Origin of the sequence: Rhodococcus sp. MS13 (genome assembly GCF_013277835.1) — a bacterium.
GTDB classification, from domain to species: domain Bacteria; phylum Actinomycetota; class Actinomycetes; order Mycobacteriales; family Mycobacteriaceae; genus Rhodococcus_F; species Rhodococcus_F erythropolis.
This window is the reverse complement of sequence record NZ_VBTL01000013.1, coordinates 55,423-112,280: the sequence shown is the minus strand read 5'-3', so window position 1 is coordinate 112,280 and position 56,858 is coordinate 55,423. Positions and strand designations below refer to the sequence as shown.

Sequence of the window (56,858 nt, the reverse complement as noted above, 5' to 3'; positions counted from 1 at the left end):
AGGTAATCATGACGCGACTGAGCCCCACCGGGTCGCCTGCATACGTGAGTACTTCCCGCAGAGCAGCCGACGCTAAACCTTTCCGGCGTTCCGACGGCCTGACCCCATAGCCGATGTGACCACCGACATCGGCCAAGAACTCATTCAAGCTGTGCCGCAACTGGATAGCGCCGAGATACCTGCCGTCTCGAACGATCCACCAGTTGGTTGCCGGGACAATGTCGGGCCCCGGCACTGCCTCTGGCTGCGCCAACAACTCCTGCACCCACTGCCCGAATCCATCCCGGGAGGCAAGATCGAGATCTAGACGTTGCGCAACTCCCAATGCCGAACCGGGCTGGTCCACCTGCGGTCCGCCCCACTCGTCACGCGACTCCAACCAAGACGCCCACAAGGCCTCGTCAGGTGCAACCAGATCGACAGTCATAGCTGCGATGCTACTTCGCACCTGCAACGGTGCCGCTATTCCCCCGAACCGCCGCTGCCTAAGTCCCGAATCCGCTTGTCACGCCAGCAGACTGTGGATCTGATGGAGTCCGTATCCTCTGCACCACCTGCCGGCCCATGTGATCGCATTCATCGAGACTGATCGTATGAAACCGACGATGAAATCACAGGTCTCGAATCGACGTGACCACAACTGGCCTGACCGGCTTGGGTGCCGCGCCGCAACTCGGTGGACGCGGCGCGAGTTCGGAGACTGCCGTCTCCACGGCCCATCGCCGGCCGTCCACATGTGCGACGACGGATGTCCCGTCACTCGCCTGCTCGATGACAGCCAAGTCGTCGATTCCGCAGCTTATTTGTTGTCGTACGGCAATTTCCGAAGCCTGCCCCGCAGGAGACCAGCAACTCCGTCCACGCAGGCCTGGCAAATGGACCTGAGCTCGGGAAGCCACCTCCACGGCCGTGACACTCTCACCAGAGGACAGACGGCCGTACGTATTGCCGCTCGGCAGCAGGATCATCGACGGCGCAAATCGGTGCCCGCCAGTATGCGAACACTCCCACACCTGGGGTCCGAAGGACGACATCAGCGCTGCGGCAATCGGCCTACCGAACACAGCGCAGCATTGGTCACGCTTACCGTGCGCACAAACCAAGACGACTGGCTCGTCCACCGATTCGCCCAATCCTGGTGGAGGGCCGTCGAGTAGCGCGAAATCCATGTCGAGCAGGTCAGCCGGTGAATCGATGCGCAACCGTTCGCACCACGAGTCGCTCGGATCGGAGCGCGCGAGCAAGACCGTGTGTCCATCAGTCAACAGATCGGTGCGGCCTGGTCGCCGAATGAACATGATTCGTACGTCGGCAGCATCAGCTCGCCGACTCAGCTCGGCGGCAAGCTCCTCCCCCAAGGCCGTACCGTCCAGCACGTCACGACCCCAAGCGGCATTGAATTCGAGGCATACCCAACCCCGCACGACGGCAGCGCTGCCTGCCAACGGTTCGTCAACAGCAGACAGCGCGGAACAGGTCTCGGCTTCGATCACGAGCCCTATTGTGTCAGCCACGTTGAAAGTCGATCAGCCGTCCCAGTCAGCTCAGTAGAACTTCTTGCCCTCCGCGAGTTGGTTCACGAACTTCTCGATCCGCCTGGCGCGTGTCTCCGGACGCTTTGCCTCCTGCAGTCGGTACGCGATGGTGAATCGATTGGTGGAATTGAGCGTCGCGTAGAACTCGCGAGCCTTCGGGTTTTCCGCAAGCGCATCGAGAAAGTCCTTCGGGACCTCGGCCTTGGCTGCTCCCTCGTACGCGCGATCCCAGCGGCCGTCGGCCTTGGCCTTCTCTATCTCAGCGATGCCGGACGGCTCGAGGAGTCCCGCAGCGTCGAGGCGGGCGACTATCTCGACGTTGCGTTTGGACCACGGACTCCGCGCAGTGCGACGCGAAAACTTCTGCACGAAAAAATCGTCGTCGATTCGCCGGGAGAGGCTGTCGATCCAGCCGAAGCACAAGGCAACGTCCAACGCTTGGTCGTAGTCGATCGAACTGTGTGACGAGTTCTTCTTGGCCATTTTCAGCCAAAGCCCGGGGACCGCCTCGTGGTTCTCGCACAGCCATCGACGGAACTCTTCTCCGTCAGCGAAGTATTCGGTACCGAGTTCGACTGCCATCAGTGCTCCTCATTTTCGCGATACCCATACTCTGACAAAACCCTGCGACAAATATCCGAAAGTTCCGAGTGCGAGTACCCATTTGGCAATACTGACCGTCGAGGCGGCGCGAACCCTCGAGTCGGTGATGCTGTCGCGATGATCGAGGAAATGGAGGCCGACCACGTTCTCGACATAATCGCCCGCCGCCGACAGCACCGGCGCTACGGCAAGCGCACGCCGAGTTGCGGCCGAAAGGGGAACCCGCTCTCCGAGCCGCTTGCCTGCGGACCGCAAAGCCATCGCGTAGATCGCGGGATGTACGAAGTCCGGGTAGTAGTGACTACGAAATCGCGCCGTGGCCTCCGCATCCATGGAGTCCAAGATCTCGAGGTACCGACGAGCGGAAAACGCCGTCTGCACTTCCAATACTTTAGGAGCCACCGGCCCGAGTAAACGCGCAATGTTTGCTTGTGAGACAACAAAAGCGGTGGTCCACAGTGCCATCGTCTTCGCAGAGCCGGTTAGTGCCATGCCGTCGATCATTTCACTATTGGATCAACGCCGACGACAAGTGCAACCAGTTTGTCGAGTTCGATACGAGGCTCGGTGTTCTGGGAAATCGCTGCCAGCCGGATCGGCGAAGCTAGTGCCGCGAGAACAGTATCTGGATCAGTACCGTCCGGGACCTCGCCGCGTTCGATTCCACGGTGAATCATGACCGCTGCCGCATCGAATCGGGCGCGCCAGAACTGTGCGCGCGCAGCCAAGATTTCCGCGTCGTCGGTAGGCATCACACCCGTACGGGCCAGTGCCAATCCGGTGTCTGTCGCGAGCCAATCTTGGAGACTCCGAGCAAAAGTCCGAAGATCACCGAAGAGTGTCCCGGTGTCAGGTATCGCCAAACCTGCATCCGTGAACTCGCGGAGAGCATCCACGACCAGCAAGTCGACCGTCGCCCATCGGCGGTAGATCGACGTTGGATGAACGTCCGCTTCGACCGCTATCGCGGCGATCGTCACCGACTGCGGTCCTAGTTCAGCAACCTTTCGCACAGTCGCTTCGATCACGGCCGTTCGGACCGCTCGGCCCCTTTGCTTCATGGCCTCATTGTGCCAACCGCGACACCCCGTCATATCGCAACAACTACTTGCGATATGTTCGATACTAGGGCGATTCCTTCAACCAGTGAGGCAGCGATTTACATGGTCATGTTCTTCGAAGTGCTATTTGTTCTCGCATCGGTCGCGATGGGATGGTTTGCCATATACGTCATTTACCGCCTGATCACGGACGAGTGACAATGACCTCTGTCGAGGATCTGGTCACTGGTGAATGAGTCCGTAAAAAGCGGGCATCCCGTATCGATCATCGGTCCGATAGCGGGGAGCGCGCATGTCGCCCAAGTCCAACCCGACTGTTCTGTTCATCCACGGACTCTGGATGCACCCGACCACGTGGGATCCCTGGGCGCAGGTTTTCAACGCGCAGGGGTACTCCACGATGGCACCCGGATGGCCAGGGGATGCGTCCACGGTGGGTGAGACGCGCGAACACCCGGAGGACATCGCGGGACACGGCATCGACGACGTGACGGATCACTACGCCAAGGTGATCGCTGATCTCGACGAACCACCGATCGTGGTCGGGCATTCGTTCGGAGGTTTGATCGCGCAGAAACTGCTGGGCCAGAAGTTGGCGACCGCGGCAATTGCCATCGACCCCGCTCAGCCCAAAGGTGTGTTGAAACTTCCTCTCGTTCAGCTTGGAAGCGTGTTCCCTGTCCTGTCCAACCCCGGCAACTACCGGAAGGCCTACTCACACAACAGAAAATCGTTCCACAAGTCCTTCGCCAGCGCCGTGTCCCAGGACGAGTCCGACGCCCTGTTCGAGCAGTATGCAATTCCCGCCCCCGGACGGCCGTTGTTCGAGGCAGCACTCGCAAACTTCGCGCCCCACAGCCCCGCTGCAGTGGATTTCAACGCCCGCCGCGGCCCCCTCCTGATGATCGGCGGCGGTAAGGATCGCACAGTACCGAAGGCCAGTTCGGACAGCTCGTTCAAGAAGTACGCCAAGGCCCCGACGATCAACGAATACAAGGTATTCGGCGACCGAGGTCACTCGCTGACCATCGACCACGGTTGGCGTGAGATCGCCGATTACAGCCTTGCCTGGCTCGACAAGCAGGGCATGAGCCCGCCACAAGGCAAGCACGAAAGTCAGTCCTAGCCGAACGCTTGAAACCGACGCCGGTACACCTGGGGCGAGATTCCGAGATGAGTCGAAAATGCTCGTCGTAGGGATTCCGAACTGCCGAATCCCGCCAACTGCGCGGCTTCGGTCACCGAGTGGCCGGCATCGAGGAGCGCCTTCGCAGAGTCGAAACGGATCAACTCGACGTATTTGGCCGGCGTCGTCCCTAATTCTTCGCGAAAGAGCCTCGTCAGATGACGCGGGCTCAGGTGCGCCAGGGCAGCCAGTTGCTCGACCGAATACTCCCCCGCCGGATCGGCCGCAACTGCGTCGACCACTTCTCGCAGCGCAGGGACCCGAGGCCGCGGCCCACTGAGCGAGGGCGAAAACTGTGACTGTCCGCCTGGACGCTGGAGAAATACCACCAGAAGTTGTGCGACGCGTCGAGCCATTTCTGCACCATGATCACGCTCGAGCAATGCGAGCGCGAGGTCGATGCCGGCGGTCACACCCGCAGACGAGAACACCGCGCCATCCTGAATGAAGATGGCGTCAGGAACCACCGTGATCTGTGGATAGGCGCGCGCCAGCGTTGCCGTGTGTTGCCAATGTGTCGTAGCGCGGCGTCCGTCGAGCAATCCACTCGCCGCAAGAATGAATGTCCCGGTACAGATCGAGGCAACCCGGCCCGAACGCCCCGCCAGATCGCTCGCTGCCTCGCGCAGTTCCGGACTCACCGGCGTCGACGGGAACACGTCTCCACCCATGACCAGCAACGTGTCGAAAGAACCGGAATCTACAACGTCACGGTCGACCGGAATGCGCATCCCGGTCGACGAGTCGACATCGTGTCCACCTACCGAGCAGATCACCAACTCGTAGTTCGCCCCGCCGCGATTGGCTTCCGCGAACACCTCACTCGGACCTGCGACGTCGAGCAGTTTGACGCCGTCGAACACCAGGACGGCAACTCGATGCACTGCGGTCACGATGCGCTCTCCTTTCGTCCTGATCTGTGGACAGTATGGCCGAGATCAGGGTGCGCCCGCGGGCGTGCTCGACCGACACTGGGATAGACCGAGAAATTCGCAGCAACGACGAGCAGAGCAGGTACCGATGACCACGATCATTGCCGGTGTGAAAATCCCCGATTCGAAGATGGCTGCCGACGCCACCGAGCTGGTACGAGATACGGCGTCCGAGTTACTGTTTCACCACTCGCGACGTGTCTTCCTCTTCGGATCGCTTCAAGGAGCGCGTCTGGGTCTGCAGGCCGACCCCGAATTGCTCTACGTCGGCGCCATGTTCCACGACCTGGGGCTCACCGCGAAATTCCGGGACAGTACGTCACGTTTCGAATTGGACAGCGCCGACGAAGCGCGGCGATTCCTCACCGGCTACGGAGTCGACGAAACCGACATCCGCACAGTGTGGGAAGGCATCGCTCTGCACACGACGCCCGAGATCCCCTCCCGATTGGAACCCGAAATCGCCTTGGTGACAGCGGGTGTGGAGACCGATGTACTCGGAATCGGATACAGCGAACTCGACCAGGCCGACATTGACGCCGTCACCGCGGCTCACCCGCGCCCGGATTTCAAGAATCAGATCTTGAAGGCTTTCACCGAAGGCTTCAAGCACCGTCCCGAAAGTACATTCGGGACGGTCAACGCTGACGTACTCGAACATTTTGTGCCGGGATTTCGGCACATCGATTTTGTCGAGGTCATCCAGAACTCGGCTTGGCCCCAGTAGAATTCGCTGTCATTTGGCCGCCTCACTCATCGCAGCGGCATCTTCCGCCCCGAACTTTTCCTCGAGGGTCTCCGGCGAATAGTCGAGGTCGATCTCGGCGACGTCGCGCCCGCGCGCGGACTCGATCGCCGAAAGTCGGCGCTGCGCACGGTCTGCGGCGTACTCGAGGAACTCCTGATTGTCCAAACCGAACGGCTGCACCTCGAATTGATCGTTGACCCAGTTGATCATTCCGAGTGCCATGGGCATGAGTTCACCCATCCGCTGCTGGACGACGTCCCAGTTGTGATCGTCGGCAGCTACGTGCCTTCGGCAGGTGAACGTCCCCCAAGCCATGTGCCGTCGCTCGTCGTCACCGATCTTTCGCACCAATTGCTGCATGCCAGGCAGGATTCCGCGCGTCGCACAGACTTTCTGCCAGGCGTAGTAGCCCGTCAACGCCAAACTGCCCTCGATGACGTGGTTGTACGTGACGCTGGCACGCACCTGGTTGACCGGACTCGGATCCGTCTCGAGAATGCGTAGCGACGAAGGCAACTCCTCGTAGAACAGTTGCCGGTAGTACGGATTGTCAGCGACGTAGGAATGCAGATCGCTGGTCAATCCCACTTCGTCCATCCACAGCCGAAAGACCTGGGTGTGCTTGGCTTCCTCGAAACAGAACTGCGTCAAGTACATCTCGTCGCCGAATCGCCCCTCGGTCGACATCGCTTTCATGAACGGTTGAATGTCTTCGGTGACGGCTTCTTCACCGGCAATGAACTGCGCGCACAGGAAGGTGGCGCTGCGCTGCTGCTCGCTGGTCAGCTCCTGCCAGTCACGAGCGTCCTGGGAAAAATCGAGGTCGGTTGGGTTCCAGAATTTGGCATTTCCCTTGGTGAACAATCGGAGTGGGAACGAATCCCAGTTCAACCCTCCCGACCGAAGAGTACTGAAACCTTCTCGCCCCGGCGAGGTGACAGTCATGACATTCCTTCTTCCCGAACCGAAGACAGATGCCCCATCAGCATGCCCGCAGAACTGAAACGTGAATCAGTTTTGGCGAAATTCGATCTATTCCTTCAGAGAAACGCCCTTGGTCTCCATCACTGCGAAGAGCTTGGCGTTCATCTGAGCCGCCAGATCCGGCCGATACGAGCCGATATTGAGCGGATTGGCTAGATTGTTCAGTTCCAAGGGGTCGGCTTGTAAGTCGTAGAGTTCGTATTGCGGCGCAGCAACTCCCGCAGGATCGAAGTACATCGTGTACTTCCACCGGCTCTCCCGGATGCAGCGGATGTGATTGGGCTGCGTGACGATGTTCTGACCGTCGGGCGTCGCACAATTCTGATCGTCGTAGGTGAACAGAATCGTGTCCTGAACCTGCGCGCTGGGACCGTGGGGGTAGGCGGCAGCGTCGATGATGACCGGTGTCAGATCGGTACCCGAGAAGTTCCACGATTCACGCGCTGGCGCTTGGGCGAGAGTGGCGAGAGTGGGCATCACGTCGATCAACGACGCCAAGGCGTCTGTGCGAACGGGTTCGGGAAACAGCAGGGGGTTGCTGATGACCAGTGGAACGCGCAGCGTTTCCTCGTAGGCGTTGAACACCTTCTGCCGCAAACCTCCGTGGCACATCCCCATCTCTCCGTGATCGGACATCCGTACGATCACCGTGTCGTCGAGCATCTGCGGGGTGGCTTCGATCGCGTCGAGCACGCTGCCGATGTGTTCGTCGACCACCTTGTGCATGTAGGCGTAGAAGTTGATGTAGTTGCGTGCCTGATCAGGCCCGAGCAGCGGCCCGAGCCCGGCTGCGAGTAGCAATTCCGACTGAACCTGCGCTGTCGGTTTGTGATTGAGTGCCAGGATCTCGTCGAAAGTGGGCGGCAAGTCGATCCCCTGCTCGAAGGCGCCTGGCGCGTCCGATCCATAGTTGTCGCACGTTCCGTTCATCGCATTCCAGGTCTGGGGGTACGCGAGGACGTCGTGTGGGTTCACGAACGAGACGATGAGCGCCCAAGGCTGCCCGGATGTGACCGCAGATCCGGAGAGGAAATCGACTGCCTCCTCGGCAACACGGCGATCATGGTCGGCGCACCCGCCACCGAAGTGGTCCGGATTGGTGTCCTGACCCGCGTCGGGGGGAATCCACCCTTCGAAGCCGAATCCCGCTACATCGTCACTTGTCGGATCTCCACCCTCGACGCCTTTGCTCAGATGCCACTTCCCCCGGTACTGAACGTTGTAGCCGGCCGACGCCAGCAGCTTTGCCATGTTCTGCTCGGAGACTTGTAACTGTGGCTCGGTGGGTGAGACAGTGCCGCCTTCGGTGAGGGTTCTGGTGACCCCGTGCTGCGCGGGAAAGAGGCCGGTGAAGAACGTACTACGACTGGGCGAGCACATCGCGGTATTGCACACTGCCTGGTCGAACGTCAGCCCGTGATCGGCAATCCTCTTGCGGTTGGGCAGATTCTGATCAGCCCAGCCCTGCGGCCAATACATCGGCCGGCGCTCCTGATCGGTGATGATGACAACGATGTTGGGTTTCTGCGGAAACCGATCGGCGGGCGATGCTTTCGCCGGCGCCGCGCTCGCCGCGCCGGTTGCCACGTCTGCCACTCCGGCGAGGACAAGAGCACCGACGCCACCGAGGAACGTCCGGCGCGGCAATGAATGACAGTGCGAGGCAGGAACGTTCTCTGGGTTCACGGGCGTCGTCCTCTCGGAGGCGTTGTGGCCCCAGAGTTGACCGAATCAGTGTTCGCTACACATGCGCGAGCAAACTGCCTCGGCGCTGATCAGTTCGATGACTCGATCCGCGCAGCGCAGCGGATCCGGTGTCCGGCCGATACCGAGAGGGTCGACAATCGAAATCGTCCTTCGCACGTCAGCCTCCTCGACACCCCACGACCAACCGAAGTCGTGATTCCAGAGCAGAACCGCATTCTTCCCCGGATGGTTTCGGGCATGAACTGGCAGAACGATCACCGCATCCATACTCGGTCCCTGCGGCCATCGGACGGTCTCACCGTGAACGGATCGTGCTACCGCGTCGACGTATTCGTGTGGGGACCAGTCGTTGCCGTTGGTATGCATGGAAGTACATTCGGTGCCGCACGCGTAGCGGATGGGTTCTTGCCGGAACTGATCGAGTATTGCGCTTTCAGGAAATGAACGGCAACACAACGGATTCGAATTGGCGATGGCCGTCGCGATGGACACTGTGGCCGGTACGGAACGAGACCAATTCGCAGCGCGCGACGGTGGCTGCAACAGCGTCGAGGCGATCGGGATCCACCATCCCGCCCAGACCTCCACGCAGGAACAACATGTCAGCTTCGATGAGCGGCAACCGATCCCACCACTGCGGATCCGGTCGGCGGAACTGCTCGAGCGCGGACCGCGTCATCGAGCGATCGAACGTGAGCGCAGCTCGCGGGTGCCGAACCAGACTTGTTGTTGCATGCCACAGTTCTGGCACACTCGGCAATTTCCTCGCGAATACCTGTTCTGCGTCACCTGTGCGTAGCGGCAACGGCGCTTCCTCGATGACCAACTTCCGCACCACGGTGGGTCGTTTCTGCGCGATCAACGACGCCGCGTGCCCGCCGAGCGAATGGCCGACGAGATCCACCTGATCGAGTTCGAGATGATCACACACGTCCATGACGTCGTCGGCGAACTCGTCGAACAGATACGACGACGCCCGAGCGCTCCGGCCGTGGCCGCGAAGATCGACCGAGACAACTCGCCGGTTGCGTGATCGCAAGGTCCGCGCGAACTTGTCCCAGGTACCGCTGTCGCCACCCATTCCGTGCACGAGGACTACCGGAGGCAGATCGGCAACACTGGGATGCGAGCCGGAATCGCGGTAGCTGATCTGGACCCCGCCGGCACTTCGTACGTTAGCGACACTCACGAGTTCCCAGGATAGACCTGTCCTCGTGGATTGCTGAAGCTGTCAGCCGAGGCGGCAACTGCCCTGGCCGCGTGACCTCGTCGTAGCGACCGAGCCCGATCCTCGCGATGTTGCGCAGCGACTCGCTTGCATCGGCGAAGTATCCACAATGCCCTCGAATGGCACCGGTGTCGAAAACAACAGCTCCGTGCTGCGCCCGAACTGGAGACGGGCCGTGCCCGAGGCGACCGATCTTCACGCGTGGGAAATACCGAATCCAGTCCGACGGCCCCAGCGCGGCCCAGAGATTTCCGGCAAAGCACAGGTCTTCGCGAGAACTGGTCCCCATCCCCGGGCTACCAAGCACCACACAATCGTCTACTCGCGCCGACGGGAGGGCGAGTCCGCACACCACGGCCCCGTAGCTGTGTCCGATGAGCGTGACATGCGCCGAACGCGGCAGGATGTGTGTCAATCGCGCCAGATCGATCGCACCGCGTTCTGCGAGTGTCCGCGAGAACGACTCGAGAAATCCCCACGGCGTCCGATAGCCGACCCACACGATCACCGCGACTTGATCGTCCGGTCCGAGCGTTCGGAGCATTCTTCCCAGTGTCCATCCGCTCGCTCGTGGTCCGGTCGGACGGTTCTCGTCGAAGTAGTTTCCCAATCCGTTGTCGTTGCCAGGCACGAAGATGACGATGTGCTCGGCTGTGGCGACATCGCCGAACACCTCCACGATCCGGCCTTCGCCAGACTCGTCGTACGCCAGAAGTTGTGCGTCGTGCAGCTCCGTCTGCTCGTAGTGAAGTCGATCGGTTCCGGAAACTTCAGGTCGACCCGCCGTTGCCATGACACTCCTCGTAAAGAGTTGCAACGGTGAGAATCATTGCAACGGTTACTTTTTGAATGTCATCAACGCTAGGAGCCGAGCGACGGCATGACGATGGTGCCAACGCCCCTACTGTTCGTACAGTCGACTCGACCAGGCGGGTACAGCTGGCTATACCTGCGAGCTCATTCGTACACACCCTCCACCGACCATCCACCGCCTTCACAGATCATCAGCAGCGCACGCGATTCCTCCAACAGAACCTGAGCCCGCGCCGCCGTGCGTGCCGAGGCAGCGTCCCACCATCGCTCGTCAACCGGCCAGGGCCCGGCCCACCCCTGCACTGCCCATTCCTTGCTCCCCCACTTCAGCCTTCCCGGCTGCGAACTGAAGACACCGCGCTCAGTGACGTACACGGCGTTACCGGCCACATCCCCCAGCCACACCTTGGGATTGTCGACGAAGATCGACCCCGGAGACGGTTGTGGCAGACGGCCCGGCCACGGGGCTGTCGGATCATGGGTAGCTACCCGCTCGTCACCCAAGGGCAACAAGGTAATTCGCTCCAAGGGCCCTCGACCTCCGCTCAGGACACCGACCTGAACCGATTCGCCACCCAGAAGACCCTGCACGCGCACCAATGCTCGCCTGGCTCGCTCCTCCTCGTCGCCGACACCGCCCCACAGCCCCAACTGCAAAGCGCCGGCACTGACCACCTCCACCGGTTCCAGACGCAACACGGCTATGCCTGCGGTTGGCCGGGTCTCACTGCGCCCGGTGAGCCAGCCATCCAGTTGCCATCGCACTCGATCGGCCGTTCCCTCCGGCGTCAGAGGTTCGGCGCAACGCCAAGTCCGAGAAAGATTTTCACCGTTACCCGTACTGGCCGAAATCGACAGACGGGTGCACGCCACCGCGGCAGCAGACAACTTGTCGTGCAGGAGACTCGCCAAGGCGCGCCCGGCAAACGCTGCGGCATCCACCCGCTCGATCGACGGATCGTAATGCTGCTCCACCTCCAGGTCCGGCGGAAGTGTCCGCGCCGACGGTGGCCGTTCGGGTTCACCGCGCGCCGCACGATGCGCGAGCACCGCATCGGCACCGAAACGCGAAGCGACGTCCACTGCCGGTAGATCCGCAAAAGCACCGATGGTTCTGATCCCGAGCCTGCGCAGCAGATCCACCAGCTCCCCGCGATGCGGTGCAGACAGGCTGGGTTCGGCCGCCAACTCCGGCATGGGTAGCGGCGCCAGAAACCGTGCCCCCTCCCCCGGCGGCACCAACGCTGCCCGGCGCGCGGCAATGACCGCCGTGGACAGCTGATCTGCCACCCCCACCTGACTCTCGACACCCGCAGCAGATGCCTGATCCACCAATCGTTCCGCCGCAGCTTCCTCAGAACCGAAGTACCGACTGACACCACGCGCGCTGAGCACCAACAAACCAGGACGGAGTACCTCGACGCCCGGCGCCACCGCGTCGATGGCCGCGGCCACCGGCTCGAACAATCTTGCATCGCGTTCCGGATCTGCCATCGCCACATACAGTTCCGGGCAGCGAGCCTGCGACTCGCGTCGGCGCAGGCCTCGTCGCACTCCCTCCGCACGAGCCGTCGCCGAACACGCGATCACCCGATTACCCGAAGTGACCGCGACGGGATGTGTGGCCGGAAGATCGGCAAGCGCTGCCGCTGCCACCGCCGGCCAGTCCGGGCACCACAACGCCAGAACTCTGCTCACAGTGACACCACCTGCGACGACACCACCTGCTCCGGCATCACCTGCTCCGACACCACCTGCGACGACACATCCTCAACCGGCCGAGAAGGTACCCACTCGACCCGCCCGGCTGCACTGCAGATGTCCAGACGCGTGGTCCGGGGCTGGAACGAGCGCCCCCGAGCACGAACCGCGAGGCTCAGGGAACTGAGCCGTCCACGCCCCAACTCCCGACCCTGACCGAACCCACCATAGCCATGAACCCGAGCGTCCAACCGAACCTCGGCTCCGTCCCAGTGACCTTCGGTGACAACAAGAGTCGAGCCCTTGCTCCGAGCACGTGCGACCACCGCCCGAGCACGCGACGGGGATACCGACGCACCCGCCAATCCCAGAATCACCAGATCCATACCGTCGAGCAGCACGGCGGCGATCTCGACCGGATCCGGCCCAGGCGCCGGAATGAGTGCCAGACGTTCCAGTTGCGCACCCATCTCGTACGCCGCCAGCAATCCCAGTCGAGGCTGCCCGATGACTGCAACATGCCCTCCGGACGCCGTCACCGACGCGACCAATCCCAAAAGCAAGGACGCTGCACCCTCGACGGACACCACGGTTCCCCGCACCAAACCGCCCTGCGGTAACAATGCGGCGATACCCTCCGGCACCGGGAGGACACCGGCTTTGTGCGCACGGTCCACGACCGGCCTGTCCCGGTCGGCAACACTCTCGGAGGCCGCTGCACTTGTCCCGGAAACACCAGCCACAGGAACACCGGCCACAGAAACACCGGGCCCGGAAACACTCGGTCCCGAAAACGACGTATCGCCTCGCGAGGGAATGGACGCGATCTGTCGGCGGAGCTGTGCCAGCCGATCCTGACGGGACAACCCCGCCGCATCTGCCGACAGCTCTACCAACTCGGTCACCTCGGTCATCCCCATCCTCCGGAACACCGGAAAAACTCACTCGGCAGCAATCCATAACCAGCCGGCAAACCGCGGGGAAGTCGGGTCTGACATGCATCCAACGAACAGCAATTTCGAACATATTTTCGAACTGTTTTCAGTAAACCGTGTCACCCCCGACACGTCAAGCAGAGCCAAAAACCCAGTTCACAGGAGCCTCGAGCGTCACAGTGGCATCAATCCATTAACCTTGAGATGTGACAGCTCAAGAGCAGACCGGGAGGGGCATCGGGCCCGAATACCTGCTGGCGGGGCGGTACCGACTCCGCTCCAAGATCGGCGACGGAGGGATGGGCGCCGTCTGGCTGGCCCGCGACACCCTCCTCAGCCGTGACGTCGCGGTGAAACAGGTCACAAGCACGGAAGGCCTCGACACCGAAACGGCCGAAGAGGTCCGTGAACGTACATTGCGCGAGGGCAGGAACGCCGCAAAGCTCACCCATCCCCACTCCATCGCCATGTACGACGTCGCGATCGAGTCCGGCGAACCCTGGCTGGTCATGGAGTACTTCCCGGCTCGCAGCCTCGCCCAGGCCATGAACCTGGCGGACACGTTGCCACCACTCGAAGTCGCGCAGATCGGCGCGCAGATCGCTGCGGCACTCACCGAAGCGCACGCCGCCGGCATCGTCCACCGCGACATCAAACCCGGCAACATCCTGATCGCCGACCGAGGCAAGTCCCTCGGCACCGTCAAGATCAGCGACTTCGGCATCGCCCGCGCAAAGAGCGACGTGTCCGACACCCAGGACGAGGTCATCACCGGCACTCCCGCGTACTTCGCACCCGAAGTTGCCCGCGGCGACGACCCCACCGAGGCCAGCGACGTCTTCTCACTCGGGTCGACGCTCTACACGGTGATCGAGGGCCAACCGCCCTTCGGCATCGACTCGGACGCCATCGCCCTACTGCATCGTGTCGCCAAGGCCGAGATCTACCGACCCACCAAGTCTGGACCGCTCACCGATGTTCTCCTTCAGCTCCTCGAGCCGGACCCGACCCGTCGGCCGACGATGGCTCAGGCACGCGACGCGCTCGCCGCAGCCGCGACCGGCGGCGGCACGATCGATCAGTTGATCGACGCTCCCGTCTACTCGTCCGAGGGCGCCGTGCCGGCCTGGGCTCACCGCACCACACAACTCGCCGACCCACACCGCCGCAATCGCCTGACCGGCTCCACGGTCACCGGACTTCCTGCAGTGCAACAGAACACGCCACTGCGAAATGTTCCCAGTCCGATGGACATGTTCTCCTGGCCGCCGCGGATGCCGACCGGACCCGCCGATGCCAGCACCCGCGACAAGGTAGTCGCGTGGGCTCCCCTCGCCATGACCGGCATGGTCGCCGTCATCGTCTTGGCCGCACTGATCGTCGTCATCCTGGTGTTCACCGCCTGACTGGTGTTCACGGTCTGAGCACAAGCTTCACGCAGGCAGAATGTTTGCATTGAGGTGAAACACGTTGTCCGGGTCGTACTTCGCCTTGACTGCGGACAACCGCGCGTACTTCCCCGCGCCGTAGGAAGCTCGCACTCGGTCCTCGTCGACGTCGGTCATGAAGTTGACGTACCCGCCTTGGTTGGATGAGAACGGACGCAAGGCTTCCCAGGTCTCACGCACCCACGATCGATCCAATTCCAGCGTCCCGGCATCGGTGGCCGTCGCCGTCATATTGCACACGTAATGCGGTGTGCGAGAACCACCGAACGCTGTGTCGTCCTCGCCGACGGAAGTGAAAGCTCCCTGCAGCGGAAAGATCGGCATGAAGGACATCGGCGACGATTTCTTGCCCGCTTGTTCGGTCAGAACATCGATCACGTCGTCGGAGAAATCCACCAGGTCCAAAGCCTTCTCATAGGCGTACGCACCCCACGGTTCCGATTCGTCGAGCATCGACTGCAAGCCGACGTACGGGATCGGAGTGACGAACTCGAAAAGCGTCGGCAAGCCCTCTCGAATCGGCGCAATCGCGTTCGAGTGTTCTACTTCCGATCCGAAACCGGCTACCAGCAACGCGTATCCGGGCAGTAGGTGAAATTGATCCGGGACAAACGGCGCCGGCGGCGCGGACAAACTGACGGCAACCATCGCACCCGCATTTCTCGGCAGGGCAGGCACTACCTCGCGGCTCAGACGAAGCGCTGCGGGTCCGTCCTCCATCCCCCAGAAGAACAGTCCCAGATGCACTTCCGGACCGATCTCGCTCAGACGGTACTCGAACTCGGTGACCACTCCGAAATTTCCGCCGCCACCGCGCAGTGCCCAGAACAAGTCGCTGTGATCGTTCTCGGAGGCTCGAACGATCGAACCGTCGGCGAGCACCACCTCTGCCGACACCAGATTGTCGATCGCCAGGCCGAGCGTGCGGGTCAACCACCCCATGCCACCACCGAGTGTCAGGCCACCGACGCCGGTATCACTGATCACTCCGCCGGTCACCGCCAACCCGTGTTCCTGCGTCGCCTTGTCGAGGTCGGCGATCGTCGCACCACCACCGACCCTGGCTCGCTTCGCTGACGGGGCGACGCTGACTACGTTGATCGCACTGAGATCGATCATCACTCCGCCTTCACACACCGATGTGCCTCGGTAGGAATGCCCGCCACCTCTGACCGAAACCTCCAACGAATGGGCTCTGGCAAATGCAAGTGCCACAGCCACATCCGACGCCGACCGGCACCTGGCGATCACCGCCGGACGATGATCGATCTGCCCGTTCCAGATCGATCTGGCGTCGTCGTACTCCGGATCTCGGGGGCCGAACACAGAACCTGTGATCGCCGATTTCAGTGGCGCGAACTCGACCGTCGTCATCACGCACCTCCCCCATCGGGCGTCGCGGTGACCAGCAGGTACTCCCACTCCATCGCGAACGGTTCGCTTCCGCTGCCGTACCTTTCCGCCAACTCGAGCAGATCGCGGTCCAGCGCCTGCGTTCGGTCGGGATCGCCGGCGATGTTCCGGTACACCGCGATGGTCGGCCCGTAATTCTTCTTGAAGAAATCACGGAACTCTTCCGGCCCGCTGAATGTGTCCACACGAAGTACGTCTTTCCTCGAGGCCACATCGCCGAGCAGATCACGAACATGGTTCTCATCGCCCCACAAAGGCGCCGGCTGCGAACCAGGAGGCGGCGGCGGTGCGTACGGCTTCATCGTTTTGAACATCTCGCCGATGAATCCCGTCGGAGTCCAACTCAGCACTCCGATCTTTCCGCCGGGTCGGCATACTCGCACAAGTTCGTCCGCGGCGCGCTGATGATGCGGTGCGAACATCACACCGACGCACGAAAGCACCACGTCGAACTCGTTGTCGCCGAAAGGAAGAGCCTCGGCATCGGCCTCCTGCCAGTCCAATTCGACTCCGGCGAGGGAAGCGGCCTCCTTACCCGCTACGAACAATTCGGGAGCCAGGTCAGTGGCGATCACCTGCGCACCCAGCGCGGCCGCCGGAATGGCGGCATTGCCGGACCCCGCCGCGACGTCCAGCACGCGGTCACCCTTCTGCACACCGCACTCGCCGACCAGTACCGGCCCGAGTTCCGCAATGACCTGCGTGGCCACCGCCGGATAGTTACCGAGACCCCACATGGCCCGATGCTTGGCCTTCAGCTCACGATCCAGCCCGAGCGTTTCCGTCGATTCACTCATTACCGTTCTCCTTCAATATTTTTGGTACTCGGAGCCCAACAACCTCGGAGCCCGACAACATTCATGCCGTTACTTCGACGCTACGACGACGGTTCACTCCTCTCCAGTACGAAATCTGTACCGGAGCACTCCAGAGGCCTACGATCGAGTGATGGGGTCCTCGTACCACCAGTTCTGCCCCGTCGCCAAGGCGATGGAGCTACTCGACGAGCGGTGGACGCTGCTTCTCCTGCGCGAACTGATGATGGGAAGCGACCATTTCAACGATCTCCGACGCGGACTTCCGCGAATGTCACCGACTCTGCTCTCCACGCGGCTGCACCAACTCGCGATCGCCGGCATCGTGGAGCGAGAAGAAACCGACTGCGTCGTCAGTTACCGATTGACCGACGCGGGCCGAGAACTGCGCCCTGTGGTCGAAGCTCTCGGAATCTGGGGTACCAGGTGGATCGGCGAGCTGGGCGATGAAGACCTGGATCCGAAACTGCTGCTGTGGGACATGCATCGACGCGTGGATCACTCCGTGGTTCCCGACGGAAAGACCGTGGTGCACTTCGTTTTCTCCGGCGTGCGTGAACATTCGCGAAACTGGTGGCTCGTCATCAATTCCGGGGAGGTGGACATGTGCGATATCGATCCGGGTTTCGACGTTGCGGTGTCGGTCTCTGCGGGCTTGCGACCGATGACCGAGATCTGGCGCGGTAACCTGACCTGGTCGGACGCCATACGGTCAGGTGACGTCACCATTTCGGGGCCTACGGCGTTGCGTCGTAGCTTGCCTTCGTGGTTCGAACTGTCGACTTTCGCATCGATCCCGCGCCCCGCGTAAAGCGCGCTCACCAGCCCCGTTCCGTCCTGTTACAGAGCTGTTTCAGACCGTGACACCGTCGACGAACGGCGACCACCTGACGGTGACACTGACCGAGCAGTCTCTGTTGTATGCCCAGCCACCGCGGAATAATCCGCCTCGCCGCACTCGGTGCAGTCGCACTGGGTGCGCTCACGCTCAGCGCATGCTCGTACACAGAAGAAGCAAAGCCCAAGAGTGGTAATTACCTTGCCACTCAGCCTGATTCAGGACCAGCAGGCGGCGAGATCGAGGACGGCATCAGCGTGCAGGATACCCATGTACCTGCACTGGCCCGTCTCGATTCCGCCCTTCTCGCGGCGCTGCAGTCGGCAGCGGCCGACGCACAGGCCTCCGGAGTGAACATGCACGTCACCTCGGGTTGGCGGTCCGCCGCATACCAACAGCGACTGTTCGACGAAGCCGTCGTCAAGTACGGCAGCATGAACGAAGCGTCCAAATGGGTGCACTCCCCGAGTCTGTCGAAGCATGTCAGCGGACAAGCCGTCGACATCGGACCGACCGATGCCGACGACTGGCTCATCCAGCACGGCAATGATTACGGCCTCTGTCAGACCTATGCCAACGAGATGTGGCATTTCGAATTGGCAACCACTCCCGGCGGGGAATGCCCGCCCCAACTGAGCAACCCTTCGGACGAGAGAGCGGAAGGCTGATCATGACACGAGTCAAACCCGCGAGACTGATTGCCGCACTGGCACTCCTGATCCTCGGAGTCGTCGAATTCGAACTGGCAGTCAACACGACTGGTGGTCAGATCGTCGACCAACAACTCATGGTGGGCGCGGCCACCTCCGAAGGACTCAGTGTGTTCTCCACCGAGTTCATCGGCCTCGTCACTCCGATACTGATAGTGGGAGGAGTGCTCGTGGCACTCATGATCACATTGCGCAACAACCCGATTGCGCTGGCCCTACGCGTCGTCGTCGTGACCCTCGGTCCCATCACGACGGCCTGGGTTCTCAAACAATCGTTGGATCGACCGGACCTGAACGGTCTGGTGATGCACAATTCCTTCCCCAGCGGCACGCTGACGGCCATCGCTGCTCTGGTCTGCGCAATCGTGCTCGTCACACCCTCGAGGTGGCGGGCAGTCGTTGCAGTCAACGGCGCGCTGATCACCATCGGGACCGCGATCTCGGTAGTCGTGTTGCAATGGCACCGGCCGAGTGACGTGATCGGTGCGCTACTGCTCGTCGGCTGCTACACCCTCGCCGTGTCGGCATTTCCGTTGAACACCAGCGTCGCACGGCACGCGGTACTGGCGGACTCAGGCAACGAACGGCTCTCGAAAGTGTGACCCCTGTACCCTTGGCTGACCGAGATTCCTCCGACCGCAGAAGGCCCCTGATCATGGCGAGTCCAAGGTGAGCGCATGGTGAGCATTCTTTTCATAGAAGACGATCCAGCGGTAGCCGAGGCAATCACGTTGGGACTGAACCGACTCGGGCACAACGTCAGCCATCGGCCCGACGGTAACGGCGATTTCGACGACGTCCTCGGCTCCACCGACCTCGTCCTACTCGACCTCGGACTGCCAGGAGCCGACGGTTACGAGATCTGTCGACGCATCCGTACGCGCAGTTCGATCCCGATCATCATCTTGACCGCCAGATCCGACGACATCGACACTGTTGCCGGCCTCGAGGCCGGTGCCGACGACTACGTCGTCAAACCGGCCAGTCCGCGTGTCCTCGATGCTCGGATCAAAGCCGTCGTGCGGCGCTCGGCCCCCGCAACATCGCGTTCAGATGTGGCGCCGGGCGCAGAGAAGTTCGGCGACCTGGAATTGGATCGGTCGTCATTGCAGGTACGCAAGGCCGGGACGCTGCTGACCCTGACTCCGACCGAACTCCGACTGATACTGGCGCTGACCGAAAACCCCGGACAGGTTCTCAGCCGCAGGCAATTGTTGTCCGCAGCCTGGGACCAGGAATACCTGGGCGACTCACGAATCGTCGATGCAGCAGTGCAGCGGCTGCGCGGAAAGATCGAGGACGACCCAGCCACACCGACCGTGATCGAAACGGTGCGCGGGTTCGGGTATCGCTTCAACACCAGCCCGGCCCGATGAGACCGACCTGGCTTCGGGTCGACGGTCTTCGGACCAGGCTCGTGCTCGTGTTCATCGCAATCGTCGTGATCATCGCCGGGGCAACCGCAGGCGTCGTCTCGTTCATGGCGCGGTCATGGATCTATTCCAACGCTCAGGACGTGGCAACGGCACAATTTCGCGACGAACTGCAGTACAGCAACGGACCGCCGGTAGACGGGTTGACACCTGACACCCTCGACCAGATCTTCCAGTCCGACATGACTCTGATCGTCGACGGCGAAGTCATTCGTCAAGGATCAGTGGATGCGGCAACGATCCCACCCAGCTTCGAAGAGGGTTTGGACAGTCCCAAACTGATCCGCTTCGAGAGACTCGACTCCCAGCGCATCATGTTGGGAATGTCGGTCAATGTCGTGGACATGACTGCAGACGACGGCTACGACAACGAGACACTGGTCAAAGCCGTCACCATCCGGCCGCTGGTAGGGGTGCAGGACAAGTTCGACGACCTGCTTCGAGCTGTCGGTCTCACCCTCGCGGCGGGTGTGCTGGTGAGCGGTCTGCTCGGACTCTGGATCGCGTCGACGCTGGTCCGTCCACTCAAACGACTGGACGAGGCCGCCGCCCGCGCCGCCGACGGCGACCTGAGCGTCCGGCTCCCCGAAGACGGAGTAGCCGAACTTGCCCAGGTCACAACAACTTTCAACAACATGGTCGCTCGCAACGAAGCGGTCATCCGAGGTCTGGAAGAATCGGAAGAGCAGTCGAGAAGATTTGTCGCCGACGTCTCCCACGAGCTTCGAACGCCGCTGGCGGCATTGGTTCCGGTCAGCGAAATCCTCCGCGAAGAGATCCCTAATCTTCCGCCAGACGCCGCCGCTGCAGCGCGCATCGTGAGCAGTGAGATCGGCAAGCTCACTCGACTTGTCGAAGATCTGATCGAAATGTCGCGCCACGACTCACAACAGGCGCGTCTCGTCCTCGACGACGTCGACCTCGTCGAATTGACCGAGCGCACACTCGAGAGCCGAGGTTGGACAGAAACCGTCGAACTCCGTGCACCCGAAAACGTCAGCACCAGAGTGGATTCGCGTCGAATCGACATAGTCGTCGCCAACCTCGTCGGCAACGCACTGCGCCACGGAGCGCCTCCGGTTCGCGTCGAGTTGAGCGCAGAACCCGGTTTCTCCGTCATCACCGTCGTCGACCACGGCCCCGGCATCTCACCCGAAGACCGGCAGGCGATTTTTCGGCGGTTCTACAAGGTCGACACCGCGCGCGGACGCAGCGAGGGCAGCGGACTCGGGCTCTCCCTCGCCGTCGAAAACGTGCACTTGCACGGCGGCACCATCGGCGTCGACCAGGTGGACGGGCGCACGATCTTCACGGTTCGCCTGCCCCATCGCTGACCCCTTCCCGAGCGAACGTACCTTTCGGCGCACCCAAGGCGATCGTCGTACCGTTCGCTCGAAAAGGGGTGGGCACTTCGCACCCTGGGCCGCCCAAGTTTGACCAAATAGTGGGATTCTGGTTTCAACATGTGAAACTACGCGAGTAGCGTCGGCATCGTCGAACAGCGTAGAAATCGGAGGGCACCATGACGCAGGCGTCGCGGTTGGAAAAGACGGCCGTCTCCCCGAAGGCGTGGACGATGCTCGGAATCGGCGTCGCAGCCCAGGCCGCAGGCACCGTCTTCGTCAGCACCCCCGCCTTTTTGATCCCGCTGCTGCATTCCGAGCACGGCCTCTCGTTGACGCAAGCCGGAACCCTGGCCGCTGCACCCACTTTCGGCATGGTTCTCACCTTGGTGGCGTGGGGAGCGATGGCCGACAGATTCGGTGAGAAATGGGTCATCTCCATCGGGCTCGCGCTGACGGCGATCGCCGCGCTCGCCGCGACCACCACCGACAACTACGCCCTCCTCGGGATCGCATTTCTACTGGGTGGAATGGCTGCGGCGAGCACCAACGCCGCCAGTGGGCGTGTTGTGGTCGGCTGGTTTCCCAAGGATCGGCGCGGCCTTGCGATGGGCATCAGGCAGATGTCACAGCCACTGGGCGTGACCATTGCGTCGTTGACCATCCCGACTCTCGCCGCGAACGTAGGAATCGGTTCGGCCGTCGGACTGTCGGTGGCGCTCAACGGCGTCCTCGCCCTGATCTGTGCCGTCGCATTGGTCAATCCCCCGCGACCGGCGGCGCGGTCCACCGATATCCCGGTCGAGACGATCAACCCTTATCGCTCGAACTGGTTCCTCTGGCGCATTCACCTCGTCTCGGCACTGCTGGTGTTTCCGCAGTTCACCCTCTCGACGTTCGGTCTGGTCTGGCTGATCAGCGAGCAAGGCTGGGACGCGGCGCCCGCTGGACTCCTGATCGGGATCTCCCAGTTCGTGGGTGCGCTCGGCCGCATCGTCGTCGGCATCTGGAGTGATCGCGCCGGAAGCAGAGTAGGCCCGCTGAGGTTGGTTGCCGTCTCCGCATCCGCGGTCATGTTGGCAATGGCAGCAGCCGGCGCAGCGCCTTGGGGCGTTCCGGCCCTGATCCTGCTGCTGGCAACCACCGTCAGCGTCGCCGACAACGGTTTGGCGTTCACATCCGTCGCCGAAGCGGCCGGGCCGAAATGGCAAGGAAAAGCGTTGGGCGCACAGAACACCGGCCAGTTCATTGCCGCGTCAGCAGTGGGCCCGGTGGTCGGTGCGCTGATCGGCGCGGTCGGCTACCCGCTCGCTTTCGCGATAGTCGCGGCATTTCCAGCCGCGGCAATCCCCTTGGTGCCCAGCCGAGATCGCGACATCAGCGTCTAGTCCCTCATCGGATTCGGTTGCACTGCAGGTCCCGTCAGATCACAATGCGGCTTGCACGCAACCGAATCCGCTTCCTGAACAGGCTCGACTGCCGGAGTACGAATCAGCGTCGCGGCGATCGCCGCACCGATCAACAGCAGCGCCACACAGATGTACATCGCATACCGGAAACCGTCGGAGAAACTCGACGGATCGACCAGACTCTCGGCATCGATACCCACCAGGGCAGGCAAGGCCGCAACCGCAAGAAGCTGGCTCGTGCGAGCAACGGCATTGTTCACACCTGACGCGATCCCGGACTGCTCCACCGGCACCGAGCCGAGCACCGCGGCGGTCAACGGCGCCACCATCACCGCCAGGCCGAGCCCGAAGATCAGAACTCCCGGCAGCACGACGGTCAGGTACGACGCATCCGGGCCGATCCGCGTCATCAACACCAACCCCACCGCGGCCACCGCGGGTCCGACCGTCATCGGCAATCGCGGTCCGTGCGTCTGCGCGTAACTGCCCGCGCGCGAAGACAACAGCAACAATGCCAAGGTGATCGGTACCGTTGCGACGCCGGCAGCCACCGGCGAGTACCCCGCGACCAACTGCAATTGCAGCACGAGCAGGAAGAACACACCGCCAAGCGCCGCATAGACCGCGAGAGTCACCAGATTGGCCGCGACGAACATCCGCGAACGAAACAGGGACGGCGGCACCAACGCACTCGGCGATCGACGTTCCACCACAACGAACAGGCACAGCGCGAGCACCCCGACCAGCCCGACTATCGGGTTGACTTCGATCAGCCCGTACGTCAGCGCCCCGAGACCGACTACTGCGCAGGCAGATCCGACCACGTCCAGGTGCTCGGGCGGATGCGGATCGCGGCTCTCGGGCACGTGGCGCACCGCTGCCCACACCACGACGATCGCCAACGGAATGTTGAGCAGGAACACCGATCGCCATCCCGCCACTTCCACCAGCCAACCACCGAACAGCGGACCGATAGCGCCGGCGACACCACCCAAGCCCGACCACAAGCCGATCGCCGCACCGCGGTCCTCCTCGCGAAGTGACGCGGAAATGATGGCAAGGCTGCCAGGCGTCAAGAGCGCAGCTCCCACTCCCTGCAGGATCCGCGCAATCACCAGAAACGTGATGTCAGGTGCAATTCCGCACAGCAACGACGCGACCGCGAACCAGACCGTCCCCCACACGAATACCCGCCGCCGACCCCAACGATCGCCGAGGGCTCCCCCGAGCAGTATCAGCGACGCCAATGCCAAGGTGTATCCGCTCAGAGTCCACTGCAGCCCGGCGACACCGGAATTCAAGTCCTCGCCGATGTGCGGCAGAGCAATGTTGACGACGGTGCCGTCGAGGAGAGCCATGCTCGAGCCGAGAACGGTGGCGGCGACAACCCAACGCCCACGTCTCGACGCGAGCGCCAGTGGTTCCGTCATCGGTCCATGGTGCGCCTTCACTCGCAATCGCGAAAGGGTGCGCGGAAATTCAGTCGATCTGGCGGCGATGTGCCCAACGTGTCAGCGCATTGCGATTGGACTGCTGAGTCTTTCGCAGAACGTTCGATGCGTGAGTCTCGACCGTCTTCACGGAAATCACCAGGTCCTCGGCAATTTCACGGTAGGTGTACCCACGTGCCAGCAATCTGAGCACTTCGAGTTCCCGCGGAGTAAGAGAATCGAGTTCCGGATCGAGTTGTGGCTCGGGTGCATTGGAGCGTCCGGTGAAGGAGTCCAACACGAAACCTGCCAGGCGCGGCCCGAACACCGCGTCACCACCGGCAACGCGTCGTACGCCCTCGGCAAGTTCGGATCCCGAGATCGTCTTGGTCACATACCCGCGCGCACCGCCGCGGATCACCGCGATCACGTCTTCGGCGGCATCGGAAACGCTGAGCGCCAGGCACACCGGGCCGGAATCGATTCCGCGCAGAACTGCCACTCCACCACCGTCGGGCATGTGGACATCGAGCAGAACGACATGCGGCTTCGTCGAGTTGATACCGGCGATTGCCTCCGCGACGCCGCCGGCCTCACCGACGACATCCATATCCGTCTCGCGCGAGAGCTCGGCCCTCACCCCGGAGCGGAACACTGCATGATCGTCGACAAGAAATACGCGGTACGGGGGCGGCGCAAGCGAAGTCACTGGGGCTGTTCCTCGGGGTTGTCGACACGGTCAGCAGTCTGGTCCCACTTTAGAGCAGAGTCACCGAGCGGCATGTGCACGCGGATCTCGGTGCCCTTTCCGATGTCGGATCGAACCACGACGCGGCCACCGCGCCGCTCGATTCGACCACGAATCGACTTGGCCAGCCCCTGGCGATCCTCCGGCACCGCGTCGACGTCGAATCCGACGCCGCGATCACGAACGAACACACTGACCTGATCACCCTCGACCTCGGCGAACAGATTGATTTCCTTCTCCCCCGAGTGCTTTGCCGAGTTCACGAGAGCTTCACGCGTCGCACCGAGGAGCGCGGTGAACGCTTCCTTGGGCAGGCCGTTCTCGACGCCTTCGCCTTCAAGTTGTACATCGCCGACAGTGACGGGACGGACCGTGACACCGTGCTGGTCTTCCACTTCACCGGCGATGATCTTCAGGCCTTCCGTCAGGCTCGTGTGGTCGATGTCGCCGCCGCTGAACAACCACTTGCGCAGCTCGCGTTCCTGACCGCGGGCCAGGCGCGCCACCTCTTGCGGGTTGTCGGACTGTTTCTGAATCAGCGCCAACGTCTGAAGGACGGAGTCGTGCAGATGCGACGCGATCTCTTCACGTTCGTCGTTCCGAATTCGGGCCGCACGCTCGGCGCCGAGAGCACGCCACATCCGCAGCCACAGCGGCACCGTCAACAAACCGACACCGATCAGCGTCACGACCACAGCCAAGAGAGACGAGCGCAGTGCTTCGAGGTCGACCTGAGCAAGGACGACAACGCCAAGACCCAAGATGATCAAGGTGGCTCCCCCGACCACCCGCGCCCACGTCAGAACGGTAGGCCGCTGCGGCAAGCCGATGACAGTTCGGGGACCGTCGGAGTCGAACTCGCGCCACACCAAGGCTGCACCGATCGCGACGACGAAGAACGGCGCGAGCACCGAACCCGCCGTGCCGCTGAACAACCAGGACAACGCGGCTGCGCCGCCCAATCCGAGTGCGATCAAGCCGTACGCCCGCTGCCGCTCGGCCGCGGACGGCTTCTGCGTGTCCGTGCCGGCGGAGGTGAAGATCCACAAGGCGCCGTAAATGACGATGCCGGATCCGGCCATCGCCGCAAGAATCGTGAAGGCGACGCGCACTTTCAGGACGTCGATACCGAGATGATCGGCGATCCCGCCCGCAACTCCGGCGACGATGCGACCGCCGGAGCGCCGCTCCAGCTTTCGCAGTGGCACGGCACCCGGAATGGGCACGCCCTTCTTCATGGGTACGGGATGCACCGGTACCCCGTTGACGGGCGGGCCTCCCGCAAACCCGGGAGCGGGACCGCTCACGAACGGCGGATCTGACAGATATTGCACATAGTCGATACTGGCACGAACCACGCGGACACACATCAGGGTCCAACCCTGAATCAGGCCGCCACCCTCACCCGCGATCACCACAAAGATCAGGGTTGGCCCTGATGCGCGGAGGCTGCCTCGGAAGCCAGGATTGATTCATGAACAATCCGACTTTCCAAGAACAGATCCAGGATCTGTGGCGGACCCGCCCCGTGCGTCTGCCGGCACAAGGTCACGTGGCTGGGGTATGCGCCGGAATCGGATACCGGTACGGCATCGACCCCGTTCTCGTACGCGTGGCGTTTGTCGCGTCCACCATTTTCGGTGGCTCAGGCGTCCTTCTCTACCTCGCCGGCTGGTTGGTACTTGCCCGTGCCGGTGACGGATCGTCCCCCGCGCAGTCGTTGATGGGCCGCGGACACAGTTCCGATTCCAGTACCAAGACCATCGTCTTGCTGGTGGCCCTCGCCATCGCGGCTACGACTGTCGGCCCCGTCGGCGTCGGTCTGGGTGGTTCCGGACTGATCGGGCTGATCCTGATGGTCGGTGGCCTGTGGCTGCTCTACCAACGAGCGCCCATCCCGCCCGCACTGCCGCAGAACACGTCGCCTTATGTCGGCGCAGGTACCGCGTATCCAGGCACCGGATTCACGCCTGGGCCGTTCACCCCCGGATACTTCGCGCCCAATCAGCCTCCCGTGTACACGCCGTACACCAAACTCCCCGACAGCTATGTGCCCGAGGAACGACCGGCCGACCAGCCGCAGCAGTCACCACAATCTCAGGCCGCTCATCCGACGATCAACCTGTCGAAGGACCCGAGCGCTTCGGTCAGCACCAATCCGACCGAGGTGATCGGTGAGGCCGCCATCACGCCGCCGTCCTGGGATCCGCTCGGTGTCGCTCCGTTCGCCTGGGATCTTCCGGATCCGGCAGCCAAGGCCACACCGCTGCTCCCGTTGCCGCCACGTAAGCGTCGCTCGCGTTGGACGCTGACGGTCCTCGGACTCGCAATCATCGTCGCCGCAGTCACCGGGGCAGCGGGCGCCGCAACCGGCAACGAGTGGTTCACTCCCGGCCGAGTCGGTGCTGTCGGACTCGCCGTCATCGCACTCGGCCTGATCCTCGGGGCATTCTTCCGCAAGGGGTACGGCCTGCTGGTCGTCACCGGACCACTCGTGGGTTTCGTGCTTCTCGCCTCGTTGGTCTACCCGATCGAGTTCGACGCCTCGGGTGAGCAAAGATGGACTCCGGCAACAGCTTCCGAGTTGGAGCCGTCGTATTCAGGAGCCTTCGGAAGCTTCACTCTCGACCTCAACGGGGTCAAGTTCACCGAGGACGAGACCATCGACGTCGCGGCGTCGTTCGGCGAGTTCACCGTCATGGTGCCACCAACCGTCAACGTCAAGAACAGCTGCACCGTCGTCATGGGTGACGGATCCGGTTGCCTCGACGGCGGAATACACCCGGGCCGCGATGCGACACCGGATTCGCCCACCCTGACCATCAACGCCAAAGCTACGTTCGGCAGCCTGAAGGTGACGCAATCATGAGCGAGTACGACGAGACGACAGACCAGGACGAGACCCGAGAATCCAAGCGTCCCTCGGCACTTCTGCTGATCGCCGGACTGGCCGCACTACTGGTCAGCGTGTGGGCGTTGGTCGGGCCGTTCTCCCTGGCGCCGGCAGCGAACATTCAATTCCGTTGGCTGTTCGTCGGTGCCGCCGTCGTGGCAGGACTACTGCTGGTGATTCTGCCGAATCGGCGCAACCGCAAGTAAAACTGCTGTGCGCCTTTATTAACCGCGGGGGGTTAATAAAGGCGCACAGTTGTTTTTTACTCCCACTCAATAGTTCCCGGCGGCTTGCTCGTCACGTCGAGGACTACGCGGTTCACGTCCGCAACCTCGTTGGTGATTCGAGTCGAGATGCGCTCGAGGGTCTCGTACGGCAGACGCGTCCAGTCCGCGGTCATCGCGTCTTCACTCGAGACCGGACGCAGCACGATCGGATGACCGTACGTCCGGCCGTCACCCTGCACGCCCACGCTGCGGACGTCAGCGAGGAGAACCACCGGACACTGCCAAATCGTTCCGTCCAAGCCTGCAGACGTAAGCTCTTCGCGCGCAATGGAATCTGCATGACGCAGGATCTCGAGGCGATCGCGGGTGACCTCACCGATGATGCGGATACCGAGTCCGGGACCGGGGAACGGCTGGCGACCGACGATCTCTTCCGGCAGGCCGAGTTCGCGGCCCACTGCACGGACCTCGTCCTTGAACAGCAGACGCAGCGGTTCGACCAACTTGAACTGCAGATCTTCCGGCAGCCCGCCGACATTGTGATGGCTCTTGATGTTTGCAGTTCCCGTGCCGCCGCCGGACTCCACGACATCCGGGTACAGGGTGCCCTGTACGAGGAAGTCGACGGTCGCACCGTGAGATGCGTTCTCGCCCAGAACATCACTGACTGCGCCTTCGAAGCTGCGGATGAACTCGCGGCCGATGATCTTGCGCTTGGTCTCGGGATCGGTGACCCCAGCCAGCTCACCGATGAAGGTGTCCGCAGCATCCACGGTGATCAGACGCGCACCGGTTGCCGCGACGAAGTCCTGCTCGACCTGCGTGCGCTCACCGGCTCGCATCAAACCGTGATCGACGAATACACACGTCAACCGGTCGCCGATTGCCCGCTGAACCAAAGCCGCAGCGACAGCCGAGTCGACACCACCGGACAGACCGCAGATGGCGTGTCCGTCGCCGACCTGCTCGCGAACCTGCTCGATCAGCGCATCGGCGATGTTGGACGCCGTCCACGCTGCCGGAATACCGGCGATCTCGTGCAGGAAGCGGCTCAGGACCTGCTGACCGTGTGGGGAATGCAGAACCTCGGGGTGGTATTGCACGCCGGCGAGCTTGCGGGCGCGATCTTCGAACGCTGCGACGGGAGCGCCATCGCTGGTCGCAGTCACCTCGAAGCCGGACGGCGCTTCGGTGACGGCGTCACCGTGGCTCATCCACACCGGCTGCGTCGCGGGAAGTCCATCGTGCAGCAACCCACCGGATACCGCGATGTCGGTACGGCCGTATTCGCGGGTACCGGTCTCGGCAACGGTGCCGCCGAGGGCGCCTGCCATTGCCTGGAATCCGTAGCAGATTCCGAAAACCGGGATGTCGTGATCAAAAAGTGCGGGATCGAGCTTGGGAGCACCGTCTGCGTAGACACTCGAGGGCCCACCCGAGAGCACAACAGCCAAGGGGTTCTTGGCCACGATCTCCTCGACGGTCGTGGTGTGCGGAATCACCTCCGAGTAGACCTTGGCTTCGCGAACTCGCCGTGCGATCAACTGCGCGTACTGCGCTCCGAAGTCGACGACAAGAACTGGTCTCTGCTGCTCGATATCTGCCACAGGTGCAGTCTAATCGCCGCAGCCAGCGCTTCTGCGCATGCATGGACTCAGCCCGCTCCTCGGCCGAGTGAGCGCGAGGTACGTCACTACAAAGGCCGACCCTCCGGACTGCGCGGCGACCTCGGGGCGAACTAGACCACCGTCCAGGTCAACGATGCCCCAATCGTCAGCACCTTAGCTTCGGCAATCAAAACGGCGACATCATCGCAGGCCAGAGCCCGAAATGGACGGAGGGTGAATTTTCTGGACGTTTGACCGATTCGCCTGAACCAAACGTCCAGTAAAGGTAATCTCGCCCGTCAAGTGATCAGGATCACGATCGCAAACGGCCGGCGCCGCCGAACGGCGCTCACCTCGAGGAGGACCTGTGCGTCGATTCGTACGACGACTCGCCATACCTGTCGCGGCTGTGACGGCTGCCGCCGGACTTCTAGTCCTCGGCACGCCGGCCACTGCTGACGAAGCCCCGCCGACCACCTTCACCGGCACGACCGACAATCTGATCTTCACGAAGAGCGTCATCGGGAACGCGGCAGTTCACCCGGGTGACACCGTCACGTACAAGACCGAGATCAAGCACAACGAAAGCGGCATCGAACGGTCGATCGCAAAGATCCGTGACATCCCGCCCGCAGGATTCGTCCTCGTGCCGGGCAGCGCCAAGGCCACCTACCTGGGTGTGACCAACCGGGCGACGATCAGCAACGAATCAGATGGCGGAGTCTCAGCGAAGTGCTCGAGCGGCTGCACCTTCCTTGTCGGTGGATTCGTCGTCAAGAAGAACCAACCCGTCACGCTCGAAGCGACCTACACGGTCCCTGTCGGCACAGCGTTCGGGACGTACGACAGCGGCATGCTCTTCGACGTCAACGCCTTCAGCACGCAGCAGGGCCTCAACCCGATCAACGTCAACGTCCAGGTCGTCGACCCGTCTGTCGCCACCGGAACCACACTGGTTGCACCGGCAACGGCGAAGGTCGGCACGCCGGTCGACCTGACCGCGACGGTTGCGCCGTCCGACGCGAGCGGTACCGTCCAGTTCAAGGACGGCAGCAACGACATCGGCTCACCCGTCCCGGTCTCGGGCGGTAGCGCCACCCTCTCCCACACCTTCGACAGCGTCGGCGCCCACGACATCACAGCCGCGTACAACGCCGGTCCGGGATTCCACAGCTCGACCTCCGGAGTCCAGACCGTCGACGTCTCCGCGGACACCACCACCACGATCTCGGCTCCGAACGCCGCATTGGTCGGTGACAGCATCACCGTGAGCGCCGTCGTCACACCGGCGAACGCCGTGGGCACGGTGCAGTTCAAGGACGGCGACACCAACCTCGGCGCACCGGTGGCCGTGGTCGACGGAACGGCTTCCCTGACCCGTAGCTACGACGCCTCCGGCACGCACAGCTTCACCGCAGTGTTCACCGGAGAGGCCGGCTACGGCGATTCAGTGTCCACCGCAACCCAACTCGACGTCAGTGACCCGGACTGGGGAACCACCACCACCGTTGTCGAACCGCTCACAGCAGTCGTCGGTGAACCGACCAACCTCTCGGCCACCGTCTCCCCCATCCCGAGCAGCGGAACCGTGACGTTCAAGGTCGACGGCGCCGAGGTCGGTACCGCACCCGTCGGCACGGGTGACGGCGTCGCGATCCTCCCACACACCTTCGCATCAGCCGGTGCCGCAGCCGTGGTTGCCGAGTTCTCCGGCGGAACCGGATTCATCGCCTCCACGTCCACGTCGTTCACGGTGAACGTCACCGATCCCGAGCCCGCCCGCGCGGACACCACGACAGTCCTGACTGTCAGCGGCTCCGCTCAGGTCGGAAAGACATTGCAACTCAAGGCCACCGTTGCACCCGGAACAGCAAACGGAATGATCCAGTTCAAGTCCGGCACGACGCCCATCGGCGCACCCGTTGCCGTCGTCAACGGCGTCGCGACGCTCACGCACACCTTCGACGACGAGGGAACGTTCGGCCTCACTGCCAACTTCGTCGGCGACGCCGGCTGGAAGAACTCCGTCTCCGGCCCGACGGTCGTACAGGTCGGCACCGCGCCGACCGACGGCGGCGGCACCGGAAGCGTGGACACCGGTTCACTCAGTGGCATCATCCCACTCTTCGGAAGCTAGTCCCCCACATCAGCTTTGGACACCACTCCCGTACCCAGCTCAGGAGAATCCATGTTCGCGCATTCCAGACGCCGCATCGCGGCGCCGATAGCCGTCACGGCACTCGCCAGTGGCGTCATCCTCGCGGGAATCCCCGCGTCAGCGGCCCCGGTGACAACAACTTTCGGAACGAGTTGCCTCGCAACCCCGTCCGCCGTCGCCGGTCCGACCACGCAGTCCCAGTCCGGTTCGGTCATCGTCGACGCACCGGAGAGCGTCGGAGCGGGTGAGACCTTCGAGGTCACCATCCAACCCGGTCCCATCGCCTTCCCCGGATCGGCTTCGGGGGCGACCGTCCAGAACGTCTCCCGCATCAAGGTCGACGTCGACGTTCCCGCGAACGCCACCTTGGTGGAAGCCACCATCGTTCCCGGAACTTCGGCAGGGCTCAGCGGTGTCGCGCCGAACATCCTGCGTGTCAACGAGAACGGCAACGTCGATCCCAACGGAACGATTCTGCGTCTCTCCGGAAACAACCAGGTCATCGGCAACAGCCCCAGCTCGAGCATCAACTCCGAGGGCGGCATCGTCGTCAAGGCGACCGGCAAGAACGTCGACGGCTCCAACAATGCCGACGGCTACACCCAGTTCCAACTCCCCCAGGTCAAGGCCATTCTCAAGGCCGGCGATTCAGGGGACGTCGCGATGAAGGTACGCACCGGCGGTAGCGCAGGAGCATGGAACAACGATCGCAACTTCCTCACATTCCTCCCCAAGGCCACCCTGGTCATCACCGCTTGGGCGCCTACGCGGTGCACCCCTCGTGACGCTGAGAACGGTCCTCTCAACAGCGGCGCAGGCCCCCTCGCCACGACACGGATCATCGAAGCGGACAAGGCGACCACCACCACAGTCGTCGGACCGGCCAACGCCAAGAACGGAACTCCTGTCACTCTGTCGGCCAACGTGAGCGGCGGCGCAAACGGTGGAACCGTCCAGTTCTTCGACGGCGACAACCCCCTCGGGGACGCGGTGCCGGTCACCGGAGGGTCGGCAAGCATCTCCCCGACCTTCACCGAGGACGGACCGCACTCCATCACCGCGAGCTACAGCGGTGCACCCGGATTCCTGGCGTCGACGTCGGCGTCGGCCAAGATCGTGACCGTCACGACCGATGCGCCGCCTGACGCCGTGACCACTACCGCAACGGTTTCGCCGTCTACCGCGAAGGTCGGTCAGGACGTCAACCTCACCGCCAAGGTCGATCCGCAGGGCACCGGCGGCACCGTCGACTTCATCGTCGACGGCACCGAAACGCTGACTGCCACGGTCGGAACAGACGGAGTTGCCATCGCTCCGTACACCTTCACCTCGACAGGAACGCACAAGGTTGTCGCGAAGTTCACGGGTTCACCAGGATTCGCGCCGTCCGCTGCCCCGGCATTCCCGGTCAGTGTCACGACTCCGGCTCCCGCTGACGTCGAGACGTCCACGGTTCTCGACGCGGTCGGAACTGTCCAGAAGAACACCCCGGTGACACTCAAGGCAACGGTCGATCCGGCCGGGGCCACGGGCAAGGTCCAGTTCAAGGTCGGTGACACCCTCATCGGTGGACCGGTCGACGTGGTCAACGGTGTCGCAACGGTACCGGCCACGTTCTACAACTCGGGGACCTACAGTGTCACTGCCGAATTCGTGGGTGCTTCGGGCTACACGTCCTCGGCCTCTGCGCCGCAGACCCTGACCGTCCCCGGTGATACCGACGGCGGACCCGGTGGCGGAACCGGCAGCCTCGACCTCGGCACCCTCTTCGGGTCGCTGGGCGGCTGAGAAGGTGGGCTGACGATCTGAAACTGCAAAAGGGGCGTGCCGTCGAATCCTCGACGACACGCCCCTTTTCGGTTCGCGGTGAACTATCCGGCAGCAGGCTCCGCCGGAACGGCTGTAGCCGTCTTGCCGCCGGTGATCTTCACGATCGGCAGAACCAGCGCGGCTGGAGCCGACGCCGGCACCACGGGCGACTTGGGTGCAATCGGAGCCAAGCGTTCGTAGCCGCTGCCCTGGGCGGGACGCAGGTCGGTCTCTCCCTTGTTCGGCCACAGCGAGGCCGATCGCTCGGCCTGAGCGGCGATGGTCAGCGACGGATTCACGCCGAGATTGGCCGAGACCGCTGCGCCGTCGACGACGCTGAGCGTCGGGTAGCCGTACACGCGGTGGTACGGATCGATGACGCCGTGATCGGAATCCGACGCGATTGCGCAACCACCCAGGAAGTGCGCGGTCAAAGGAACGTTGAAGATCTCGCCCCACGTGCCGCCTGCGACGCCGTCGATCTTCGCGGCAACTCGACGCGTCGCCTCGTTGCCCTCGGGAATCCACGTCGGGTTCGGCTGACCGTGGCCCTGCTTGCTGGTGACCTTGCGTCGACCGAACAGGCCCTTCTTCGTGTACGTGGTGATCGAGTTGTCGAGGTTCTGCATGACCAACGCAATGATCGTGCGCTCGCTCCAGTCCTTGACAGTCAGCATGCGCAGCATCTGGTACGGGTTCTTCGCGACCACACCGAGGAACTTGATCCACCGCGGTGTCGAGCCACCGCCATCCGTCATCAAGGTCTGCAGCAGTCCCATCGCGTTGGAACCCTTGCCGTAGCGGACCGGCTCGATGTGGGTGTCACTACTCGGGTGGAACGACGACGTGATCGCCACTCCGCGGGTCAGGTCGAGTGCAGGATCGACCTTGTACTTTCCTGCGCCGACGATGGATTCGGAGTTTGTTCGAGTCAGCTCGCCGAGCTTGTCGGAGAGCTTGGGCAGAGCGCCGGTGTCCTTCATGTCGAAGAGCAGATGCTGAGTGCCCCACGTTCCGGCCGCGAGAATCACGTTCGCAGCCGTGTAGGTGCGGCGGTTCTTTCGCCCGAATGCACCGGTTCGCTCGGTGAACACATCCCACGAACCGTCGCGAGCCTCACGAAGTCCGGACACGGTTGTCATCGGAATGATCTCGGCGCCGGCTGTCTCGGCAAGGCCCAGGTAGTTCTTGAGGAGAGTGTTCTTCGCTCCGTGACGGCAACCCGTCATGCACTCGCCACACTCGATGCAACCGGTGCGCTCGGGTCCGACGCCACCGAAGTACGGGTCCTTCGCCTTCTTGCCCGGCTCACCGAAGTAGACGCCGACAGGGGTCTGGATGAACGTGTCGCCGACGCCCATGTCGTCGGCGACCGACTTCATGATCTCGTCAGCGGGCGTCATGTGCGGGTTCTGCACGACGCCGAGCATCTTCTGAGCCTGCTCGTAGTACGGGGTGAGCTCACTTCGCCAGTCGGTGATGTGCGCCCACTGCTTGTCCTGGAAGAACGGCTCCGGCGGCTGGTAGAGCGTATTGGCGTAGTTCAACGACCCCCCGCCGACGCCTGCGCCCGCAAGGATGAGGCAGTCGCGCAGCAGATGCACGCGCTGAATGCCGAAGCAACCCAGCTTCGGAGCCCAGAGGAACTTCTTGAGATCCCAGCTGGTCTTCGCGAAATCTTCGTCGGCATACCGTCGGCCGGCTTCGATGACGCCGACCTTGTAGCCCTTCTCCACGAGACGAAGCGCGCTCACGCTTCCGCCGAACCCGGATCCGACGATCAGTACGTCGTAGTCCGTTGCCCGTTGCTTGCCCATCAGGACACCTCCACCGTGAACCGTAGTTACCCGCCAGTATGCACCTATCCCTTGTGACTACCACCACAAGGGGCCCCATAAGCGTAACCGCAAGTATCAGGAACGGAAGAAAGTCCTGCACAACGAACTGTGGCCCCGGTTCACGAAGAACCGGGGCCACAGAAAGGTACAAACTACGCGCGGACCGTCAGCCCGACCTTCTGGAACTCCTTGAGGTCGGAGTACCCGGCCTTGGCCATCGACCGACGAAGACCGCCGACGAAGTTCAGAGAACCGTACGGATCGTCCGAAGGACCGCTCAGGACCTGATCCAGGCTCGGACGCTCGCCGTAGGAAACCGGAAGAAGCGCTCCACGCGGAACCGAAGGATGAGCCGCAGCGGACGGCCAGTACCAGCCGCCACCCGGCGCCTCGGCGGACACGGCCAGCGGCGTGCCCAGAACGGCAGCGTCGGCACCGCAGGCGATGGCCTTCGCCAGATCACCCGAAGTTGCGATGTCACCGTCGGCGATGACGTGGACGTAGCGTCCACCCGTCTCGTCGAGGTAGTCGCGCCTGGCTGCTGCAGCGTCGGCAATGGCCGTGGCCATCGGAACGCCGATACCCAGGACCTCACCGGTGGTGGTTGCACCCTCGGTGGAGCCGTACCCGACGATGACACCGGCAGCGCCGGTACGCATCAGGTGCAGCGCGGTGCGGTGGTCACTGACCCCACCAGCGACAACCGGAACGTCGAGTTCCGAGATGAACGTCTTGAGGTTCAGCGGTTCCTGCTCGGTGTGCACGACGTGCTCGGCCGAGATGATCGTCCCGTGGACGACCAGCAGGTCGATTCCGGCCTTGATCAGCTCGGGCGTCAGTGCGCGCGCATTCTGCGGACTGACCCGAACGGCAGTGGTGACCCCCGATTCACGGACCTGCGCCACCGCAGCAGCCAGAAGACCCGCCTGCAGCGGTGCCGCGTGCAGCTCCTGCAAGTAGCGGATGGCTGCGTCGACGCCACCGTCCTTCTCGGCGATCTCGACGAGACGCCGGAGCTTCTCCTCGACATCGGGGTGACGGCCCCACAGGCCTTCACCGTTGATGACACCGAGGCCGCCGCGCTTACCCAGCTCGATCGCGAAGGTCGGCGAGACCAACGCGTCGGTGGGATGTGCGAGGACTGGGATGTCGAACCTGTAAGCGTCGAGCTGCCAAGCAGTCGACACCTCCTTCGACGAACGGGTTCGCCGGGAGGGAACGATGTTCACATCGTCCAACTCGTAGGTACGTCGGGCCGTTCGACCCATGCCGATCTCAACGAGGTCGCGCACGCGCGCCCCTTTCTCGTGTACTGGTTGCTAACGAGCGGTGTAGTTGGGTGCTTCGACAGTCATCGTGATGTCGTGCGGATGGCTTTCCTTCAAACCGGCCGCCGTGATCTGGACGAACTGAGCGTTCTGCAGGTGCTCGATCGTCGCCGACCCCGTGTAACCCATGGCAGCGCGCAGACCACCGGTGAGCTGGTGCGTCACCTGGGAAAGCGGGCCACGGAACGGAACACGTCCTTCGATGCCTTCCGGAACCAACTTGTCCTCGGAAAGTACGTCGTCCTGGAAGTACCGGTCCTTGGAGTACGACTTGGCCTCGCCACGCGATTGCATCGCGCCGAGCGAACCCATACCGCGGTAGCTCTTGAACTGCTTGCCGCCGACCAGGATCAGTTCGCCGGGCGATTCAGCGGTACCGGCCAGGAGCGAACCCAGCATGGCCGTCGACGCACCCGCGGCAAGAGCCTTCGCGATGTCACCGGAGAACTGGAGTCCACCGTCAGCGATGACGGGCACACCCAGAGGCTTGCACGCGGCAACCGCTTCCAGGATGGCCGTGACCTGAGGGGCACCGACACCGGCGATGACGCGGGTGGTGCAGATGGAACCAGGGCCGACTCCGACCTTGACGGCATCGACGCCGGCTTCGACCAGTGCCAGAGCACCCGCGCGCGTAGCGACGTTGCCACCGATGATCTGAACCCGCTCACCCAGTTCACGCTTGAGCTTGGCGATCATGTCGAGAACATTGGACGAATGACCGTGCGCACTGTCCACCACGAGTACGTCCACACCGGCATCGGTGAGCGCCATCGCACGCTGGAAGGCGTCGTCGCCTGCACCGACCGCAGCGCCGACGAGCAGTCGACCGTCACGGTCCTTGGTAGCGTCCGGATGCTGCTCGGTCTTCACGAAGTCCTTGACCGTGATCAGACCGGTGAGCTTGCCGTTGCCGTCGACGATCGGCAGCTTCTCGATCTTGTGCCGACGAAGAAGGCCCAGTGCCACGTCTGCGGTGACGCCTTCCTGAGCGGTGATCAGCGGCATCTTGGTCATGATCTCGACGACCGGACGATTCTGGTCGACCTCGAAACGCATGTCACGGTTCGTGACGATGCCGACCAGCTGGCCGGCGTCGTCGGTGACCGGCAGACCCGAGATGCGGAAGCGAGCGCACTTCGCGTCGACCTCACCCATCGTGTCGGTCGGCTTACACGTGACGGGATCGGTCACCATGCCGGCCTCGGAGCGCTTGACGGTCTCGACCTGTCCTGCCTGAACCTCGACGGACGAGTTGCGGTGCAGAACACCCATGCCGCCGGCGCGTGCCATCGCAATTGCCATGCGCGACTCGGTGACGGTGTCCATCGCAGAACTGACCAACGGAATCCGCAGACGGATGTCGCGGGTCAGTTGACTGGACGTGTCGACCTGGCTCGGGATGACGTCGGACGCAGCAGGCAACAGCAGCACGTCGTCGTAAGTCAGTCCCAGCATCGCGACCTTGTTGGGGTCGTCTCCTCCGGTGTGTACATGTCCTGCAGAACTACTCATGCGGTCAGGACCCTCCATGGACCTAGATTCGCCCAGGGCGACCGCTGTAGCAGCCGCCTCGAAACGGATTACGAAAGCTGGATATCGGATAGAAGGCGCCTGCACGGAAAGAAATTCCTGGCACCTTTTCCCGGCGTTGCACACCATGGTATCGGCTCACTCAAAGGTCCGAACCATCCCACCCACGCTGCGGGTACGCGTAACAAGTGGCGCTGACCCCCCTGACCTGCGTACCGTGGTGCTGTGCGTGATCAACTGCCCCCCGGTCTGCCGCCAGATCCCTTCGCCGGCGACCCAGCTGACCCCTCCGCGGCTCTCGATGCCATCGAGCCGGGCCAACCACTCGACCCCCACGAACGCCAAGCGGTCGAGGAGGATCTCGCTGACCTCGCCGTTTACGAGGCGCTCCTCGCTCACCGCGGCATCCGCGGTCTCGTAGTGTGCTGCGAAGACTGCCAACAAGATCACTACCACGACTGGGACATGCTGCGCGCAAACCTGCTGCAGCTCCTCGTGGACGGAACCGTCCGCCCCCACGAGCCGGCCTACGACCCGATGCCTGAGGCATATGTCACGTGGGACTACTGCCGTGGATACGCCGACGCGTCGATGAACGAGGCGATGCACGGCGACGGTTTCGACAGCTGAGCGAAACCCCACCAGGTTCAAACGAAAGTGGCCGACAAGCAAATGCTTGTCGGCCACTTTCGTATGAACGTGGACCGCAACGATGCGATCAGAGCGGGAACCTCAGGGTGGGGGTGAAGAAGAATCACCCGACGGCGACGAGGCCGGGGCCAGTGACGTCGTTGTCGTGGTGGTCGTCGTGGTCGTGGTAGTCGTCGTGGGCGCCGATGACGGTGTAGACGACGCCGCGCTTGGACCAGGCGCTTGCATGATTCCAGGGTCGGGCGTTGTCGTTGTGGTCACGCCGCCAGACAACTGAGGGTTGGCCGGATTGACTGAAGTCCCCGGAATCGCCGTGGGAGAGGTGGCAAGCGAGGATTGCTGATCGGACGTCAACGGCGGTACTGCGGGTGACGTGGTCTCCTGGACCTGCGTCATCAACTTGCCCCAACGCTCGACGAGATCCGTCTTGTCCTGCGAGTCCTTGACCGCATCGGCACGGTGAGCTGCGTTGTCCAGCACCATCTTTGCCGCGGGAATGTCCCCGGCGGCCAACAGACGCTCGGCCTTTTCCAGCTCGGATGTCGTGTCGATCTTCGCGACCGTCGAGTTGGCCTCGTCGGCGAAGACGACCTGCTTGACGCCCCAGAGGGCATCGCCGGGCTGGGCGTCGTACGCCATCGCTGTGGCACCACCGAAGACCACTGCTGCAACAGCTGCTGCGGCGGCGATCGGGCGGACCACACGCAATCGGGAACGGGAACGTGAACGCTGACGATCGGAGAAGCCGGACGGCGTCGCTGTGATTGCAGCGATGACATCGTCCAACAACGGACCCTCGGGCATCGGAGTCGCAACGACATCGTCACGCCATTGCGAGAGAATCAACGCAAGTTCGTACTGTTCGGTGCTATCGGTTGCTACCGGCCCGCCACTCGAAATGGACTCGATCAGCGCATCGTCACGCCGAACCGCAGCCAAGTCCACTGGCGTACCGTCGTCGGCGAGATCACCGAGATTCGAAGCGTCACGCCCCTCGTCTCTAGCCAAAGCTCTCACCTGCTTTCGTTACTTCTTTTTTCAGTTTCGCGATCGCCCTGTGCTGAGCGACTCGTACAGCTCCGGCGGTACTACCGACGGCGACGGCCGTTTCCTCGGCCGACATCCCGACCACCAGGCGAAGTATCAAGATTTCTCGATGCTTCTCCGGCAGTGTGCCGAGAAGTTCATGCATCTGTCTGCTGGACTCCGAATCGAGTGCTCGCTGTTCGGGACCATCATCCAGTGCTATTACATCCGGTACTTCGGAAACGGGCTCCGACTTGTTACGGGCGGAACTTCTATGTGCGTCCGCAACCTTGTGCGCGGCAATTCCGTACACAAAGGCCATGAACGGGCGTCCCTGGTCTTGATAACGCGGCAGCGCGGTCATCACGGCCAGACACACTTCCTGCGCGACGTCGTCAGCGGACAGGTGTCCCCGCTCGGCCGCACCCACTCGACCGCGGCAGTAGCGCACCACCATCGGTCGGATGTTCTCCAGAACCAAAGCTAGAGCTGTACGGTCGCCCTGCGCAGCAGCGGCGACCGCGGTGTCCAACTCATCGCTCGTATTTGTCATCGTCAGCGAAAATCCTGGCGTTACAGTGGCACCTCCCGAGCGGGTGTGCTCCCGCTCTCAGCGGAACCCTCTAAGAGTAACCATCCGGACCGGCTGGTCTCCGCATGCCCGCCCAGCAGTCGCGATATCGAAACAGCCCTGTGGGAATCGTTCGCGAGAGACTTCGGGTGGATCGATTACGACAAAGGTAGGAGTGATCCACCGCGCATCGCAATCAGATCGCCGATCTCACGGGCACTCGGCGAGGTCCTCCCGCCGCTCACGCCCTCGATCAGCAGCGACGACGCCCAGGCCAGGGGCAGCAGGCCGTATTGCTGACACCGCGCCAGCACTTCCGCTGCCGACTCCACCGCCGAGCTCGGGTCTGTTCCGGTCAGCGCGGCGCTGCGCAGTAGATCCGACTTCACGCGGTGCCGGACGGACTCCGATTTCCCCGACAATTCGACGGCGCGTTCTGCGTGTCTGCGGGCGCGCGCGAAGTCACCTCCTGCCAGAGCCAGTTCCGCCGAGACCCATTCGATCCGAATTTCCTGCCGCCACAGCCCGCCCTCGCCGCCCAGACGGGTCCGACATTCCGCCAGCAGGCGCCAGCCGAGCGGAAGCCGGCCACAGCCGAGGGCGTCCGCGGCCAGACCGGTCAGAGCGTCACAGGCAGCCTCAGGATCGACTGGCAGACCGCCGACGATCGCCAGTGCGCGCCCGTCCCACGTCGACGCGAGTGCATGACGTCCACTCTGGCGAAGAAACGACGCCCTCGTACTGGCGGACAGAGAGGCAAGAACTCGATCCGAGTGCGTCGAGGACCCCGTCGTGAGCCGATCGAGGACATCCAATGCTGCCCGCGCCCTCGCGTAGTGCCCCTGACCACCCAGAATTACTGCCGTTGTCCACCAATCCCGGGTAGAGCACGGCGCCGGGAGACGGTCAAGGTCCGGATCCGCACCGAATGCGGCGGATTCGAGAGTCCCGGGACGGCCAGGTGACTCATTGAACGAAGGCGATTCAGGGGGCTCAGGTGTCGACACAGGTAGATCATCGCAGCAGCGCCAACAGACAAGCGCCTGACCGATGCCGTTTGCCGCACGGGAAGACGAAAAGGCAATTTTGTCGGAGTTAATCAGATATTCAACTGAGATTTGCCGAATGTACTCGTAATGATATTTAACGGGCATATATCCGTGACGTTAACTGCGCATTACTTATTGGACAGATGTCCTAGTTGAAACTTGGGCACTAAGTCCCGAAATGGAGTACGACCCTGCCCGCGCAATATCGGACAAATGACGCAAACCGAGCCGGCGGGCTGAGTGTTTTCGCCGGGCGATCAGCAGCAAACATATCCCTGATCTGTGGGTTTCGCATCTCGAGCAGCCAGGCTTGCCTGCCACCACCTCGATCGACCCGATTTCAACACCAGCGCAGCACAACGCATGAGAGACCCGAAATGTAAATATATACTTCGTTAACTCTCGCATTTCGATATATGCCGATCGCCACTGAACGAGCCTATTGACGCGATTTACTCAGCACCCTTACGGTTAGCAAGCGTGAACGATTCAGAAGGCCCGGATAACCTCCGGGCAACTTGGTCCGCTCGTTGATCAACGCGAGCTTGCAGTAAGGAGTCAACATGCCTGCACCGAATCACCTTCCAGGCCCCAACGCAGACATCTGGGACTGGCAGATGCACGGTCTGTGCCGCGGAGTCGACTCCTCCATGTTCTTCCATCCCGATGGCGAACGCGGTAGAGCACGTGCCCAGCGCGAAACCCGCGCAAAAGAGATGTGCCGTCAGTGCCCGGTACTGATGCAGTGCCGCAGCCACGCGCTGACCGTCGCCGAGCCGTACGGCATCTGGGGAGGAATGTCGGAAACCGAACGTGAACTACATGCGCGCCACCGTCGCACCACCCGCATAGCTTCCTGATACACGTAGGTCGAGTGCACAAGGCCCCCGAGAGTTTTCGGGGGCTTTTGCTTGTGTACGCCAGCTCCTGAAAAGAATTTCCGACTCCGACCCATCCTGTCGACAACCGACTCCGAATGCCTTCTGACAGTGCACCTCAGCACATCCCTTCAGGAAGGCAGACCCATGAACACCTCTACTCGAGTTCTGGCAGTCACCGCAGCAGCCTCTTTCGCCGTCTTCGGCGTCGTCGGTTGCTCCTCCGACGACAACGATTCGTCGACCGACACGTCCAGCGCCGCCATGACGTCTTCTGCCATGGGATCGAGCATGTCTCCCAGCAGCGCGATGGCGGAGCCTGCTTCTGATCTGGTCGGTGCCGGTTGTGCCGACTATGCAGCCGCAGTGCCGAGCGGCGCCGGATCGGTCAGCGGAATGGCCCAGGATCCGGTTGCCACAGCGGCATCCAACAATCCGTTGCTCACCACCTTGACCGCGGCAGTCTCCGGACAGCTCAACCCGGACGTCAACCTGGTCGACACTCTCAACGGCGGCGAGTTCACCGTCTTCGCACCGATCGACTCGGCATTCGCCAAGATCGACCCCGCGACGATCGACAGCCTCAAGACGGACAGCGCCACGCTGACCAAGATCCTCACCTACCACGTGGTTCCCGGCCAGATCGCTCCTGACGCGATCGACGGAACGCACCCCACCGCAGAGGGCGGAACGGTCACCGTCACCGGATCCGGTGACAACATCAAGGTCAACGACGCAACTGTCGTCTGCGGTGGAGTCAAGACCGCAAACGCCACCGTCTACCTCATCGATTCGGTGCTGATGCCGCAGTAGTCCCCACCTGCTGTGCGCCTTTATTAACCCCCCGCGGTTAATAAAGGCGCACAGCGGCCAACGGCGGGCCGAGAGAAAAGAACCGGACATGCACGCTACGGTTGTACGCGATGAAGCGAGACAACTCTTCGTGAGCGAGCCAGACCATGCGTCGGATGCGGCCGACGCATGCCCGACGGACAATTCTGCGGCCCGCACCGCGCGAATCGTGGAATCACGCGAGCTGGCAGTGATCCTCGCGAACGTGGCCGGTGGCGACCAGAGCGCCTTTGCCGAGTTCTACGACCGAACCAGCTCCCGTGTCTACGGCATGGTTCTCCGTGTACTCCGTGATCCAGGCTTCTCCGAGGAAGCGGTCCAAGAGGTCTACCTCCAAGCCTGGAAATCGGCCGACAGCTTCGATCCTGCCAAGGGGTCCGCACTCTCCTGGCTTCTGACGCTTGCCCACCGCCGCGCGGTGGATCGCGTGCGCTCCGAACAGTCGAGTTCGGATCGACAGGCTCTCTACGACACCACCAATGCCACTCCCGAGTTCGACGTCGTCAGCGACGAAGTGACACGAAGAGACGAGCATCGTGCTGTCACCGACTGTCTCGAAACGCTGACGGACACTCAGCGCCAATCGGTGACTCTCGCCTATTACGGCGGCCGAACGTACCGCGAGGTGGCCGAAGATCTCGGCGTGGCGATTCCCACGATCAAGTCGCGAATTCGCGACGGACTACTGCGCCTACGTGGATGTTTGGGGGTGATGTGAGATGGACGAAGAGCTGATCGACTACGCGTACGCCTACGCGATCGATGCGTTGGACCTCGACGAGCGCCGTGAGGTCGACAGACGACTTGCCGCTTCGGACTCCGCGACCCGCGCCGAATTCGACGCCCAGGTCCGACTCACCTCCGAAACCATGGCCGCGATGACCGTCGTCGACGCCGTCGAGCCCCCGCCGTCACTGCGCAGCAGCGTCCTCGCCTCGATCGCAGAACAGACCGCGGCTCCCAACGCCCCGGTTTCGCTGGCCGAGCGTCGTAACCGTCGACGCCCGTGGACCATGGCTCTTGCGGCGGCCGCCGCAGTCGCAATCCTGGTCGGCGGCATCGGAATCGGACGCACGCTGTCCGACAACACGCCGCCGCAGAACCCCGCATCCGAAATCATGGCAGCACCCGACGTTCATGCCACGACGCGTGACATCCCGGGCGGCGGTAGTGCCACGACGCTGTTCTCGCCCTCCGAAGACGCCGCAGTCCTCGTGATGAACGATGTGACTCCCCCGAGTCCGGATACCGTCTACCAGATGTGGCTGGTGCCGGGCGACACCGACGACACCACGATGATCCCGATGGGCACGATGGCTCCGAGCGACGTCAAACCCACTACCCAGGTGGTGCTCGACGGCATCGGCCCGAACACGAAGTTGGCGTTCACGGTCGAACCGCCCGGCGGATCGCAGCAGCCCACCAGCGAGCCGTTCGCAACGATACCGCTCATCTGATCGCCAGACGAAAGAAGAGATCCCCCACCGGAATCCGGTGGGGGATCTCGTCTTTGTCGAAACTACGAGCAGCGAGTTAGTGGCTGTGACCGTGTCCGGTGTCGGCAACTGCCTCGGTCGGCTTCTCGACGACAGCGCTCTCGGTCGTGAGGATCATGCGCGCGACGGAAGCGGCGTTGACCACTGCCGAGCGAGTGACCTTGACCGGGTCGACGACGCCGTCGGCAAGCAGGTTGCCGTAGGTGAGGGTGGCAGCGTTGAAGCCTTCGCCCTTGGTCATCTCGGCGACCTTGCTGACAACGACGGATCCGTCGATGCCTGCGTTGCTGGAGATCCAGAACAACGGAGCGTTGAGTGCTTCACGGACCACGGCAACGCCGGTGGCCTCGTCACCCGACAGGCCGAGGTTCCCGATCAGAGCCGTACCGGCCTGAACGAGAGCCGATCCGCCACCGGGGACGATGCCCTCGGCAACTGCTGCCTTGGCTGCGTTGACCGCATCCTCGACGCGGAACTTGCGTTCCTTGAGATCGGTTTCGGTGGCTGCGCCGACCTTGATGACGGCCACGCCGCCGGACAGCTTCGCCAGACGCTCTTCGAGCTTCTCGCGGTCCCAATCCGAATCGGTGTTCTCGATCTCGCGACGCAACTGCGCGACGCGGGTCGCGATGTCGTCAGCGGTGCCGGCACCGTCGACGATGACCGTCTCGTCCTTGGTGACGACAACGCGGCGAGCGCTGCCGAGCAGGTCGAGGCCGGCTTCCTTCAGGGAGAGGCCGACGTCGGTGTTGATGACGGTGCCTGCCGTGACGACTGCGAGGTCGTCGAGGAATGCCTTGCGACGATCACCGAAGAACGGCGCCTTGACAGCGACGGCCTTGATGGTCTTGCGGATGGAGTTGACCACCAGGGTGGAGAGAACTTCACCCTCGACGTCCTCGGCGATGATCAAGAGCGGCTTGCCGGATTCGGCAACCTTCTCGAGCAGCGGCAGGAAGTCGGGAAGTGAGCTGATCTTCTCGCGGAAGAGCAGGATCAACGCGTCTTCGTAGACGGCCTTCTGCGCATCGATGTCGGTGACGAAGTAGGGCGAGAGGTAGCCCTTGTCGAACTGAACGCCTTCGGTGACAACGAGTTCGGTTGCAACGGTGGAGGATTCCTCGACCGTCACGACGCCGTCGGTTCCGACACGGGTGAGTGCCTCGCCGACGAGCTTGCCGATCTCTTCGTCACGCGAGGAGACGGTGGCGACCTGGGCGATCGACTTCTCGCCCTCGACCGGGGTGGCCGCGGCGAGCAGTTCCTCGACGACCTTGTCGGCTGCGGCGTTGATGCCGACGCCGAGCGCCATCGGGTTCGCGCCCGCTGCGATGTTCTTGAGTCCGCCGCGGACGATGGCCTGGGCCAGAACGGTCGCGGTGGTGGTGCCGTCGCCGGCAACATCGTTGGTCTTGGTGGCGACGCTCTTGACGAGCTGCGCGCCGAGGTTCTCGAAGGGATCTTCGAGCTCGATCTCACGGGCGATGCTCACACCGTCGTTGGTGACGGTGGGGCCGCCGAATGCCTTGGCGAGCACGACGTGGCGTCCACGCGGGCCCAAGGTCACCTTGACGGCGTCGGCAAGCTTGTCGACTCCGGCTTCGAGAGCGCGGCGTGCGGTCTCGTTGAACGCAATTTGCTTGGACATCTGTTCTGTCAGCTCCTGAATCTTCGGGGCGTGAACGCATTCCGCCCCGGGATCCTGTGTGGACTCCGGGGCGGATCACGTGTGTCTTACTTGGAGACGACAGCCAGCACGTCGCGTGCCGACAGGATCAGGTATTCCTGGCCGGCGTACTTGATCTCGGTTCCGCCGTACTTGGAGTAGATGACCGTGTCACCCTCCTTGACGTCGACCGGGATGCGGTTGCCCTGCTCGTTGACGCGGCCTTCGCCGACTGCAACGACGGTGCCCTCCTGGGGCTTTTCCTTGGCTGTGTCAGGAATGACCAGGCCGGAAGCCGTCGTCGTTTCAGCCTCGTTGGCCTGGACGAGGATCTTGTCCTCGAGCGGCTTGATGTTGACGCTCGCCACGATGAGCCCTCCACTTTGGGGTATGTGCGTCCGAGGCGATCCTCGGACAGCTGTTTGGGTATGCCGTTTACGGCGCGTCACTGCAGTCCCGTCGTCGCGGGTGCCGGAACTCGATCAGCGCCAATTGGCACTCTATACGTGAGAGTGCCAACCCTCAAGGACTGGGCGCATTTTTCTCTTCGTCCAGAGCGAAACAGGACAGCCGTCCACCACGTTCACCTATTGTTCACTTCGTGACGAACATCAATCGCCGTAGTTTTCTGACCTTCGCCGGACTCGGCGCCGTCGGCGCGGTCAGCCTTGGCAAGCCGTGGGGCCTGCAATACGCAGGCGCGTCGACCATTCCGACGTCAGGTCCCGGCACCACTCTCGAGTCCGTGTCCACGCCCGTCAGCAGCAGCGGCTACACCAGGCTCACTGCCGGTCCCGGGTGGGCGAACATCGTGCGCAGCGAGTTGGCCGAGCCGAAGTCAGGACGCGAGGACCGACGCACCGCGCTCGCCTCACTCGTGCAGTTGACCGACGTCCACATCGTCGACGCCCAGTCCCCCATGCGCTTCGAATACGTCCATCAGATCACCGGCTCGGCGTTCCGCCCCCAGGAGACCTTGACGGCGCACGGGTTGATTTCGCTTGTCCGACGCGTCAATTCGATCGGGAGCGGCCCGCACACCTCGCGCCCCTTCGATGCCGTGGTCACCACCGGCGACAACACGGACAACAAGGAATTCGCCGAACTCGACTGGTTCCTCACCTCACTCAACGGCGGAACCGTCGTCGCCAACACCGGCGCCAAGGACCGCTACGAGGGTGTGCAGAACTCGGGTGCCGATCTGTACTGGAACCCTGAATCGCCGATGCTCGACATGTACAAGAAGGCCGGCTTCCCGGAGATTCCGGACTTCTTCGGGGCCGCTTTCACTCCCGTGTCGAGCCCCGGCCTGAACACCCCTTGGTACTGCGTGTTCGGCAACCACGACGATTCGGTGTCGGGCACGGTGCCAAGCGGCATCCCACCGCTCGAAGCGATGTACACGGGATCTCTCAAATTCGAGGTGCCCGGTTCACCGGAGCAGGCCAAGCAGATCGACATCGCCACCAAGTTCGATCCCAGTGCGATTCCCGGAATCCTGTCCGCCTTCACTACGCCGCCGCGCCAGGTCACCCCCGACCCGTCGCGCGCACCGTTCACACCCCGGCAGTTCATCGCCGCACACCTTGATCCCGCGCACACCGGCCCCGGCCCTGTCGGGCACGGTTTCGCCCCCGACGCCGGCGAAACCGGTATCGGCTACTACTCGTTCCAGATCGCACCGGGCGTCGTCGGCATCAGCATGGACTCCACCAACCGCGCAGGCCTTGTCGACGGTTCGCTGGGCGCCGCTCAGTTCCAGTGGATCGAGAACACCCTGCGCGCCGGCAGCAGCACCTACTACGACGCCGCGGGCTCTCGCGTCACCGAGTCGCGCAGTGACACCTATTTCGTGCTGTTCAGTCACCACACGAGCGACACGATGGACAATCTCATTCCCGACCCCGAGAACGTCCTCGAGCCGCGCCTGCGCGGTTCACAGCTTCTGGACTTGCTGCATCGTTTCCCGAACGTACTTGCCTGGGTGAACGGACACACCCACGAGAACAAGATCACCCCGTGGCCCGGCGCGACCCCCGAGCAGGGCTTCTGGGAGATCAACACCGCCTCTCACATCGACTACCCACAGCTCGGGCGCATCATCGAGATCGCGGACAATCACGACGGAACGGTGTCGTTGCTTGCGACGCTCTTCGAAGCGGAAAGTCCCAATTCAGTCGAGTACAGCGACAAGTCGGCAGCCGGGCTCGCCTCGCTGTACCGCGAACTGTCGTTCAACGACATCCACCGCGACCCGAAGTTGACGGGTACCGGCGTCGACCAGAACGTCGAATTGTTGGTCCACACCGGACGATGACTCCGATTGCCGCAGTGTCCTAGGTGATTTCAGGTCCGCTCGAAGGCGAGCGGTGCGCTTTCGCCCACGACACTGCGGCAACCACGAATCGAACGCCGAATCCGATCAACACCAGATTGCAGACGATCTGAAGGCTCACGAGTCCCCTGGCAAGGTCCGTCTGTGCAGCGATGTCGCCGAAGCCGACGGTCGAGAACACCGACAGCGAAAAGTACAGGGCCGCCATACGCGACAGCGGTTCGGTGAAACTGCCGGCACTCGCATGCTCGACCGAAAAATAGGTGATGGACACCAACAGCAAGTAGGTCGGCATCACGACCGCCACTGCTTCGACCGCCTGTAGAGAAGGCACATCGGAACGCAGAATTCGACGCACCTGCCAGGTCGTCACGGCAAGCACCGCTGCCCCTCCACCGATCAAGAGGAAAATCGCACCCACTGTGTGGACATCGATCCACGGCAGGAAGAAGTACGCACATCCGAAGGCGATCATCGTCAGCGTGGGTCGAAGCACCGCACCCCGGATCAGCGCGCGTCGTCGATCCCGGTCGATGTGGGGAGAATCGCCTTTTTTCCGCATGAATCAATGATCGACAATTTCGCAGGTAAAACCACCCTTTCGGTCCGAAAAGGGTGTCATGGAGACAAAAAGCACTGAGCAATCCTCACGAACCTTCTGTAACGTTCATATAACGGCGGTCGATTGAACATTGACCGGTATTGACTGTGAGGAGGTGCGCGATGAGTTGTTCACTGGGAATTTCCACTGGATCTTCCGGTGTCTATTCAGCACTCGTCGACACCGATACCAGCACAAACGCGCCAGGAGCGGTACCTGCCGAGACTCGCTTCGTCTCGGCGGATCAGGCCAATTCCAACGTCGGTGACCTCGTCCGGGCGTCCATCAAGCTGATGACGACGCAGGTGACGGACGGATCTGAAGCGCCGCGCTCGATCGGTGTCAGCTATCGCACGGACGACCAGCTCGCGAGCATCAGGTCATCTCTCTCGCGCTCGCCGAAGCAGGTCCGTGCCATCCCCGAACCTGCCGCAGTACACGCGTATCTCGCCGAGACCGGGAAAACCGAGCGGTACGACACGACAGCTCAGGTGGACGTCGGCGATCAGGGTCTGACGGTGTCCGTCGTCGACCACACCGGTGAGGTTCTGCATTCCGACCGTATCGACGCCCTCGCAGGGGCCGGAATCGACCGGGCATTGGTCGACTTCGTGACGGAGAAGGCGCCAGGGCACCTGCGCCGGTACACCGACGCGGAGCTTCTTGCTGCCCGGTGCCACGTCGCGAAAGAGCAACTGTCCACCGCCGCCAAGGTGACCATCGACCTTCCCGTCGACGCAATGGCGATCACGCGCGACGAGTTCGAAGCCATCATCGCCCCGGATATCGAGCGCGCCGTCACCTTCATCCGTGAAGTCGTGAACGGCTCACCGCGGCCGGTCGGTGCCGTTGTGCTCATCGGCGGTGGCGCACACATTCCGGCCGTGCGGTCCGCCGTCGCCGCTGCCGTCGACCTCCCCTTGGTCGAGATCGTCGAGCCCGAGACTGCGGCAACCAAAGGTGCTGCACTCCTGGCAGATTCGATCACCGCAATTCGTTTCCCCTTGCTGGGCTCCGGAAGTGACCAGCGCTCGGGATCCACCGCCAAGGTCTCGGGAGCTTTGATCGGTGCGCTCGTGGTCGGCGGACTGGTACTCGGCTACGGCGCAAAGGAATTGGTGCCGACCGACGACACCGCGGTCTCGCCTGTCGGAACCGGTTCGACCACGACGACGGTGAGCCCCGAAGCGACGCCGAGCACCGGATCGACGATCATCCCCTCGCACGATCCTCTGCCTTCGGTAGTGGGCAGCACTTTCCCGCAGTACGGCTATCCCACAACGCCGTTCGACTCACAGCCGTTCGACACGCACTCGTACACAACGCATCAGTACACGCTTCCGCCGGCGCCGATACCGGACACGTCGACGACAACCACACCGCCGACGACGACAACGACCACTCCGAACTGGCCGACCATCCCCGGAATCACGCTGCCCGATCCACCGGCGTGGTGGCCGACGCTGCCGGACACCGAGGCGACTCCCCCGGTCGATCCGACCGAGGCAAACCCCGGCGGCGGTCTCGGCCCGGGTGAGAGCGGCGGCGAAAACCCGACGACGCCGGAAAATCCTGGATCCGGTTCCACCGAAACCGAACTCACCACCCCCGGTGGTGATCCGACGACAAAACCCGGTGAACCGAATACCTCGACGCCCGAACCCGGCCCCGCGACCACACCGGATCGGGAACCGGTCCCAGTCGGTTGATTCTCAGTCGGTTGATTCTCAGCGCATCAACTGGCTGACCGAGACCGACAGCCCCGGGTCCGTGGCAACACTCAATTCCGAAGGGCCTGCACCATTTCCGATCAGGTGGGCAGCCAACGAAGCGATCATCACGCCGTTGTCCGTGCACAGTCGAGGTTTCGGAATGCGCAACGTGATGCCGGCTTCGGCGCAGCGCTGCTCGGCGAGTGAACGGATACGTGAATTGGCCGTGGCGCCGCCGCCGAGAACCAACGTGTCGACCCCGACGTCCTCGGCTGCACGCACTGCCTTCATCGTCAGGACGTCGGCAACCGCTTCCTGGAACGAGGCAGCGATGTCCGGGATCGAAAAGGCCTCGCCTGCGCGCTCTTTCGATTCGACATAGCGGGCGACGGACGTCTTGAGTCCCGAGAACGAGAAGTCGTGCCGCGAATCGCGCGGACCGGTCATGCCGCGAGGGAAGGCGATTGCGTTCCGATCTCCCTCTTGCGCAGCAGCATCGAGTGCCGGTCCGCCGGGAAAGCCGAGCCCGAGCAGTCTGGCCACCTTGTCGAAGGCCTCACCGGCGGCATCGTCGACAGTCGTGCCCAGTTCGACAATGGGCTTGCCCAGATCTTCGACGTGAAGCAGGTGCGTGTGACCACCCGAGACCAGCAATGCGACGCACGAGGGCAACGGACCGTGCTCGAGAGTGTCAACCGAGACGTGACCGCCGAGATGATTGACCGCATAGAACGGTATGTTCCAGGCTGCGGCATAGGCTTTCGCGGCGGCGACACCGACCAGTAGCGCACCGGCCAGGCCGGGTCCGATAGTGACGGCAAGTGCGTCGGGCTTCTCGATACCGGCGGCAGCAAGGGCACGGCGCATCGTCGGCACTATCGCCTCGAGGTGAGCCCGCGAGGCTACTTCGGGAACCACTCCCCCGTACCTGGCGTGCTGATCCACGCTCGATGCCACCTCGTCGGCCAACAGGTCGCAGGTTCCGTCACCGTTCCAGCGAACGATACCGACACCTGTTTCGTCGCAAGAGCTTTCGACACCCATGACGATCATGCTTGCTGCTCCTCAATTTCGCGGACACCGAGCACGGCGGGCCGTCTCATCGTGTACGCATCTGCCCCACTGGGCTGGTAGTACTTCTTTCGTGTTCCGACGATCTCGAATCCTTCGCGCCGGTACAGCGCGATGGCAGGGTCGTTGTCGGTGCGCACTTCCAGGAACACCGGACACTGCCGTGAATCCGCCAGGGTCAGAAGCGCATCGAGCAACGCGCCGCCGATTCCCAGTCGCTGAGCCGAGGGATCGGTACCGATGGTGTGAACCTCGGCCTCCATGTTCGGCGACGCGCCCAACAATGCGACTCCGGCGTAGCCGAGGACGTGACCGTCGGGTTCCCTGGCAACGAAGTAATGATTATGTGCGCCCGCAAGTTCCGAGACGAACGCTTGCGCGCTCCAGGGTCCGTCGCCCGCGAACAACGCGCGCTCCAACTCCCCGCACCGTTCGGCGTCATCGACGTTCATCGGCTCGATGCTGTACTTCATCTGCTCGGTCTCACTTGCCACGTTCTGCGAGGGTCTTCGCATCCGGGCGTCGGAGGTACAGCGGCTCGAGCGGGGCCGGAACCGATCCGGCCAGAATCTCGCGAGCAGCGACTGTGACCAAGCCGGCCGGTGAGGGTGTCTCCGCCGGGTCGACGGGCAGATCGAAGAAGTCCACGTGCGAAGCAGATCCGGCAATCAGCGTCGAAGGCGAAGGATCAACGTCGCCGGCGGAATTCACAGCCGGCCCTTCGACGCGCACTCCGCCGTCGTAGCGCGCCCAGTAGATCTCGCGACGCCTCGCGTCAGTCACGACGAGCAGGCTCTGTGTGGTCGGTACCGCAGCCGCGATGGCGTCGAGGCTGCACACGCCGTACACGGGAACACCGAGTGCATCACCGAAGGCAGCGCCTGTCGCCATGCCGACACGCAGTCCGGTGTACGGCCCCGGCCCGACACCCACGACGACGGCGTTCAACTCTGCCGGCGTGAGCCCGGCCTCGGCGAGGCATTCGAGGACGTGAGGGGTCAAGACCTCGGCGTGCGCACGAGGATTGACCGTGACACGCACGGCAAGCGTCTCCACTGTGCCCGGTGACTCGGTGTCCGGTGACGGAGCAGACAGGGAGACGACACCGGCAGTGACTGCCGGAGTGGAGGTGTCAATTGCGAGAACAAGCACGATTTCTCAGGGTACCCGCACGTGAAGAACTACTTCCGGCCCGGGAGGGTCACGACGTCCATAACACCAAACGCCGTTTCACGACGTCTGCGACACAAAACGCCGTTTCACGACGTCTGCGACACGAAACGCCGTTTCACGACGTCCAGGACCAACTCGCAGTCCGCACATCCGATTCAGGTTCCCGATGAAGCTGCACTCGCAAGTGTCGTTCGACGAGCCTTTCCACGACGTCACCACCCCATTCGACCACCACCACAGCATCGGTGAGGTCGGTGTCGAGGTCGAGGGCATCGAGTTCGTCGAGCGCATGCGGTCCGCTGTCTCCCAGCCGGTATGCGTCGACGTGGATCATGCCGACGGGAACTCCGCCGCCGGGGCGGGTGCCCGGACGATGCTCACGAGCGATGACAAACGTCGGGGACGTCACCCGGCCCTGCACTCCGAGCCCGGCGCCGATTCCGCGCGTCAACGCGGTCTTGCCCGCCCCGAGTGGCCCGTCCAGCACCACCAGGTCGCCGGCAACAAGTCCCGCCGCCAAGCGTCGGCCGAAAGCCTCGGTGTCCTCGGCCGTTTCCAACGTGATCTGGCCGGATTCGGGGATTCCGGTGGCGTTCTCAGCCGACATCGGACCGCTCTTCTACCTGTGCACGCTGCACCAGCTTGTCGATTGCGTCCGTCACGATCGCCGGGAACTCGAGCTGCACCAGATGGCCGGCCCCGTGAACTCTCACGAGTTCCGACTCGGGGAGATCGGCAGCGAGACGCTTGGAGCTGATGAACGGAATCATCATGTCTTGATCGCCGCAGATCACGACTGCCGGTGTGTGCGCGAGCACCTCGAGGGACGCGGACTCGTCGTGCAGTTCCAACGTCCGCAAGAAATTGACGATGGTCACGACCGAGGTCCGGTCGAGCATGCCGTCCGACAGCTCATGCAGTCGTGGGCTGACATCGGTGCCGTACGACGCTGCACGCAGGATCGGCGTGATCAGTACTCGCGCAGCGCCCCGGGCGTGCTGAACCACTCCTGGCGAGGTGCGCACTGCCAACCGGAACCCGTCGATGATCGGATTCTGCAGATTGCGGGTCAGACCGGTCTCGGCCAGCCCTGCCGCCGTCGTCGCGACCAGCCCGACGCCGATGACTCGGCCATCGAACCATTCGGGTCGCTGACCGGCAAGCGCGAGCACCGTCATGCCGCCCATCGAGTGGCCGACGAGAACTATCGGTCCCTTGGGCACTTTGGCCTCGACGACAGTCGAGAGGTCGCGGCCCAGCTGCGAGACCGTGCAACTCTTCGAACGCGGCATACCTGAATCTCCGTGTCCGCGCTGGTCGTAGAACACCATGCGAACCTTGTTGCCCCATCGCTCTTCGAGCTGGCGGCGCTGGAAATGCCAGGACAGCGCACTCAGGCAGTACCCGTGCACGAAAACGACTGTCAGCGGAGCGTCATCCGGTCCCACTTCGCGAACTGCCAGCTCGACGCCGTCCTCGGTGCGCACCGTGCTCTTGCGGTCGCGCGTCATGAGGTCGAAGTCCTCGTCCGCGTAGATTTCCCGGCCCGGACGCGTCGCGGTCTTGAATGCATTCACGCCGGCCATCGAGCCGAGCGCCACAGCGCTGAGCAGGCCACCGAGAATGCTCATCTTTCCTGCAGTCTTCATGACGTCTCTCCCCCGATGTACGTACGCACAGTGCGTCCACGTATTCCGGTCACGACCTCGTAGTGAATGGTGTCGAGTACGTCGGCCCAGGCCTGCGCGTTGGGTTCGCCGTGATCGCCGTTGCCGAAGAAGATCGCGGTGTCGCCTTCGCGAACTCCGTCGCCGTCCGGCCCCAGGTCCACCAACACCTGGTCCATGCAGATCCGCCCGACGGCCTGGCGACGCTTGCCGCCCAACTGCACTTCGAACTTGCCGCTCAGTGAACGAGTCAGACCGTCGGCGTAGCCGACGGGAAGCAGCGCAAGAGTGGTGTCGTGCGGTGCGACCCACTGATGCCCGTAGGAGACGCCCTCTCCGGCGGCCACCTTCTTCACCAGAATCACCTTCGCTCGCAGCGTCATCGCCGGTCGTAACCCGAAATCTCCGAGTTCGGGCACCGGAGACAATCCATATATCGCGATTCCGGGTCGAACCATGTCAAATTGCAGGTCAGGACGGGTGACTGTAGCGGCGGAGTTGGAAAGATGAACAACTTCGGGTTCGAATCCGCGAGCGCGGACGTCGGCAACCGCGTCGATCAAACGCTGCTTCTGCATGTCGATGACGTCGTGATGCGGTTCGTCCGAGTGCGCAAGATGGGAAAACACTCCGCGCAGCCTGATCGTGCCCTCGTCCCGGGCAGTAGCGAGGTCGTCGAGCATCTGCGGCCACTCGGTTCTCGAGACGCCGTTGCGATTGAGACCGGTGTCCACCTTGAGCGTCACGGTCGCCTGTTGTCCCAGAACCCGTGCCGCGTCGACGACAGCAGCCAGGTGCCGCGGCGAGGACACGCCGATCTCGACGTCGGACCGGATCGCCGAGGAGAAATCGGCGTCGAGGCCGTGCAGCCAGGCCAGGACGGGAGCGGTGATGCCTGCCTCGCGAAGGACCAGTGCCTCCGCGATGGTGGTGACGCCGAGTTCCCGGGCTCCGGCCGACAGTGCCGTCCGCGCAACCGCAACTGCGCCGTGGTTGTATCCGTCCGCCTTGATGACCGCCATCAACGCTGCATCACCGGCAAATTCACGCAGGACACGCACGTTGTGCGCGATCGCGTCCAGATCGACGACTGCCTCCGTCTGCGGCCCTACTGCGTCGTCGAGTCGGCTCGCCTTCCCCTCCGCAGGCTCCTTCGGTGCTCTTCCCTGGGCAAGCGTCATGGCGACAATCCTGCCACCCGCGCAGAATCGGACACGTGTTCGGGTTTGAACACCCTCAATCAAGGGCAAAAGAGCGAAGCACACGCACCGACTCGCGCAGACCTCCCAACAGCGGCGAAGCCGAAATCGGTGCTCCGGCGACATCGCTCTGACCGCCGGCAGCGGCGATGTTCGCAGCCAACGCGTGAGCCCGCGCCCCGACGGCCCCGGCTTCGAGAGGGCTCAGACCCGCCGCCAGCAACGCGCCGATCACACCGGAGAGGATGTCACCCGAGCCTGCGGTCGACGCCCAGGAGCCGCCGGCGTCGTTGACCAGGACCTCACCGCCGGGATCCGAGATCACCGTCGTATGGCCTTTCAGCAGAATCGTGACTCCGAGGCGTTCGGCGAGAGCACGCGTGGCCGCGATTCTGTCGTCGCCGAGTGGTGTGAATCGTGCGAACTCGCCGGCGTGGGGCGTCAGAAGAGTCGGCGCGGTCCGGGCTGCGACAAGTTCGGGACGTTGAGCGAGGAGGG

General features: G+C 63.0%; 55 protein-coding genes (2 of these 55 only partly in view). 20 read left to right on the top strand and 35 right to left on the bottom strand.

All coding sequences use genetic code 11. The features are described 5' to 3' along the window. The 5 genes from FEZ59_RS26230 to FEZ59_RS26210 form a co-directional block, all read right to left on the bottom strand. On the bottom strand, positions 1 to 427 hold the 5' portion of the coding sequence (locus FEZ59_RS26230) for a GNAT family N-acetyltransferase (protein WP_153213046.1). The gene continues 155 nt to the left of window position 1, outside the view; the window shows 427 of its 582 coding nt (coding positions 1–427); it begins with the start codon at positions 425 to 427; its stop codon lies off the left edge, out of view. A 184-nt stretch (positions 428 to 611) separates the two neighbouring features. Continuing rightward, positions 612 to 1,502, bottom strand: a complete 891-nt coding sequence (locus FEZ59_RS26225) for a sucrase ferredoxin (RefSeq protein WP_172933494.1) — start codon at positions 1,500 to 1,502, stop codon at positions 612 to 614. A gap of 42 nt (positions 1,503 to 1,544) precedes the next feature. Further along, the gene (locus FEZ59_RS26220; RefSeq protein ID WP_080909688.1) at positions 1,545 to 2,117 is read right to left on the bottom strand and encodes a YdeI/OmpD-associated family protein; all 573 of its coding nucleotides are present in this window, start codon (positions 2,115 to 2,117) and stop codon (positions 1,545 to 1,547) included. A gap of 9 nt (positions 2,118 to 2,126) precedes the next feature. Next, entirely contained in the window at positions 2,127 to 2,630 is a 504-nt protein-coding gene (locus tag FEZ59_RS26215; protein WP_070796262.1) for a hypothetical protein, read from the bottom strand. Positions 2,631 to 2,638: 8 nt separating this feature from the next. Beyond that, on the bottom strand, positions 2,639 to 3,199 hold the full coding sequence (locus tag FEZ59_RS26210; RefSeq protein ID WP_070386976.1) for a TetR-like C-terminal domain-containing protein: 561 nt from the start codon (positions 3,197 to 3,199) through the stop codon (positions 2,639 to 2,641). 292 nt (positions 3,200 to 3,491) lie between these two features. On the opposite strand from FEZ59_RS26210, the gene FEZ59_RS26205 reads away from it, so the two are divergent. After that, the gene (locus FEZ59_RS26205; RefSeq protein ID WP_019747617.1) at positions 3,492 to 4,325 is read left to right on the top strand and encodes an alpha/beta fold hydrolase; all 834 of its coding nucleotides are present in this window, start codon (positions 3,492 to 3,494) and stop codon (positions 4,323 to 4,325) included. On the opposite strand, the gene FEZ59_RS26200 is transcribed toward FEZ59_RS26205, so the two are convergent. Then, positions 4,322 to 5,278, bottom strand: a complete 957-nt coding sequence (locus FEZ59_RS26200; RefSeq protein ID WP_024487375.1) for a GlxA family transcriptional regulator — start codon at positions 5,276 to 5,278, stop codon at positions 4,322 to 4,324. The genes FEZ59_RS26205 and FEZ59_RS26200 overlap by 4 nt on opposite strands. Positions 5,279 to 5,405: 127 nt before the next feature. Between FEZ59_RS26200 and FEZ59_RS26195 the strand changes: the two genes are divergently transcribed. Next, positions 5,406 to 6,044, top strand: coding sequence for an HD domain-containing protein (locus FEZ59_RS26195; RefSeq protein WP_019747615.1), 639 nt, complete (start codon positions 5,406 to 5,408; stop codon positions 6,042 to 6,044). Positions 6,045 to 6,053: 9 nt separating this feature from the next. Here the strand turns inward: FEZ59_RS26195 and FEZ59_RS26190 are convergent, their stop codons facing one another. The 7 genes from FEZ59_RS26190 to FEZ59_RS26160 form a co-directional block, all read right to left on the bottom strand. Further along, positions 6,054 to 7,010 carry a R2-like ligand-binding oxidase gene (locus FEZ59_RS26190; protein WP_019747614.1) on the bottom strand — a complete coding sequence of 319 codons (957 nt, stop codon included), beginning with the start codon at positions 7,008 to 7,010 and terminating at the stop codon, positions 6,054 to 6,056. Positions 7,011 to 7,097: 87 nt separating this feature from the next. Beyond that, positions 7,098 to 8,735: a sulfatase-like hydrolase/transferase gene (locus tag FEZ59_RS26185; RefSeq protein ID WP_046378270.1), complete on the bottom strand. Its 1,638-nt coding sequence runs from the start codon at positions 8,733 to 8,735 to the stop codon at positions 7,098 to 7,100. Positions 8,736 to 8,780: 45 nt separating this feature from the next. Further along, positions 8,781 to 9,122: a DUF6292 family protein gene (locus tag FEZ59_RS26180; protein WP_092763793.1), complete on the bottom strand. Its 342-nt coding sequence runs from the start codon at positions 9,120 to 9,122 to the stop codon at positions 8,781 to 8,783. A gap of 67 nt (positions 9,123 to 9,189) precedes the next feature. After that, the gene (locus tag FEZ59_RS26175) at positions 9,190 to 9,945 is read right to left on the bottom strand and encodes an alpha/beta hydrolase (RefSeq protein WP_020906952.1); all 756 of its coding nucleotides are present in this window, start codon (positions 9,943 to 9,945) and stop codon (positions 9,190 to 9,192) included. Beyond that, entirely contained in the window at positions 9,932 to 10,777 is an 846-nt protein-coding gene (locus FEZ59_RS26170) for an alpha/beta hydrolase (protein WP_060938819.1), read from the bottom strand. Before FEZ59_RS26170 ends, FEZ59_RS26175 begins: the two co-directional genes overlap by 14 nt. Positions 10,778 to 10,941: 164 nt before the next feature. Beyond that, positions 10,942 to 12,495 (bottom strand): DNA polymerase Y family protein, encoded by a 1,554-nt coding sequence (locus tag FEZ59_RS26165; RefSeq protein ID WP_029254945.1) that lies wholly within the window; start codon positions 12,493 to 12,495, stop codon positions 10,942 to 10,944. Continuing rightward, the gene (locus FEZ59_RS26160) at positions 12,492 to 13,412 is read right to left on the bottom strand and encodes a hypothetical protein (RefSeq protein ID WP_021343602.1); all 921 of its coding nucleotides are present in this window, start codon (positions 13,410 to 13,412) and stop codon (positions 12,492 to 12,494) included. Before FEZ59_RS26160 ends, FEZ59_RS26165 begins: the two co-directional genes overlap by 4 nt. Before the next feature lie 227 nt (positions 13,413 to 13,639). On the opposite strand from FEZ59_RS26160, the gene FEZ59_RS26155 reads away from it, so the two are divergent. Then, on the top strand, positions 13,640 to 14,839 hold the full coding sequence (locus FEZ59_RS26155; protein WP_020906948.1) for a serine/threonine-protein kinase: 1,200 nt from the start codon (positions 13,640 to 13,642) through the stop codon (positions 14,837 to 14,839). Between the two features lie 27 nt (positions 14,840 to 14,866). Here the strand turns inward: FEZ59_RS26155 and FEZ59_RS26150 are convergent, their stop codons facing one another. Both FEZ59_RS26150 and FEZ59_RS26145 read right to left on the bottom strand, forming a co-directional pair. After that, on the bottom strand, positions 14,867 to 16,255 hold the full coding sequence (locus FEZ59_RS26150; RefSeq protein WP_172933414.1) for an FAD-binding oxidoreductase: 1,389 nt from the start codon (positions 16,253 to 16,255) through the stop codon (positions 14,867 to 14,869). Then, complete coding sequence (locus FEZ59_RS26145) at positions 16,255 to 17,091, bottom strand: class I SAM-dependent methyltransferase (protein ID WP_047888586.1); 837 nt, start codon at positions 17,089 to 17,091, stop codon at positions 16,255 to 16,257. The genes FEZ59_RS26150 and FEZ59_RS26145 overlap by 1 nt, the downstream gene beginning before the upstream one ends. A 151-nt stretch (positions 17,092 to 17,242) precedes the next feature. Here FEZ59_RS26145 and FEZ59_RS26140 point away from each other — a divergent pair, with 151 nt between their 5' ends. The 6 genes from FEZ59_RS26140 (at position 17,243) to FEZ59_RS26115 (ending at position 22,821) form a co-directional block, all read left to right on the top strand. Next, entirely contained in the window at positions 17,243 to 17,920 is a 678-nt protein-coding gene (locus FEZ59_RS26140) for a helix-turn-helix domain-containing protein (protein ID WP_019747604.1), read from the top strand. 110 nt (positions 17,921 to 18,030) lie between these two features. Continuing rightward, positions 18,031 to 18,615, top strand: coding sequence for a M15 family metallopeptidase (locus tag FEZ59_RS26135; protein WP_020969077.1), 585 nt, complete (start codon positions 18,031 to 18,033; stop codon positions 18,613 to 18,615). Between the two features lie 2 nt (positions 18,616 to 18,617). Continuing rightward, positions 18,618 to 19,259 (top strand): phosphatase PAP2 family protein, encoded by a 642-nt coding sequence (locus FEZ59_RS26130; RefSeq protein WP_019747602.1) that lies wholly within the window; start codon positions 18,618 to 18,620, stop codon positions 19,257 to 19,259. A gap of 75 nt (positions 19,260 to 19,334) precedes the next feature. After that, positions 19,335 to 20,033: a response regulator transcription factor gene (locus FEZ59_RS26125; protein ID WP_020969076.1), complete on the top strand. Its 699-nt coding sequence runs from the start codon at positions 19,335 to 19,337 to the stop codon at positions 20,031 to 20,033. Next, complete coding sequence (locus FEZ59_RS26120) at positions 20,030 to 21,424, top strand: HAMP domain-containing sensor histidine kinase (RefSeq protein WP_029254938.1); 1,395 nt, start codon at positions 20,030 to 20,032, stop codon at positions 21,422 to 21,424. The genes FEZ59_RS26125 and FEZ59_RS26120 overlap by 4 nt, the downstream gene beginning before the upstream one ends. A gap of 188 nt (positions 21,425 to 21,612) precedes the next feature. Continuing rightward, entirely contained in the window at positions 21,613 to 22,821 is a 1,209-nt protein-coding gene (locus FEZ59_RS26115) for an MFS transporter (protein ID WP_021343596.1), read from the top strand. Here FEZ59_RS26115 and FEZ59_RS26110 read toward each other — a convergent pair. The 3 genes from FEZ59_RS26110 to FEZ59_RS26100 are packed head-to-tail and all read right to left on the bottom strand — an operon-like array spanning position 22,818 to position 26,258. Beyond that, positions 22,818 to 24,272 carry an MFS transporter gene (locus FEZ59_RS26110; protein ID WP_172933413.1) on the bottom strand — a complete coding sequence of 485 codons (1,455 nt, stop codon included), beginning with the start codon at positions 24,270 to 24,272 and terminating at the stop codon, positions 22,818 to 22,820. The genes FEZ59_RS26115 and FEZ59_RS26110 overlap by 4 nt on opposite strands. A gap of 49 nt (positions 24,273 to 24,321) precedes the next feature. Beyond that, positions 24,322 to 24,981 carry a response regulator transcription factor gene (locus FEZ59_RS26105; RefSeq protein WP_020969075.1) on the bottom strand — a complete coding sequence of 220 codons (660 nt, stop codon included), beginning with the start codon at positions 24,979 to 24,981 and terminating at the stop codon, positions 24,322 to 24,324. Next, a complete protein-coding gene (locus FEZ59_RS26100) occupies positions 24,978 to 26,258 on the bottom strand; it encodes an ATP-binding protein (protein ID WP_037134353.1) in 1,281 nt (426 codons plus the stop codon). Before FEZ59_RS26100 ends, FEZ59_RS26105 begins: the two co-directional genes overlap by 4 nt. Before the next feature lie 236 nt (positions 26,259 to 26,494). On the opposite strand from FEZ59_RS26100, the gene FEZ59_RS26095 reads away from it, so the two are divergent. After that, positions 26,495 to 27,889, top strand: coding sequence for a PspC domain-containing protein (locus FEZ59_RS26095; protein WP_099697288.1), 1,395 nt, complete (start codon positions 26,495 to 26,497; stop codon positions 27,887 to 27,889). Continuing rightward, positions 27,886 to 28,119, top strand: coding sequence for a hypothetical protein (locus FEZ59_RS26090; RefSeq protein ID WP_020906937.1), 234 nt, complete (start codon positions 27,886 to 27,888; stop codon positions 28,117 to 28,119). The genes FEZ59_RS26095 and FEZ59_RS26090 overlap by 4 nt, the downstream gene beginning before the upstream one ends. Positions 28,120 to 28,175: 56 nt before the next feature. On the opposite strand, the gene guaA is transcribed toward FEZ59_RS26090, so the two are convergent. Next, complete coding sequence (gene guaA / locus FEZ59_RS26085) at positions 28,176 to 29,747, bottom strand: glutamine-hydrolyzing GMP synthase (RefSeq protein WP_019747593.1); 1,572 nt, start codon at positions 29,745 to 29,747, stop codon at positions 28,176 to 28,178. Between the two features lie 367 nt (positions 29,748 to 30,114). Here guaA and FEZ59_RS26080 point away from each other — a divergent pair, with 367 nt between their 5' ends. Next, on the top strand, positions 30,115 to 31,884 hold the full coding sequence (locus FEZ59_RS26080; protein ID WP_172933412.1) for an Ig-like domain-containing protein: 1,770 nt from the start codon (positions 30,115 to 30,117) through the stop codon (positions 31,882 to 31,884). Between the two features lie 51 nt (positions 31,885 to 31,935). Beyond that, positions 31,936 to 33,693 carry an Ig-like domain-containing protein gene (locus FEZ59_RS26075; RefSeq protein WP_172933411.1) on the top strand — a complete coding sequence of 586 codons (1,758 nt, stop codon included), beginning with the start codon at positions 31,936 to 31,938 and terminating at the stop codon, positions 33,691 to 33,693. An 83-nt stretch (positions 33,694 to 33,776) separates the two neighbouring features. Here the strand turns inward: FEZ59_RS26075 and FEZ59_RS26070 are convergent, their stop codons facing one another. From FEZ59_RS26070 to guaB, 3 genes are all read right to left on the bottom strand, one after another. Further along, complete coding sequence (locus FEZ59_RS26070; RefSeq protein ID WP_020906934.1) at positions 33,777 to 35,531, bottom strand: GMC family oxidoreductase; 1,755 nt, start codon at positions 35,529 to 35,531, stop codon at positions 33,777 to 33,779. A gap of 173 nt (positions 35,532 to 35,704) precedes the next feature. Further along, complete coding sequence (locus FEZ59_RS26065; protein ID WP_172933410.1) at positions 35,705 to 36,844, bottom strand: GuaB3 family IMP dehydrogenase-related protein; 1,140 nt, start codon at positions 36,842 to 36,844, stop codon at positions 35,705 to 35,707. Between the two features lie 27 nt (positions 36,845 to 36,871). After that, the gene (gene guaB / locus FEZ59_RS26060) at positions 36,872 to 38,395 is read right to left on the bottom strand and encodes an IMP dehydrogenase (protein WP_020723641.1); all 1,524 of its coding nucleotides are present in this window, start codon (positions 38,393 to 38,395) and stop codon (positions 36,872 to 36,874) included. A gap of 243 nt (positions 38,396 to 38,638) precedes the next feature. Here guaB and FEZ59_RS26055 point away from each other — a divergent pair, with 243 nt between their 5' ends. Beyond that, entirely contained in the window at positions 38,639 to 39,043 is a 405-nt protein-coding gene (locus tag FEZ59_RS26055; RefSeq protein ID WP_003940777.1) for a DUF5319 domain-containing protein, read from the top strand. A 102-nt stretch (positions 39,044 to 39,145) separates the two neighbouring features. Here the strand turns inward: FEZ59_RS26055 and FEZ59_RS26050 are convergent, their stop codons facing one another. The 3 genes from FEZ59_RS26050 to FEZ59_RS26040 form a co-directional block, all read right to left on the bottom strand. Beyond that, a complete protein-coding gene (locus tag FEZ59_RS26050) occupies positions 39,146 to 40,081 on the bottom strand; it encodes an anti-sigma-D factor RsdA (RefSeq protein ID WP_346343252.1) in 936 nt (311 codons plus the stop codon). Beyond that, positions 40,065 to 40,643, bottom strand: coding sequence for a sigma-70 family RNA polymerase sigma factor (locus tag FEZ59_RS26045; protein WP_003940953.1), 579 nt, complete (start codon positions 40,641 to 40,643; stop codon positions 40,065 to 40,067). The genes FEZ59_RS26050 and FEZ59_RS26045 overlap by 17 nt, the downstream gene beginning before the upstream one ends. Before the next feature lie 176 nt (positions 40,644 to 40,819). Beyond that, positions 40,820 to 41,668, bottom strand: coding sequence for a hypothetical protein (locus FEZ59_RS26040; protein ID WP_346343251.1), 849 nt, complete (start codon positions 41,666 to 41,668; stop codon positions 40,820 to 40,822). 605 nt (positions 41,669 to 42,273) lie between these two features. Between FEZ59_RS26040 and FEZ59_RS26035 the strand changes: the two genes are divergently transcribed. The 4 genes from FEZ59_RS26035 to FEZ59_RS26020 all read left to right on the top strand — a co-directional run bounded on the left by FEZ59_RS26035 (position 42,274) and on the right by FEZ59_RS26020 (position 44,897). Then, positions 42,274 to 42,570 (top strand): WhiB family transcriptional regulator, encoded by a 297-nt coding sequence (locus FEZ59_RS26035; protein ID WP_003940939.1) that lies wholly within the window; start codon positions 42,274 to 42,276, stop codon positions 42,568 to 42,570. Between the two features lie 165 nt (positions 42,571 to 42,735). Further along, positions 42,736 to 43,401 carry a fasciclin domain-containing protein gene (locus FEZ59_RS26030; RefSeq protein WP_007728616.1) on the top strand — a complete coding sequence of 222 codons (666 nt, stop codon included), beginning with the start codon at positions 42,736 to 42,738 and terminating at the stop codon, positions 43,399 to 43,401. 88 nt (positions 43,402 to 43,489) lie between these two features. Continuing rightward, entirely contained in the window at positions 43,490 to 44,158 is a 669-nt protein-coding gene (locus FEZ59_RS26025; protein WP_019747585.1) for a sigma-70 family RNA polymerase sigma factor, read from the top strand. Between the two features lies 1 nt (position 44,159). Beyond that, the gene (locus FEZ59_RS26020) at positions 44,160 to 44,897 is read left to right on the top strand and encodes an anti-sigma factor (protein WP_019747584.1); all 738 of its coding nucleotides are present in this window, start codon (positions 44,160 to 44,162) and stop codon (positions 44,895 to 44,897) included. Positions 44,898 to 44,973: 76 nt separating this feature from the next. Here FEZ59_RS26020 and groL read toward each other — a convergent pair whose 3' ends face one another. Beyond that, positions 44,974 to 46,584, bottom strand: coding sequence for a chaperonin GroEL (groL, locus tag FEZ59_RS26015; protein WP_019747583.1), 1,611 nt, complete (start codon positions 46,582 to 46,584; stop codon positions 44,974 to 44,976). A gap of 86 nt (positions 46,585 to 46,670) precedes the next feature. Further along, on the bottom strand, positions 46,671 to 46,970 hold the full coding sequence (gene groES, locus FEZ59_RS26010; protein WP_003940763.1) for a co-chaperone GroES: 300 nt from the start codon (positions 46,968 to 46,970) through the stop codon (positions 46,671 to 46,673). 233 nt (positions 46,971 to 47,203) lie between these two features. Here groES and FEZ59_RS26005 point away from each other — a divergent pair, with 233 nt between their 5' ends. Beyond that, on the top strand, positions 47,204 to 48,919 hold the full coding sequence (locus tag FEZ59_RS26005; protein ID WP_019747582.1) for a TIGR03767 family metallophosphoesterase: 1,716 nt from the start codon (positions 47,204 to 47,206) through the stop codon (positions 48,917 to 48,919). A 19-nt stretch (positions 48,920 to 48,938) separates the two neighbouring features. Here FEZ59_RS26005 and FEZ59_RS26000 read toward each other — a convergent pair whose 3' ends face one another. Beyond that, the gene (locus FEZ59_RS26000) at positions 48,939 to 49,499 is read right to left on the bottom strand and encodes a potassium channel family protein (RefSeq protein ID WP_020906930.1); all 561 of its coding nucleotides are present in this window, start codon (positions 49,497 to 49,499) and stop codon (positions 48,939 to 48,941) included. A gap of 161 nt (positions 49,500 to 49,660) precedes the next feature. On the opposite strand from FEZ59_RS26000, the gene FEZ59_RS25995 reads away from it, so the two are divergent. Beyond that, positions 49,661 to 51,247, top strand: a complete 1,587-nt coding sequence (locus FEZ59_RS25995; RefSeq protein ID WP_019747580.1) for an Hsp70 family protein — start codon at positions 49,661 to 49,663, stop codon at positions 51,245 to 51,247. A gap of 18 nt (positions 51,248 to 51,265) precedes the next feature. Here FEZ59_RS25995 and tsaD read toward each other — a convergent pair whose 3' ends face one another. From tsaD to FEZ59_RS25960, 7 genes are all read right to left on the bottom strand, one after another. Continuing rightward, positions 51,266 to 52,303 carry a tRNA (adenosine(37)-N6)-threonylcarbamoyltransferase complex transferase subunit TsaD gene (tsaD, locus tag FEZ59_RS25990; protein ID WP_020969062.1) on the bottom strand — a complete coding sequence of 346 codons (1,038 nt, stop codon included), beginning with the start codon at positions 52,301 to 52,303 and terminating at the stop codon, positions 51,266 to 51,268. After that, the gene (gene rimI / locus FEZ59_RS25985) at positions 52,300 to 52,794 is read right to left on the bottom strand and encodes a ribosomal protein S18-alanine N-acetyltransferase (protein ID WP_020906927.1); all 495 of its coding nucleotides are present in this window, start codon (positions 52,792 to 52,794) and stop codon (positions 52,300 to 52,302) included. Before rimI ends, tsaD begins: the two co-directional genes overlap by 4 nt. A gap of 10 nt (positions 52,795 to 52,804) precedes the next feature. Then, positions 52,805 to 53,473, bottom strand: a complete 669-nt coding sequence (tsaB, locus tag FEZ59_RS25980; RefSeq protein ID WP_070796120.1) for a tRNA (adenosine(37)-N6)-threonylcarbamoyltransferase complex dimerization subunit type 1 TsaB — start codon at positions 53,471 to 53,473, stop codon at positions 52,805 to 52,807. 136 nt (positions 53,474 to 53,609) lie between these two features. Beyond that, a complete protein-coding gene (gene tsaE, locus FEZ59_RS25975; RefSeq protein WP_020969060.1) occupies positions 53,610 to 54,101 on the bottom strand; it encodes a tRNA (adenosine(37)-N6)-threonylcarbamoyltransferase complex ATPase subunit type 1 TsaE in 492 nt (163 codons plus the stop codon). Continuing rightward, positions 54,091 to 55,143, bottom strand: coding sequence for an alpha/beta hydrolase (locus tag FEZ59_RS25970; protein ID WP_172933409.1), 1,053 nt, complete (start codon positions 55,141 to 55,143; stop codon positions 54,091 to 54,093). The genes tsaE and FEZ59_RS25970 overlap by 11 nt, the downstream gene beginning before the upstream one ends. Continuing rightward, the gene (gene alr / locus FEZ59_RS25965; protein ID WP_030535135.1) at positions 55,140 to 56,342 is read right to left on the bottom strand and encodes an alanine racemase; all 1,203 of its coding nucleotides are present in this window, start codon (positions 56,340 to 56,342) and stop codon (positions 55,140 to 55,142) included. The genes FEZ59_RS25970 and alr overlap by 4 nt, the downstream gene beginning before the upstream one ends. 55 nt (positions 56,343 to 56,397) lie before the next feature. Continuing rightward, a protein-coding gene (locus FEZ59_RS25960) for an NAD(P)H-hydrate dehydratase (RefSeq protein ID WP_172933408.1) crosses the window boundary here: on the bottom strand, positions 56,398 to 56,858 show its 3' portion. Its footprint extends 973 nt past the window's final position; only the last 461 of its 1,434 coding nucleotides appear in the window; its start codon lies off the right edge, out of view; it ends in the stop codon at positions 56,398 to 56,400.

Bases quoted from the DNA above. Each gene is read 5' to 3' on its own strand.
- FEZ59_RS26070 (WP_020906934.1), bottom strand. From the start codon at position 35,531: ATGGGCAAGCAACGGGCAACGGACTACGACGTACTGATCGTCGGATCC.
- FEZ59_RS25970 (WP_172933409.1), bottom strand. From the start codon at position 55,143: ATGAAGACTGCAGGAAAGATGAGCATTCTCGGTGGCCTGCTCAGCGCT.
- FEZ59_RS26125 (WP_020969076.1), top strand. From the start codon at position 19,335: ATGGTGAGCATTCTTTTCATAGAAGACGATCCAGCGGTAGCCGAGGCA.
- FEZ59_RS26090 (WP_020906937.1), top strand. From the start codon at position 27,886: ATGAGCGAGTACGACGAGACGACAGACCAGGACGAGACCCGAGAATCC.
- FEZ59_RS26215 (WP_070796262.1), bottom strand. From the start codon at position 2,630: ATGGCACTAACCGGCTCTGCGAAGACGATGGCACTGTGGACCACCGCT.
- FEZ59_RS26100 (WP_037134353.1), bottom strand. From the start codon at position 26,258: ATGAAGAAGGGCGTGCCCATTCCGGGTGCCGTGCCACTGCGAAAGCTG.
- FEZ59_RS26160 (WP_021343602.1), bottom strand. From the start codon at position 13,412: ATGACCGAGGTGACCGAGTTGGTAGAGCTGTCGGCAGATGCGGCGGGG.
- groL (WP_019747583.1), bottom strand. From the start codon at position 46,584: ATGTCCAAGCAAATTGCGTTCAACGAGACCGCACGCCGCGCTCTCGAA.
- FEZ59_RS26170 (WP_060938819.1), bottom strand. From the start codon at position 10,777: ATGGCAACGGCGGGTCGACCTGAAGTTTCCGGAACCGATCGACTTCAC.
- guaB (WP_020723641.1), bottom strand. From the start codon at position 38,395: ATGAGTAGTTCTGCAGGACATGTACACACCGGAGGAGACGACCCCAAC.
- FEZ59_RS26220 (WP_080909688.1), bottom strand. From the start codon at position 2,117: ATGGCAGTCGAACTCGGTACCGAATACTTCGCTGACGGAGAAGAGTTC.
- FEZ59_RS26135 (WP_020969077.1), top strand. From the start codon at position 18,031: ATGCCCAGCCACCGCGGAATAATCCGCCTCGCCGCACTCGGTGCAGTC.
- rimI (WP_020906927.1), bottom strand. From the start codon at position 52,794: ATGAAGTACAGCATCGAGCCGATGAACGTCGATGACGCCGAACGGTGC.
- FEZ59_RS26020 (WP_019747584.1), top strand. From the start codon at position 44,160: ATGGACGAAGAGCTGATCGACTACGCGTACGCCTACGCGATCGATGCG.
- FEZ59_RS26000 (WP_020906930.1), bottom strand. From the start codon at position 49,499: ATGCGGAAAAAAGGCGATTCTCCCCACATCGACCGGGATCGACGACGC.
- FEZ59_RS26180 (WP_092763793.1), bottom strand. From the start codon at position 9,122: ATGCATACCAACGGCAACGACTGGTCCCCACACGAATACGTCGACGCG.
- tsaD (WP_020969062.1), bottom strand. From the start codon at position 52,303: ATGATCGTCATGGGTGTCGAAAGCTCTTGCGACGAAACAGGTGTCGGT.
- FEZ59_RS26110 (WP_172933413.1), bottom strand. From the start codon at position 24,272: ATGACGGAACCACTGGCGCTCGCGTCGAGACGTGGGCGTTGGGTTGTC.
- FEZ59_RS26095 (WP_099697288.1), top strand. From the start codon at position 26,495: ATGAACAATCCGACTTTCCAAGAACAGATCCAGGATCTGTGGCGGACC.
- FEZ59_RS26145 (WP_047888586.1), bottom strand. From the start codon at position 17,091: ATGAGTGAATCGACGGAAACGCTCGGGCTGGATCGTGAGCTGAAGGCC.
- FEZ59_RS26205 (WP_019747617.1), top strand. From the start codon at position 3,492: ATGTCGCCCAAGTCCAACCCGACTGTTCTGTTCATCCACGGACTCTGG.
- FEZ59_RS26195 (WP_019747615.1), top strand. From the start codon at position 5,406: ATGACCACGATCATTGCCGGTGTGAAAATCCCCGATTCGAAGATGGCT.
- FEZ59_RS26075 (WP_172933411.1), top strand. From the start codon at position 31,936: ATGTTCGCGCATTCCAGACGCCGCATCGCGGCGCCGATAGCCGTCACG.
- FEZ59_RS26150 (WP_172933414.1), bottom strand. From the start codon at position 16,255: ATGACGACGGTCGAGTTCGCGCCACTGAAATCGGCGATCACAGGTTCT.
- FEZ59_RS26210 (WP_070386976.1), bottom strand. From the start codon at position 3,199: ATGAAGCAAAGGGGCCGAGCGGTCCGAACGGCCGTGATCGAAGCGACT.
- FEZ59_RS26045 (WP_003940953.1), bottom strand. From the start codon at position 40,643: ATGACAAATACGAGCGATGAGTTGGACACCGCGGTCGCCGCTGCTGCG.
- FEZ59_RS26190 (WP_019747614.1), bottom strand. From the start codon at position 7,010: ATGACTGTCACCTCGCCGGGGCGAGAAGGTTTCAGTACTCTTCGGTCG.
- FEZ59_RS26130 (WP_019747602.1), top strand. From the start codon at position 18,618: ATGACACGAGTCAAACCCGCGAGACTGATTGCCGCACTGGCACTCCTG.
- FEZ59_RS26140 (WP_019747604.1), top strand. From the start codon at position 17,243: ATGGGGTCCTCGTACCACCAGTTCTGCCCCGTCGCCAAGGCGATGGAG.
- FEZ59_RS26120 (WP_029254938.1), top strand. From the start codon at position 20,030: ATGAGACCGACCTGGCTTCGGGTCGACGGTCTTCGGACCAGGCTCGTG.
- FEZ59_RS26035 (WP_003940939.1), top strand. From the start codon at position 42,274: ATGCCTGCACCGAATCACCTTCCAGGCCCCAACGCAGACATCTGGGAC.
- tsaE (WP_020969060.1), bottom strand. From the start codon at position 54,101: ATGTCGGCTGAGAACGCCACCGGAATCCCCGAATCCGGCCAGATCACG.
- FEZ59_RS26025 (WP_019747585.1), top strand. From the start codon at position 43,490: ATGCACGCTACGGTTGTACGCGATGAAGCGAGACAACTCTTCGTGAGC.
- FEZ59_RS25995 (WP_019747580.1), top strand. From the start codon at position 49,661: ATGAGTTGTTCACTGGGAATTTCCACTGGATCTTCCGGTGTCTATTCA.
- alr (WP_030535135.1), bottom strand. From the start codon at position 56,342: ATGACGCTTGCCCAGGGAAGAGCACCGAAGGAGCCTGCGGAGGGGAAG.
- FEZ59_RS26115 (WP_021343596.1), top strand. From the start codon at position 21,613: ATGACGCAGGCGTCGCGGTTGGAAAAGACGGCCGTCTCCCCGAAGGCG.
- FEZ59_RS26030 (WP_007728616.1), top strand. From the start codon at position 42,736: ATGAACACCTCTACTCGAGTTCTGGCAGTCACCGCAGCAGCCTCTTTC.